The following is a 57,671-nucleotide window of genomic DNA, read 5'->3' as shown; positions in this document are numbered from 1 at the left end:
CCTGGGTAGACTTTTGTTTAATGAATATGTTTTACCGTTTGAGCTTGCTTCCATCCTTATTTTAGCAGGTATTGTAGGCGCGGTATTAATCGGTAAAAAAGATTTATAAAATTATGGGAGAAGTAAATACATTTATACAAAGCATCCCTTTGGATTACTTCATTATCCTTTGTTCAGTATTGTTCTGCTTAGGAGTAATGGGCGTATTGCTTAGAAAAAATGCTATTGTGATTCTGGGCTGTGTAGAGCTTATGCTTAATTCTGTAAACCTTTTATTAGCTGCTTTTTCAGCATATAAAGGCAACGGAGACGGGCAGCTTTTAGTGTTCTTCATTATGGTGGTTGCAGCTGCGGAAGTAGCGGTAGGTTTGGCAATTATTGCTATGCTGTATAGAAATACCCGTTCTGTAGATGTTAGTATATTTAATAAATTAAGAGGATAAGAATGGAGAATTTAGTATATGCAATAGTACTTTTACCACTTTTAGGGTTTCTTATTAACGGTTTATTCGGGAAAAATCTTCCAAAAATATTGGTTGGATCTTTAGCAACAGCTGTGGTTTTCGGATCATTCTGTATTGCGGTAAGCCTTTTCATGAATTTCAATTCTGAAAGCCAGCCTGTAATCGTAAAAGCTTTTGAATGGTTTAGAGTAAACGGAGTTCAGATCAATTTTGGATTCCAGATCGATCAGCTGTCTTTAATGATGGTAATGATCATTACGGGTATCGGTTCACTGATCCACTTGTACTCTATCGGATATATGAGTCATGATAAAGGATTCTATAAGTTCTTTACTTACCTGAATCTTTTCATCTTCTCAATGTTACTTTTAGTGATGGGAAGCAACTACCTTATCTTATTCATCGGATGGGAAGGTGTAGGTCTTTGTTCTTACTTATTGATCGGATTCTGGTATACCAACGAAGAGTACGGTAAAGCAGCAAGAAAAGCTTTCATCATGAACAGAATTGGTGACTTGGCATTATTGATCGGTATCTTCATGATTGCTGCTCAAACGAATGCTGTAGATTATCTTTCAGTAGCAGAAAACGCTTCAAAATTTGAATTGGACGGAACAGTGATTATCTTTATCACAGCGAGTTTATTCATCGGTGCTACCGGTAAATCTGCTCAGGTTCCATTATATACATGGTTACCGGATGCGATGGCCGGGCCAACTCCTGTTTCTGCGTTAATTCACGCGGCAACGATGGTAACAGCGGGGATCTATTTAGTGGTAAGATCTAACTTCTTATTTACTTTAGCACCTACTGTACAAGGAGGAATTTTATTCATCGGATTCTTAACGGCAGCTTTAGCAGGATTCTATGCACTACGTCAGAACGACATCAAAAAAGTATTGGCATACTCTACTGTTTCACAGCTTGGATTTATGTTCATCGCTTTAGGGCTTGGTGCGTATACAACAGCAATGTTCCACGTAATGACGCACGCTTTCTTTAAAGCTTTACTATTCTTGGGTGCAGGTTCTGTAATTCACGCGATGAGCAACGAACAGGACATGCGTTTCATGGGAGGTCTTAAAAAATATATTCCTCTTACACACGCTACATTCCTGATCGGAACATTAGCAATTTCAGGTTTCCCTTTATTATCAGGGATGATCTCTAAAGACGAAATTTTAGTAGCAGCTTTCGCTAAAAATCCAATCTACTGGGTAATCCTATTTGTTTTAGCGGCAATGACTGCAACGTATATGTTCAGACTATACTACCTGACTTTCCACGGAGAGTTCAGAGGTACTGAAGAGCAAAAACACCACTTACACGAAAGCCCGTCTAATATGACATTACCTTTGATCGTATTAGCTATCCTTTCTGTAATAGGAGGTTTCATCAACCTGCCACACTTCATCGGTCACGGACACTATGCTAAACTGATGGAATGGTTAAAGCCAGTTCTTACAGAACAAAGCTACAGCCAAATGGAAGCTACTCTTTCAGGAGTACCTTTCAACACTGAAATGATCTTATTAGCAGCAACAGTATTAATGTTCTTCTCTGTATGGTTCATCGTAAGAAACACGTACGTGAAAAAGAAAAAGATGGCTGTGGCAGAAGAAAACTATACCGGATGGGAAAAGCTTTCTGCTAAAAAATTATATGTAGACGAACTTTACAACGCATTGATTGTAAAAACTGTTGAAGGATTAGGACGCGGAGGAAAAATGTTTGATAAGGGTATCTTAGACCGTTTTGTAAACTTTGTAGGTGATGGTGCTGAAGACAGCGGAAAAGCTATGAAGCGTGTACAAAACGGAAATGTAGAGACGTATATTCTTATCATGTCTTTAGCTGTGGGAATTATATTAATTGTTAACTTTTTATTACAATAATAATGTCTTGTTTATTATTAACATTATTACTATTACCTCTAGTAGGTTCGGGATTAGTTTTTGCGTGGAAGAGTAATTCCAGCAAATATTTGGCACTAGGGATTGCATTGGTACAAATGCTTCTTACGTTCTATGTACTATCGGATTTTGATTTTACTCCGACAGTAGACAGCGTATTGCAGCACGAGATCAATTATCCGTGGTCACAGTTTATGAAGAGCTCTCTTCACTTCGGTATCGATGGAATGAGCATGCTTCTTTTATTGTTAACCAACATTTTAGCGCCAATCATCATTTTATCTTCGTTCAACGAAAATGTAAACTACAGAAATACATTCTACGGATTGATTCTGTTGATGCAATTTGGTCTTGTAGGAGTCTTTACTTCTTTAGACGGATTATTGTTCTACATTTTCTGGGAAGTAACTTTGATTCCAATTTGGTTTATTGCCGGACTTTGGGGACAGGAGAATAAAAGGTTTGAATTTACTACGAAATTCTTCGTATATACATTCGTTGGATCTTTATTTATGTTAGCCGGATTAATCTATGTGTACAACCACTCTGCATCATTCGCCTTAACGGATCTTTACAATGCTCAACTGAACGAAACACAACAAACCGTGGTATTCTGGTTCATCTTCTTTGCTTTTGCAGTGAAATTACCGGTATTCCCTTTCCATACATGGCAGCCTGATACCTATACCTACTCTCCTACTCAGGGATCGATGTTGTTATCCGGTATTATGCTTAAAATGGCTGTTTACGGTGTGATGCGTTATTTACTTCCAATCACTCCAATTCCTATTGCAGGAATTTCAGGGCAGATTGTAATTATCCTTGCTATTGTGGGAATTGTTCACGGAGCCTTGATCGCGATCATCCAGACGGATATGAAGAGAATTATTGCTTATTCATCTTTCTCTCACGTAGGATTGATGGTAGCGGGTATCTTCGCTTCTGCAGTAGTTACTTTAAGAGGAACTTTTAACGTAGAAGGAGCTGAAGGAGCTTTGGTACAAACTTTCGCTCACGGTATTAACGTGGTGGGATTATTCTACTGCTGTGATATTTTATACAAAAGATTTAAATCAAGAGACATCAGACAAATGGGAGGATTGGCTAAAGTAGCACCTAAGTTTGCTGTATTGTTCCTGATTATTATACTAGGTTCAATGGGAGTTCCATTGACGAATGGATTCATCGGAGAATTTATCCTGTTAAAATCAGTATATGATTTCAACGGAACAGCAGCAGTAATTGCTGGTCTTACGCTAATTCTTTGTGCGGTATATTTGTTGAGATTCTACGGAAAAGCAATGTTTGGAGAAGGAAATGCAGAAGTATTAAGCACAGCAAAAGATTTATCCGGTGTAGAATTCTCTGTATTGGCCAGTTTAGCGGTTTTTGTGATCTTACTTGGTATTTTCCCACAACCGGTAATTGATATGGTAAGCAGTTCAGTGAAGTTTATCTACACAGCGATGGCTAACTAAAAAATAAAAGATTTAAAAATTAAAAAAATAAGAGATTAAAGAGACAAGGAATAAAGAGAAAAGAACAAAGACTTTAAGAACCGGTTTTCGGATATTATTCAAACTTTCAATTTTCAACTTTTTACTTTCAATTAAAATCTCACATCTCAAATCTATATTATGAGTGTTTTAATTATTGTTTTCCTAACGGCAGTTATTGCGTTATTTTCAGGAGTTTTCGAGCAGGGAAAATTCGCAAGATACATTGGGATTTTGGGTTTAATCATCGCATTGTACGTAAGCTTTATGCCTGAATGTTCGTTCTTCGATCAATACAAGCATATGTATGAATACAGTGCCAATACTGCATTATTCACTAAATTATCCATTGTAACAACCTTATTGTTATTCTTCCTGGGAGGTTTTGCATTCAGCAATCACAGAAGCCACCAATCAGAACTATATGCATTGATGTTATTTGCATTATGTGGAGGAATTGTTCTTTTCGGATACCAGAACCTGGTAACCATGTTCTTAGGTGTTGAGATCCTTTCTATCCCGTTATATGTAATGGCTGGTGCGAACAAAACTGATCTGAGATCAAACGAAGCTTCAATTAAATATTTTCTAATGGGTGCATTCGCGACAGGTTTCTTACTTTTCGGAATTGCATTTATCTACGGAAGTGCCGGAAGCTTTGATTTATATAAAATCCATGACTTTGGAGTTGCAAACGCTTCAAACGTAATGTTCATCTTAGGAGTATTGCTTATCCTTTGTGCATTGGCATTTAAAGTAGCATTAGCACCTTTCCATATGTGGAGCCCTGATGTATATGCAGGTTCCCCTTCATTAATTACAGCATTCATGGCAAGTGTGGTAAAGATTTCAGGTTTCTTTGCATTATTCAGATTAATGACGATCGGATTTACCGGAGTTACCCACGAATGGATTAATGTTTTGGGAGTATTCTTAATCATCACTCTATTATTGGCAAACGTTATGGGTCTTGCTCAGACGAATGCAAAAAGAATGTTGGCTTACTCTTCCGTATCTCACGCAGGATACATCGGGTTGGTATTCTTCGGAATGACAAGCCTTTCTACTTATAACTTAGCGTTCTATTTATTCGCTTATGCTTTATCTACAGTAGGAGTTTTCATGTGTCTGATCTGGGTAGAGAAATTAAAAAGAGAAACGTCTTTCGGGGCTTTCAAAGGATTGGCAAAAACAGAACCTTTATTGGCAACAGCAGCAGCTATCTCTATGCTATCAATGGCAGGAGTTCCGCTAACAGCTGGTTTCATGGGGAAATTTGCTTTATTCTCTCAGGCAATGAACGGAGCAGCTTTCTTAGTATTAGTAGCTGTTTTAGGGTCTGCCCTATCTATTGCTTACTATTTAAGATTAATTATCGCGATGTTCTTCTTTAAAGAATCAACATTCAAATCATCAGAGAAAGTAACGCTTACTTACAATATTGTAGCAGTATTTGTAATTGTAGCAATCATCGTTCTTGGGATTTTCCCGGATCTGTTTGCAAAAGTGTTCGGATTATAAAAAGTTATCCATACTATATTAAAAACCTTTCAGAATTCTGGAAGGTTTTTTTGTGTTTGAACTAAGTATATCCAAAGTATAAAATTACTCCCTGTTTTCAGGGATAATTGCTTTATTAATAAACCTTTTATATAAACTGAAAGTTTTTTTTGTAGGATTTTTTATAAATTACAGACCGAAAAATGAATCTCAGTTTTTTAATAATCATCATTAGTCACCAAACACATGATTACTTATATGACACTTCCAGGCGATACTTTGGAAAAAATTGCCTCTGATCTGAAAGTAGAAAATCCAAACTATCTCAAAGATTTTCACAATAAGCACTGCGCTGTATATGACAGGCTTGCAGATCCGGTGAAAATGAGCCCGGGAACTCTGCTTCTGATTCCTTTTGGTGATGAAATCATTAAGCTTAATCAGGAGATCAATAAAAACGGAGATAGCTTATACTACCATCCTCCTCACGGAAAAATACCCTTTTCAATACCTTTACTAAGCGGAGTTTATACGATAACACAACAAAAGCTCGAAGATGGAGTTGTACAAAACCATTATCTATACCAAACGGAATTGAAATATCTGAGAGCTGAGCATGATGACCATTTCTTTTCATTACAAATATTCGGCTCTCATAAAAATGGAGCAGAATCAGAAAGTAAAATATCCAGCTTATCAAAAGCCTGTGCAGCCATCTTATTTCCTGTAGAAATCAGAGTAAACAAAACTGGTAAAATTACAGAAACAAGGTTTCTTCAATCAGAAACAACGATCAAAAACGAACTGGATGCTTTAAAAAAGTATTTTACAGATGATCTCTCTGCAGCCTACATTGATCATCTGAAAAGAATAACTGAAGACCATCATCAAATTTCAAAAAGCATCAAAAATACATTGCCTGTTCAGTTTCTCTTTGGTTCTTTTTACAGGGCAAAATATAAAAACTGGACAGATTCTGATATCTACCATGAATTTATTCCCTGGCTGTCAAATGCCTCCCCCATCCGTTTTGAACTTCACAACCGCATTCTCCCTAAAGATAAAGACAATAATACACTGAAGATCAATCAATTTGGAACTTCGTGCGATTACAGGAATCTGAATCAACTTTATAATAGAGACTACGAATATAATGAACAGTCACCCGTCAATAGTTATTCAGTTGCCTGCAGTCATGAAGCTGAATATACTTTAGACCTTACCAGTTTAATGGTTCAAAAGGCTACAGCACACTTTAAAATCCAGATCGGGGATGTAACTGAGCAGGATATTTTTACGATAGAAAAGCAATTAAAATAATTTAGTATCTTTGACGCAACACCAATAAAACAACATAATATGTCCGAATCCGCATCTCCACATGACGGAAAACATTTTGTTATTCAGAAAGGAAAAGCACAATGTAATCAGGGGGACCAGTTCCCGCAGTTTAAAGTAACTACCCATCAGAAACATTATTGGAATAATGAAGAGGGGCAGGCTGATTTTTTGGCCGTTACCGAAAATGATCTTCAATTTAACCCTCAGGGCCCTAGTTTTGGAAAGTGCAAGCTAAAACCCACACCAGGTGGATATCTTCCCTGTTCTTACGCTCCTGCTGGCATATGGCAGAAAACCTATGACAAAGTAAAGATATTGGGAAATAGCTGTGTCACAGAAATATCTGAACTCATGTGTTCTACAGGTGGAAAAATAACTATCATGGAACATGGGCAAACGTCATCAATGAGCCAACAGAATGTAAAAAATGCTGATCCACATGAGCAGCATAACATCAATCCTTTTGTCAATTTTAAGGAATTTCAGAAGGAAACAGAAGATGATGAAGTAGATGCTTACTAAACTTAAACTTTTCGGCCATGTCAAAACAAGGAATTTACAAAATATCAGGAAATACAAAACCAAAGATTGGGGAACTGGTTACTTATAAGATTGATGAATGGTATCCTGCTACTCCATTAGAAAAAAGGAACCCTGCACTCATTACCTGGCACCTATTCAAAAAGGTGAACGGAAGATTTGTTCCTACTAATGTCAAAAAAATGGGAGTAAGCAGTTTTACTTTTAATACAAATGCTTACAAAGATACCTTCAGAATTGAAGCTTATCTTCACAATCCTGAAGGAAGAGCACCCATGGCTTTAGAAGTGCAGCCACAGCCAAGTGATATTCCAAGGATCAATAAAGTTGAATTAAAATATATAGATGATACTCCGGGAACAGTTTTCAGTTTCATGGAAAAACTGATTGCGGAAGCCCAATGCACAAATCTTGAGGCCCAATACCTACAATTCAGCCTTTGGGAAGATGATGGCGGCAATTCAGGACATCAAAATAAAAATCTGCTTATAGAAAGCAAAAAAGAAAAAGTAAAAAATGGAACTGCCAGGGCTGAATTCATGCTAACGAAAGCACTCATGAGGAAAGCTATGGAAGGGGAAACCAATCCCCAGCAACTGCAATTTTATGTGACTGTAGAATATTACTCCCATAAAAAGCATGCCACCAATAGTGTCAATGTAAATACTCCTGACGAATTACGTACACCAACCAGCCAACCTCAACCTCAACCTCAACCACAGCAGCCACAATCACAACCACAGCCTGCTCCAGCTCCGGTACAACCTGAGCCCGAACCGCAATCAGCTCACGGTAGTGCCAACAATACACAACCACCAACCCCTGCAGCTCCTGGAGGAGTTTCTCCTTCCACAGTGGATCCGGTAAAAATTGAGGAGCTTCTGGATGCTTACTTTGCCAAAAAAGAATACACTAAAGAGACTGGGGAGGAAGATGGTACGCATACTTATACCTTTGGAGGAAGTAAAAGCGGCAACAAAACAGGAACTGCTGAGGAAAAAAATAAAGTGGCACAGATCATTCTTGGTAAAATAAAAGAAAGCCTAAAGTCACAAAAAAAATATACTACACTCGAAGTTATTGCTTCCGCATTAACAGCTGATGCTTACGGGAAAGATACAACCAATCAAAAAACAGTTACCTTTAAAACTTTCAAACTGGGAGTAGACTTTAAGAAAGTGGATAGCGCTCCACTGGATAGTAAATTGTATCTGGTAGCCAGAACCATGCTTCTGGATGGAAAGCAGGTAACCATTTCCATCAAAGAAAAAGACGGAATCATCAAAGGTACAGCAGATGCTGTTCTTCCTGTTCTGGAAATTACCGAAGAACAAATGGAACAAAAGACACCTGCCGGACAAGCAGTTCCGGGAACTGAAAAAACAGTTTTCACAGGAACCGTAAAAGACAATATGGTTAAAATCCCAATCCACCTCCGTCCAAAATCTGAAGAAGAACTGAAACAGTGGCAGGATAAGATCAGTAAAGGAAAAGAAGACGGAACTTACACCTATACATTCGGAGGTGCTACTAATATAACTAATGATGCACAAAAGGCTTCCACAGCTAAAATCATCCTTGCAAACGCTCAGAAAGGTAATGCTAAAAATCCTAAAATAGAAAATGGAAAAACCTCCAGCGAAGAAGAAATTAAAAAAGTTTTAGTAATAAAAAATTATCAGGCCGGAGACACCATTACCTTTAAACTACTGAAAAAAGTACCGGAATTCCTGTATCTTCACGCCAAAGCACAAGGTACTAAACAACATGATAAAAAATTCCTGAATAAGGAAGGAGCTTATTTCCAGATTGGTAATAAGTGTCCGAGATGTTCTGATAAAATAACTCTTCAACAAATTGAAGATTTGTTTGGTATATTAACTTCTCATAAAGCATTCAGACAGGAAATTGTAGATTATTTAAATAAATATATTTTTGAATCCGGTAAAGATATCCATATTAATACATGTCTAAGAAAAGCACATTTCTTTGCACAAGTAGGTGCCGAAACATTAGGTATAAATCCTGACTGGATGGTAGAAACAGACGCTTTTAGATATTCGCAATCAAGATGTTTAGCCATATTTGGAGATAGAGCAAAGAATTTAAATGCAAGAGGTCTATTAGCAACTTATTGTAATGATAATCCACAAAAAAGATTATTAAATTATATGTATGCAGATGAAAACGGATTTGGAAATGGTAACGGTAATGAAGCAAGTGGTGATGGATATATATATAGAGGACGAGGATTAAAACAATTAACAGGTAGAGGAAATTACAGAAATGCTTCAAAATATATTAAAGATATATTCCCCAGTGAATACATTGACTTAGAAGCTGATCCCGGAAAAGTAAAAGAAGCAAAATATGCAGTATTATCTGCAATTGCTTTTTGGGAAAAGCATGAAATATGGAAAACAGCTGATACTTTAACTGTTTCAAATAATGAAAATATTAAAAAAATTAGAGCATTAGTTAACCCTGGACTTGCAGGTTGGACTGATGCTAAGAAATATTTTGAAAAAGGATTAACTGTATTTAGAGTTAATGAATGTCAGCCAGTAGAATCGGGTGATTCAATATGGCATGATCCAATTGATAATCCACAAAGAACATATTATAATTCTAATGGAGCGCATAAAGAACAAAATGGAGCTTTTGGACCAGTTAGAACATATCCTGATGGTAGGCAAAAAAATCACCAGGGATTAGATATATTTGCGGATATAAATACTCCTTGTAAAGCATGTTTAAAAGGAACAATAGTAAGTTATCAAAATGAAGGTGCAGCCGGCTATGGTAATGTCTTAGTGTTAGAAGTAAACGGAGATGATTTAAGAAATGCTAAAAGAAATTATTCACATGAATTTTCATTGGAAAGAGAAAAAGGAGACGGTTTTGATATAAATGCTGATAAATTCTATCTACGTTATGCTCATTTAAAATCAGCCGTAAAGACCAGTGGAGAAGTTGATGCCGGTGTAGTAATTTGTTATTCCGGTGATACTGGAAATGCAAGTGGCGTTCCAAATCCACATTTACATTTCGAGATTGCAATGAAACCAACAGGTAACGGTACTGGCCTTACAAATCGCTATAATCCAGCATATTTTGTCAGGTTAAAACCTATCAATAAAAGTGAACAAGACGCTGTAAAAAACAAAAGGTCATAAAAAAAATAATCACATGTTAAAACCATTTTATAGGATATTTTTCATTCTAACATTTTTAGTGAGTTGCAAATATAGTAACCAATCAACTCAAGAAAAAGATCCCAAAGCTACATCCGATACTCCGAAAATATTAAAATCAGAAAATATCAATCCTAAAATTTCCTCAGAAATTGATTTTGATATTATAAAACCCTTCAAACATCTTGAAAATGAAAGTAGGTTTGAAAGTGGTGACATTAAATTAATCTCCAAAACAGATAATAGCTTTATGCTGACAAAAAAAGATTTTGCTGTAGATGAGATTGATTTGTCAGAATCAAATTATGAAGGTCCGGGATATAATATATTTTCATTTCAGTCAAAAAAGAATACTCCATTTGAAATTGTTATCATTGAGGCTACAGCAGATATTGGGACAGATTGGTACTATGTAATTGTTTTAAATAATGAAAATCTCGTAGATCAATTTTATATAAAAGAACCAAGAGCAGATTCTGAAAATACAAATATTGGGGATTTTATAAAAATCTCCTTTAAAAACAATACGCTTAACTTAAAATTCAAAAAAGATAAAATTGCAAAGTATTCCAAGAATACAGAAAATTTAAAAAGTGATAATCAATATTTTTATTTGACCAGAAAAATTGAGCTTCACTAAATAGTACACCTTAAATTTACGTGAAAAACCTTTTAATCTTATTTTTGTTGATATGTATTTCCTGTAAAAAAGCTGATTCATTAAACACCACAAATGATAAAGCCGGTATAGTAAATAATTCAAAAGAGAACTTATATACAGAAGTTTCAAATATTAGTAAGCAAAAAGATTACGATCTAAACAAGCAGGTTCAAAAGCTAGATCTACATCACAATTCACTTACTGTAAAAATTAGGTATATTTCTGAAAGAGCTTACATTTCTATTGAAAATAATAAAAAAGAAAATGTTTCTTGGAACCCAGTTCATTTCAATTTTTTTTATGATTCCTCACTTGAGCTTGCAGAAAAGGACATCCATCTTTTGTTGAAAAATAATGATCCTTCTGAAGGATATCTATTATTGCCATCGTTTACAGAGCAGTTTTCTACATATTCTCTTTATCATTTCAGGAAAGATACACTTAATTTTATAGGAACATATGAAGTTTCAGAATTTGTGAAAGGGGCTTTTTCTTTCGATGAAAGCTCTAAAAAAGTCTATATACAGTCCTCTCCTTCTAAAAAATTGAAACTTAATAAAATTGAACAAAATCAAGACGAAAAATTTAACAATATTCAGGAGGATATCAAATTATTAAATGGAAAAATAGAAGAAAAAACATATCCTTCGGATCTAAAAGGAACCTGGGCCGTGATTTGTGAAAACGAATTAACAGAACTTGATATCAATAAAAGCGAAGGCTATTTGTCGTTATATGACTTTAATGCTATTTACATCAACCTAAAGATAGAAAAGGTGTCCAATAAAAATGAGTATCTTCTAAAATATGCAAGTTTAGCTTCTCAGCAAGATTATTATAAAGAAAATTTAAAAATTGTAGATGAAGAAATCTCAAAAGATAAGGTTATTGGAAAACTGATTCTGCAAAAAAATGGAAAAGCAGAACTACAATGGACCGGATTATATAACATGAAAAAGAAAAAACTGGAATTTGTGGGCAATGACTTCCTTCTCATCAAAGAAAATGGTGGCAAAACACCTTTGATCCTTGAGAGATGCAAATAATTACACCCTTTTTTCCAGGAACAGATGTAAAATAAAGAAAGTTAGTTTCCGATAAAAAAATAAATTAAAGAAATCATTACAAGAAATATTCATGATTATATGATAAGAACCTTCAACATTTTATTGCTTGCTATTATAACCATTTCCTATTCCTGCAAGAAAGATAACCATAAGGCAATTGTTCAACCTACAGAAAATATAGCAGTTCCTGTTCAGAATACCCCAATTAAATCTATAGATACTCCGAACGGTTGGGAAGGAGTTTATCATTTCGAAGCTTCAAACAAAGATGAGATCAAAACAAGTTATGACATTACGATCAAATCTCTGAATGATATCTCAATCCAGATTAATGAAGGCGGGGATAAGGAATCCTATTCTCATATAAAGGCTGAAGTTCTCAATGATGACAAGATAAAACTGGTTTTCAACCCTTCGTTAGAAGATGAAATGGGTATTATTTACATCGAAAAATCAGATAATACCTATTTAATTTCCGGTTATCCGATCTATTTTATTAACCCGGGAAATAATGAAATGCCCCTGATAAAAGAAAAATAAATATTTACGGCTTATGATAAAAAATGTACCGGCTGTATTCGTTATATCAACGAAGACAATTCTAGCATCCCTTTTCCTGTTTTCTACATTATCTTCATGTAAAAAGAAAACCCTGGAACAAAAAATAGAAAACCTTCCACCTATACAAGCCACAACCAAGGTAGCTCCAGCCAAAGAAGCCATAGCGGATATGGGAAATAGTTCCTTTACTCTAAGCTGTGGTTCAGGATGTGCAGTTACCTACAATGCTGAAGATATTTCCCAGGATAAAACAACCGTAAAGGTAAAGTTCAGGGTAGACAGCTATGTGAATGATGAACCGGCAGAAACCCAATATGAAACTTATCTGTTTTACTATAGCAATACCGGGGAAATTGATAAAATAATTAATGAAGAAACCCAAAAAAACATTTTGGATGAATATGTCCTCAATGTACAGGAATCATTCAAAGACTTTGCTGCTTCGCTCATTAAAAATAAGAAAATTAAAATCCCTGTATTAAAAGAGCAGGACAATATTGTTAAAACAAAATAGAAAAGACCGGTTTTACATTTCAATCATGCAGAAATAATCTCTCACTGCAAATATTTTTAAAAATTAAAACAAAACCATGCAATATGCTATTCTTTTTGATTATCTGTTCAAAAAAATAAAACAAAGCAGTTCTAAAAAATCATTTTCATAAATCTGAAACACAATTGAAAATATTCTTTTTTTCATAACTTTACTTTAAATTTCAGTAGTTGGCTAATCTTTACAAAAAAGACTCTCCCTTTCAGGTTTATATATCATTCAAGAAATATTTGGATGTATTGGAGCATATCCGATATAATGACCGCTTGGAATACAGGGCTAACTACGCTGAGTCCCTGATTGAGAGAACACGGAATTTTAAAGAACTGAAAGACGGTTTTCAGGATATAAGCATTCTGGAAAAAAATGAAGATCTTATCAGGTCATTACTCGCTGATCTTTTTCCTACAGGCCTTACCCGAAATGAAATAAAGGCTGCAAGTATTCCCCTTTCTAATATCACTTTCAATTATACCGAAAGGTTTAAAGATATCCTTAAAGATGCAGGAAAAGATTTTGAAATTGAGCTGAGAAACATCAGTGACGATGAATTTTATGTGTTTTGCTGCTGCCTGATTCTTCAGAGCTATTTTAAAAAAGATATCAAAAGTACCATCCCATTTTATTATGATATCCCCAATAAACAGGGAATCATGAAACATTATAAGATAACGGTAAATTCAGATTTTACAGAGATTTATCCAACTGAAGGTGCAAAAATCCCTTCTGATGATATTCTGGATATGCTGTTGGAAAATCTGGATGATTTTAAGCTTTGGAAAAAATATTTCCCTTCACAATCCTGGATACTGAAAGGTTTTACAATTATCTCTCTTGTAGACTGTACTTCCGAGGTGGCATTATCTGATCTGAAGTCAAGCATGATAGAAATTGATCCGGAAGATTTAAACCCCAATGAAAATCTGACTGAGATCTTCAAATCTTACTTTGATGTAGCCGAACTCAACTTCGGGCTGATGACTTTCAACAAGAAAGAACAAAAATTGGAGAAGCTTCCTATTTATGAAAGTGTATTAACCAATCATATCCTTGATTTCTGGATCAATGCTTTTGATGAAGAAGCCAGAATAAACACCTTCAATAACTTAAGCCATAATTCAAAGCCCATTGTGGTTTCCAATGTAAATAACCTGGATGAAAGTGTAAGACAGCTGCCATCATTTAATATTTTAAAGGATAATAATGTTAACAGTTTCATGGTAATTCCTATCATGAAAGATAATGACCTGCTCGCCATCATGGAATTCACTTCTCCCATTGCCGGTAGTTTTAACGGGTTAAAGCTCAAAAAAATGGAGTTTTTCTCAGACATGATTCTTTTCTCTCTGAGCAGGTTCTATTTTGAAAAAAATTATCAGATAGAAGCTATTATCCAGCGGGAATACACTTCAATCCATGATAGTGTGGTATGGAAATTCAGGAATGAGGCCGAAAAATATTTTACGGCTTCACTTGGCAAAAAAATATATACTTTAAAGCAAATTTCCTTTAAAAACCTAACTCCGTTATTTGGTGTATCTGATATTCGCTCTTCCTCTGAAAAGCGTTTTAATTTGATGCTTCAGGACCTCAACCAACAAATTGAATGGCTCATTGATATTCTGGCCCTAACGAATTCTGACTCGGAAAAATTCGCATTGGCTCTTGATGTGTTTGAGAATGAACTGAACAATGAGATTAAAGCAGATACGGAACAACGTTTTCAAAGATTACTGAGAGAAGAAATCCATCCTTTTTTACAGGCCAGGCTGGAAATGAAATCTTCCCGGGAAGTAAAAACAAAAATCAAGGATTATTTTTCACAGGTACTTTCCCAAACCGATCTGTTTTATAATCACAGAAAAAAACTGGATGATTCTATAACACTGCTCAACAGAAAACTGGCAGATATGCTGGATGAAAACCAGATCAAAGCCCAGCAGATTTTTCCGCATTACTATGAAAGATTCAAGTCTGATGGTGTAGAGCATAATCTATATATTGGTCATAACATTGCGCCGGAACTGCACTATACATCGAAAGTTGTACATAAATTAAGATACTGGCAGCTGAAAACCATCTGCAGAATGGAGCTTGAATTTCAGTCTTTTAAAAAAGACCTTCCTATTCCATTAGACATTGCTTCTCTGATCTTTGTTTATAATGAAAAAATAGACATCCGCTTCAGAATGGATGAAAAGCGTTTTGATGTAGATGGAGCCTATAATTCTTACTACGAGATCATTAAAAAACGTCTGGATAAAGCTCACGTAAAAGATTCTCCGGAACGTATTACTGCTCCGGGAAAAATTACCATTGTCTATTTTGGTATGGAGAACCAGAAAGAATACCTGGAATATGTCACCAAACTCCAGAAGAAAGGCATTCTGGAACATGATGTTGAATTTCTAAAGGTAGAAGACCTTCAGGGAATTACAGGATTATTGGCATTGAGAGTTTCAATAAGCCAGGAGAGTACTGTAAAATAAGACCTGTTTTTACTTACCCCAAATATTCCTTATAAAAAAAAATTTCAGCCAATATAAACTGACTGAAACTCATTATATATTTTGTTTTAATTAAAGAGTAAAGAAAGCAAATCCAAAAGACAGGACGGAAATAATAATTCCGGCCATGAAAATTTTATAGGTTATAGATAAAAGTTTATACTTTCTGTCTAGAACTTTACCTAAAAAATAAAGATCTTTCACCATAGAATCATAAATATAATCCCTGTCTTTAATCAAATCTCTCATCGCATTCTGATAGTCATCAAACAGCATTTGCTGAAAGTTTCCGAAGAACAGCAGGTTCACTTTTCTATTGACAATATCCTGTGATGTAAATGTAGTTTTGGTTACATTAGGTTTCGTAGATAATATCGCAAATACAATAGTCAATACACTTGAAAGCAATAATATGAAGCTCGGAAGAATAAGATGTGAATTTTTAGGGGCATCCAGCTTCGGAACCAAAACAGAAAGGCAGACTGAAATGATAACAGCATTTACAGATAATAGAATATTAGCTTTACTGTCTGCAATATCACTCAGCCTTGTGTGATTGTTAAGTGTTACCCTGAATAAGGTATCCACACTTCTGTCTGATTTTTCCTTATCTTTTTTACTTTCAGATTTAGAATCCGTATGGTCTTTCTTTTCTTCTTCTTTTCCCAGCTTCTTTTCGATCTTTTTGATATTTTTCTTTTTCAAAGGTTCCCAGTTCTCTTTAGCATAATCAGTATAAAAGGTATGCTTGTTTTTGAGCATGTCCAGATTTCCGGCATTCCATTCCTCATTAGAGAAACACCTTACATTGGTAAGCTCCCACTCTTTTCTTAAGGCATCTGAGATATCACTGTAATCATGTCCTGCAAAATGACTGAAATCTGCGTCTTTTACAATTTTCTCCAGTAAGTTTTGAGGAACATAGGCAATTTTAGTTGCCAGGATCAGTTTTTCCACATCAGCAATATAGTTGTCCGGATAATTTTCCTGATGAAGGAAGTTTTTCATAATTTCAACCCCTCTTTCTTCATGATTCATGGCACATTCTATATATCCCGTATCATGAAACCATAAGGCCACAAGTACTTTTTCCTGATCTTCTTCAGAAACAGGGGTATATTTCATAATCTCCTCGGCCTTATTTACCGTATAGGCAGTATGAATAAAATTATGATAAAAATATACTGAAGATAGCTTATCTTTGAATAAGATTTCAACATAATTTTTAGCTTTGTCTAGAATGCTCATTCCTGAATTTTTGTTAATGTAAATTTATGAATTTATCCTTTAAAACTCATCTAAAAAATACTTCTATTGTTCTGAGAACAGTAATGTCCGCCGGAGTAATGTATTCCTGCGCAACATATAACGTACAAAAAGGCAAAAACTTATTTGAAGTAAAAGATTCCGAGATAAAATCTGAAAATGATTTTAAGCTTTTCCTCATTGGAGATGCCGGAAATGCAAATGAACCTCAGGCAAAGGAAACTCTGAATTTACTAAAAGGCAAACTGGATTCTGCAGACAGCAACTCTATGCTCATCTTCCTTGGAGATAATATTTATCCCAACGGAATGCCTAAAGAATCTGATAAAGGCTATGCTTTAGCCAAACAAAAACTGGAAGATCAGCTGGCAATCACTAAAAACTTTAAAGGAAAGACCCTTGTAATTCCAGGAAATCATGACTGGTACAGTGGTTTGAGTGGGTTAAATGCCCAGGAATCATTAGTAAAAAAATACTTTGATGATAAGAAGGCATTCCTGCCTAAAAACGGATGCCCCATTGATGATATAAGCATCACGAAAGACATTAAGCTCATCGCTATTGATACGGAATGGGTAATTACCAACTGGGACAACTATCCCGGAATCAATAAAAACTGCAACATCAAAACCCGTGAAGATTTTTACACAGAATTTAAAGATCTTATTATTAAAAATCAGGGTAAAAAAATCATTGTTGCGCTGCATCATCCGGTTATCAGCAGCGGAACCCATGCAGGATTTCATTCAGCGAAGTCACACCTTTTCCCTCTGAAAAGTAAAATACCCGTACCGGGAGTGGCCAGCCTTATCAATATTCTTAGGAGTTCTTCAGGAATCAGCCCGGCAGACATTAACAATCAGCACTATGGAGAACTTGCCAACAGGCTGAAAAGTATTGTGCAGGATAAAGATAATGTTATCTTCGTTTCCGGACATGACCACAATTTACAGTATCATGAAGAGGGAAATATGAGACAGATCATCAGCGGTGCAGGATCTAAAACGGATCCGTCTACCATTGCTGAAAAAACAGATTTTTCCTACGGAGGAAGTGGTTTTGCAGTTCTTAATATCAGAAAAGACCAGAGTACTGATGTAGAGTTCTTCTCTACGAAAGATGCAAAGCTTCAGAAACTGTCACAGATCTCTGTGATATCCAAGCCTGATGAATTTGTGAACAACTTCCCAAATACATTTCCGGCTACAGTATCTTCCAGTATCTATCCTGTTCAGCTTACCCAAAAAGGAGGCTTTTACCGATGGCTTTGGGGAGATCACTACAGAAAATATTATGGAATTCCTATTGAAGCGCCTACAGCCAATCTTTCTGAATTGAATGGCGGCTATATCCCTTTCAGAGAAGGAGGAGGAAACCAGTCTAACAGTTTAAGACTAAAAGCTAATGACGGGCAGGAATTCGTAATGCGTGGAGTGAAAAAAAGTGCTGTACGCTTCCTTAATAATATGGCTTTCCAAAGAAGCACTTTGGCAGAGGAATTAACCAATACTTTCCCGGAAAAATTCCTTTTGGATTTTTATACTACCAACCATCCGTTTACTCCGTTTACTATTGGAAATATGTCAGAAAAACTGGATATTTTCCATAGCAATCCGAAACTGTATTATATTCCTAAGCAGCAGACTTTAGGGAAATATAATCAGGATTATGGTGATGAAATGTATATGATTGAAGAGCGCTATTCTTCAGATCCTAAAACATTGGCTTATCTGGATAATGCAAAAGATATTCTCTCTACTGACGATGTCCTGAAAAACCTCACCAAAAGCAATAAATATTCCGTAGACCGAGAATCTTACATCAGGGCAAGATTATTTGATATGCTGATTGGTGATTGGGACAGGCATTCAGATCAGTGGAAATGGGCAGAATATGAAAAAGAAAATAAAATCATCTATAAACCCATTCCAAAAGACAGAGACCAGGCTTTCAGTAAATATGACGGAGCTGCATTCAGACTTATCATGAATGTTCCTGCCATCCGGCACATGAAAACTTTTACAGAAGATATCAGCAGTGTAAAATGGCTGGCCATGGAGCCTTACCCAATGGATCTTGTCTTTTTAAAAGCCTCAACCCCGGAAGAATGGGAAACCCAGGCAAAATATATTCAGGAACATTTAACAGATTCGGATATTGATGATGCCTTCCATAACCTTCCTAAAGAAGTTCAGGACAGCACTGTAACAGATATTCAGAGAAAACTGAAAATCAGAAAAACTAAATTACAGAAATATGCTTCCGATTATTATAATGTTCTGCAGGAAAAAGTTCCTTTAGCCGGAACTGTGGAGCCTGATAAATTTGTGATTACCAAAAACGGACATTCTGTTCTTGTACAGCAATATAAATTAGGTAAAAACAAAGATAAGAACGAACTTGTTTTTGAAAAAACGTACCATGATTCCAAAACAAAAGAGCTTTGGATTTATGGACTGGAAGATGATGATGTGTATGAAGTAGCAGGAAACGGGCGCCCTAAAATGAACATCAGACTGATTGGCGGCAATAATCATGATGTCTATAATGTATCAGATGGAAGAAAAGTAAAAATTTACGATTTCGCCTCTCAGAAAAACACCTACAATGCAGGAAATGCTACCAAAAATATTTCAGATGATTATGAAGTCAATACTTACAATTACAAGCATCCGAAATACAATGCTTTAGCAGGATATCCCAATTTGGATTATAACCCTGATGATGGTGTTATTGTTGGTGTTTTAGCCAATTATACAGTAAATAACTTCATCCGTGATCCTTTTACTCAGAAACACAGCTTAAAGGCTAATTTTTATACTGCTACTGCCGGATTTAGCCTTATCTACAAAGGTATTTTCAAGAAAGCAATTTCAGGATGGGATTTTAATATTGATGCGGCTTATACCACCCCAAGATTTTCTCAGAACTTCTTCGGACTGTCCAATGAAAGTCCGTATGATGAGGAAGCCACGGAAAGAGAATACAACAGGGCAAGAATTTCAAAATTCAATGTTGCCCCTTCTATCTCTAAGAAAGGCTGGATGAATTTCAACCATCAGCTGCAGCTTACCTTCGAAGATAATAAAGTACAGAGAAAAGACGGACGCTTCATCAATACTTCCCCGGATGTAAGACCGGAAGTTTTTAACAGCCAGCAATTCTTGGGAGCCAATTATACGTTCAGCTATAAAAATGCAGATAACCCTGCCTTCCCAACCCTGGGAATGGAACTGATGCTGAATGCCGACTGGAAAGCGACTTTTTCTAATTTCAACAGAAATTTCCTGACAGTAAAAGGAAGATTTGCGATTGATCACAGAATTGATAAAAAAGGAGTTTTCGTATTTGCCAATGCCAGCAATGCCATGTGGATCAACAATAATAATTTTGAATTCTATCAGGCGGCTGCTATTGGAGGGAACAATGGGATGAGAGCGTTCAGGAATGAAAGATTCTCAGGAAGATCTTATTTTACCAACAATTCTGAGATCCGCTGGGATTTTGGAAGAATCAGGAACAATATTATTCCTGCCAATCTGGGTATCCTTGTTGGTTATGACATCGGCCGTGTATGGAATGATGGTGAATACTCCAGAAAATGGCATCAATCTGTAGGTGCCGGGATTTGGTTAAGTGTGGTGGAAATGATGTCTGCCAGACTGAATTATTTCTATGGTGCAGATGGTGGACGAATCTCTGCAGGAGTCGGAATGAAATTTTAAATAAAATATTTCCCAATAAAACTCAGGAGTTTCCTGGGTTTTTATTTTTTAACGAGCATAATAGTTTTATATCCAATACGTTTTTATATTTTAGCTATGTTAACAATTGTAAAAAAGCACACCATGAAAATACTCATTGCTTCCATTAATATCATTTTAATTTTATCAAGTATTCATTGCCAGAACCAAAGCAAAAATGTAAGTATTGAAAAAAACGTCAATGTAAACGCACAGCAGGCAAAAATTGAAAAAATAGAATTAACAGAGCAAACCAGAGGCTTCCATACAATAATTACCCTTACTCCAAAATCTAAGATAACTTCTCTTAACGGGGAAGAAACAAATAAGCCAATGTCTTCTTCTGACTGGGAACGTATCTCAAAGCAGGCTGCATCTATTGATTTATCTAAAATATCAACACTTGAAGCTCCTACTACAGGAAGGCATTCCGATCAGGCTATGATCGCCAACCTTATCATCACAAGTAATGGCACCACATACACATCTGCAAGTTTTGATTCCGGTAATCCGCCCAAAGAGCTGAAGCCGCTGTATGATGAATTTCAAAGGAAAAAATAATAAAAAAGCCATGGAGTTTTCCATGGCTTTTTTAGTTTATATCTTGCTGAAATTATAGCTTAAGGGAGAATTGATATACATTTCCACCTTCATCTTTTCCTTTTTCGTCTGCAATCATTAAAGTCTGATCATTAAGGAAAACAACTGCTTCTTTCTGTGAATTGTGGTTTAAAGGAATCTTGTTGATCTTGGCTGCACTGAAATCATCAGCTGTAAACCCTGTAAGGACATGAGCATTTTTATGCGTTAGCAATACAATTTTATCTTTTGTGCTGTTAATGGTTGCTGAAGTAATAGCGGCATCATTATATCCGCCTTGCAGCTTCAGTTTACCAATCAGTTTAGCTTCAAAGTTACCTTCTTTATTAGGGACTTTAAATACCAGGAAAGTACCGTCAAATCCTTTGCTTCTGTTTTTAGTGAAAAGGTAGAAGTTTCCGTCCATCTCTACAAATCCCTCACAGTCATACAAGAGGTTAGATTTTTTGGGAGGAAACTCTGTCTGCCCCTCATAATGGAACCTGGTTGTTTGAACTACTTTTGTTGTCGTTTGGGTAATATCTTTCAGGTCAGTTTTTAAAATAGCCAGATCCTGGCGGTTATTATCATTATTCCCGAAATCTCCGATATAAATATTTCCCTGAGTATCTGATATAATATCTTCCCAATCCGTATTTTCAGCATTTTCAACGGGAATTTTGGCCATCATCTGCCCACTTTCATTAAGACCATATACTGCATTTTTATTTCCCCGGTCTTCAATAACCCAGATTGTTTTTTTATCTTTTGATAAAGTAATCCCGGAAACTTCCTTTAATTTTTTAGGCAAGGAAAACTGTGGTTTCAGTTCATCTCCCTGAGCAGGTGAATTCTGAGCTTTAGGATTACAACTTAATAAAAACATTGCGGGAAGGATAAGAAAGCGTAGCATATTTATTTTTATTTTTTTCACTGAATATAGGTAGTAGCATTAATTGTTCCAATTCTGTATTAGGATAACTGTTTGGCCTTTTCCCAGAGAACATCCATTTCTTCAAGAGACATATCTGTAAGCTTTAGATCCTGTTCTTCTGCAAGACCTTCCATCTTCTGAAACCGTGAAATAAACTTCAGGTTGGTTCTCTCCAGGGCAGAGTCCGGATTAATTCCTGAAATTCTTGCATAATTGATTAATGAGAAAAATACATCTCCAAGCTCCTGTTCTTTTTTATCCAGATCAGTTTCTGCATGGAATTCCTGAATTTCTTCATCTACCTTTTTCCAGGCATCTTCTGCATCATGAAACTCAAAACCGATGCCTTTTACCTTGTCCTGAATTCTATAAGCTTTTACAAGGCTTGGAAGGCTTTTCGGAACCCCGCCTAAAATAGATTTGTTTCCTTCTTTCAGTTTTAGTTTTTCCCAGTTTTGTTTTACTTCTTCCTCGTCTTTCACTTCAGTATCTCCATAGATATGAGGGTGGCGGAAAATCAGTTTTTCATTAAGAGAATTGATGACATCTGCAATATCGAAACTTCCTTTTTCGGAGCCTATTTTAGAATAAAAAACAAGATGAAGCAATACATCGCCCAATTCTTTTTTTATCTCCTGCAAATCCTCCTGCAAAATGGCATCAGAAAGCTCATACGTTTCTTCAAGGGTAAGATGGCGGAGAGACTGTAAAGTCTGCTTCTGGTCCCATGGACATTTCTCACGCAGATCATCCATAATATCCAGTAATCTCCCGAAAGCTTCTAATTTTTCCTGTTTTGTATTCATAAGTAATTGGAAATTCAATATTATACAAATGTAAGGGTTATTCGGGCACTATTACAAACGTTGAGAGTGAAAGTTACGGAGTGCAGGGTTAATATCTAACCTATTCTGTTATCTGCTTCCCGAAATACAAAAAGCCTTGCCAGAAAATTCCTGGCAAGGCTTTATATTTTAATTCAGTTCTGAATTATCCTTGTTTTCTGTGTGTACTTTTAGGAGCTGATTTTGCTGCTGAAGTAGCTTTTACTTTTGGTGCCGCCGGCTTTTCTGCTTTTGGAGCTGCTTTTTTAGCATCAACATCTAAGCTAACTTCTCCTGCTGGTTCTCCATCTAAAGTTTCTGGCTCAGCCTTTACGAAGCTTTCCGGAGTGATATATCCAGCTTTCTGAAGAGTGTTGTACCACTGTGCCAATTTCTTGATATCAGAAGAATATACTCTTTCAGTATCATAGTTAGGAAGAGAAGCTAACATAAAATCTTTCAGATCTGCATCTGAAGATTTGTGAGAGATTGTCTCTTTGTAATCGTTGTTTTTTGCAATATTTTCAAAAACTTCGAACAAAGGTACTTCTTTATCAAATGTAAACATTGCGATATTATCTAATAAGCTTACCTGGCTTGAGTTTCCAATGCTTACTTTTTTCTTAGTGGTAACATCTTCAATGATGAATCCGTTTCTTAATTGAGAAACTAGTTTGTAAAGTCCTGGTTTTCCAGAAATTGAAATTATTTTTTCTAACAGCATAATTTTATTTTTTGTAAATTCTGCAATCAGCGTTAAGCTTTTTGCTTTTTATTATTTCTTTTAATCCTTATTTATTATTTGGGAAATCTCATTTTGTAACCGATGCTTACGTCCCCCTGAGAGATTTTTGACAGTTTTCCTTTTACCAGCTTTTTCTTCAAAGCGCTTAGGTGATCGGTAAACAGTATCCCTTCAATGTGGTCATATTCATGCTGAATTACGCGGGCTCTAATATCGGAAAAAGTTTCTGTATGTTTCACAAAATTTTCGTCATAATATTCAATAACGATGGTGTCCTTTCTTTTCACATCTTCTCTTACATCCGGAATGGAAAGACAGCCTTCATTGAACTTCCATTCTTCTCCAGATTCTTCAAGAATTCTGGCATTGATGAACACTTTTTTGAATTCTGCCAATTCATCTTTAATATCTTCATAATCCTCATCTTCCGCAAGAGGAGTTACGTCTATTACAAACAGGCGGATATCCAAACCGATCTGAGGCGCTGCAAGACCAATTCCGTTTGCGCTGTACATCGTTTCGAACATATTATCTATCAGTTCCTGTAATCCGGGGTAATCTTTTTCTATATCTTTTCCTACTTTTCTCAAAACAGGATCCCCAAAAGCTCTTATCGGTAGTATCATCTTAATCTTTGTTCTAAAAAATTCTGCAATATGATGGTTGCACTTACTTTATCTATCAATCCTTTTTCCTGTCTTTTCTTCTTGTTTTTTCCGCTTTGGGAAATAAAGAATGAAGCCATTTTGGAGGTAAACCTTTCATCAAAACGATGGACTCCAATATCCGAAAATTCTTTTTTAAATTCTTCAATGAATTTTAAAATATCGGTTTCCACCTCTGAAATATTTCCTTTCAAATCTATGGGAAGCCCAATCACTACTTCATCTACCTTATTTTCACTGAAATATTTTTTCAAAAATTCCATTAAAATACGGTTCTCAACAGTTTCCAGCCCACTGGCTATAATCTGCATATCATCCGTTACAGCGATGCCACAACGGGCTTTTCCGTAGTCTATTGCAAGGATTTGTCCCATAAGTCTGCAAATTTAGTAAAATTTACTGATTTTATTCATTACGCAGTTTTTTTCTATAAATCATGTTTTATTCCATATTTTTTTTTATAATTTTAATCTTCCAAAAAACAGACTATATGAAGAGACTCATCCTCGTAAGACATGCGAAAAGCGACTGGCCGGAAGAAACGGAGGATTTTGACAGACCTTTGGCAGACAAAGGACTGGAGGATGCTATGAACATGTCCAGATTTCTTAAAAACAATAATATTTCTATCGATTATTTTGTTTCCAGCCCGGCAGTACGAGCCCTGAATACATGTAAAATTTTTAATCAGGCCTATCAGCTGGATTGTACTACGAATGAAAAACTATACAATCCTTCGGAAAGAAATTTTGAATCTGTAATTTATGACCTTGATGACAATCTGAGTTCGGTTGCCCTTTTCTCCCATAACAATGGAATTTCCAATTTTGCCAATTCTATTTCGGAAGATATTTTTCATTTTCCAACATGTGGTGTAGCCGGCTTTGAAGTTGATTGTGATTCATGGTCAGAATTTGACGGGGCTAAGAAGAAACTTCTGTTCTTTTATGAGCCGGGGAAGATATAATTGTATCCCCAGCCTTCTCCACGCCCTAATCTTTCTCTTCTTTTTTTCATGTCAGAAAAAGGAGAAAACTTATTTTGAAACAATAGCTATCAATGATATAAAATTATCTGCCACTCCAAAACAAGGAAGCTGGAGGTATAATCATGATGAAAAATTTCAGCAGTTTGAAGATTTTCAAAAATCCAAAAAGATAAAACCAGAACCGGGAAAGAATATTATTTATCTGCAACCCATCGGAGATTTTGATTCTCTTCAGCAAAAAGAGATTGAACTCACAAAAGACTACTTAAAAATATATTTCCAACTGGAAACGAAGATATTACCTGTACTATCTAACAGTATTTTCCCTAAAAAAGTAAAAAGAATATTCAAGGATGGGCAGGAACAGATCCTGGCGAGTTATGTATTAGATAGCTTTTTAACGAAAAGAAAGCCAAAAGATGCAGCAATACTTATGGGTATCACAGAAAGAGATCTTTATCCAATACCTGAATGGAACTATGTTTTCGGATTAGCATCTTATGAAAACGGAGTTGGGGTAACCTCAATATACAGGTTTGCGAACGGATATTTAACAGGTTCTAACTTTAATGAAAGTATGCTAAGGCTTATGAAGATCAGTTCCCACGAGATCGGACATATGTTTGGAATCAGCCATTGCCTGAATGCCAATTGTGTAATGAACGGAACCAATACTCTTTCTGAAACTGATTTTCATTATGCAAGAGCCTGCTCGCTCTGCCAGAGAAAACTCAACTCCAGCATTTCTTATAACAGCAAAAAGAGATTGCTTGAATTAAAAGGGTTCTTTAAAAAGTATCATCTCAATTCAGAGTTTGCCCGTACTCAACAGGACCTCAACCTGCTTCAATAAGCTTCTTTTATTTTACGAACCTCATATTCCCCTCTTCTAAGTTGATATTTTTTTTGACGGGGTAGTTAACAGCTCACGCAGATTTCGCAAATCACGCAGATCTTACCTTTTCACATATAATCATTATTATGAGTATTTTGAAAATTTGCGTTATCTCCTAAATCTGCGTGAATAAATAAAAAAAGAACGGATCAGAGTCCGTTCTTTCTATATGTATCATAATGTTGTTTTTTATTTTCTCTTCAGATCCAGATCATCAAAATCAAAGCTGAAATCTGTAACATCTGAAATTGCTTTTAATTTGGCAGAATGCGCTTTTCCGTTTTCATCATAATCAAATATGATATATGCATCAGCATCATAGCTTCTGTCATCCCATTTAATGATGAATGAGTTATTGGAATAAGGAAGCAGCTCTCCTTTTAATCTTGGCGAATTTTTGCATGAAATTCTGTAAGTATTTCCCTGCTGAACGATTTCTACATCACCAAACCAGACATCGTTATAAGTTCCTGTAAACTGCTCTGCTTTTGGCTGAAGGGCTTTTTCCTTTTTAAAGGCTTCTGATTTTGCAAAGGCTTCTTTCTTTTGTTTATCGAAATCTGCATTTACTTTTGCCATTCTGTCCCCATATGTTTTCAGCCAGTTTCTGTCAGCCACTCCCAGATAAGAATCTTTCACGGTATTGGTAATGGTATTGAATGCTGCTCCGGATTGTTGGTTTGTTAATACCACAATTCCTAATTTCAGATCAGGAATTAAAGTGAACTGCGTTACTGTTCCAATCAGTCCTCCTGTATGCTGTACTTGTTTATGACCTTTTACATCGCTTAGAAACCAGCCTAAACCATAGCCGTAGAAGTTTGTATCATAAGGATTCTTAGCCGCTACTTTATCCGGAATCTGTAAGCTCCAAAGTTGCTGAACATTTTTATCGGAAACTAATTTCTTACCGTCTTTAGTGGTAAAATTGTTTAATAAACATTCTGCCCAGGTGGTCATGTCTTTAATATTACTCATAATTCCTCCGGCGGCGTTTGCCGTTTCATTCCAATCATGGGGAACGGCAACAGCTTTTCCATCTACAGGAGCGTGTGCATCAATTTTATTGGCTACAGCCTTCGCTCTGTTATAGCTTCCAAAACTGGAAGTCATCCCAACCGGCTTCATAATTCTCTGTTCTATAAATTCGGCCCAGCTTAACCCGGAAATTCTGTGGATCACTTCACCTGCAACGATGAACATGATATTATTGTAATCTAAGGTGGTTCTGAAAGGATTTTCCGGTTTCAGATATCTTACATTGTGAACAATATCATTAACCGTTAAGCTTCCTCCTTCCGGAAAAAACATCAGGTCTCCCTGTCCTAATCCTAATCCTGCTCTGTGTGTAATCAGATCTTTGATGGTTACATTTTGAGAAACATACGGATCATACATCTGAAATTCAGGGATGTATTTTGAAACTTTATCATCCCAGTTCAGTTTTCCTTCATCTGCAAGAATTGCCAGCGCCACACAAGTGAAACCTTTAGAGTTGGAGGCAATTCCTACCAGGGTATTATCATCCATAGGTTGTTTAGTAGTAAGAGAACGTACTCCAAATCCTTTGGAATAGGTCACTTTTCCATCTTTTACAATTCCTACGGACATTCCCGGAACGTCAAAAGTTTTCAGGGTATTTTGGATCAGATCATCCAGTTTTTTTTCTTCAACCTGCGCGTTCGCCAATCCTACGGTTAAAAGAAAAACAAAAAGAGAAAATTTCTGCTTCATTATTTTTTAATTTTCCCAAATTTAGTAAATAACCTTCGTCCGGGGTAAGAAAATTGTGATTTATATAGCTGGATGCCGGAAGCACTATTAGACATTTAATAAAAGGAAATCATTAAACTCCATTAATACTCCAGACGAAAATTAATAATATGATTTACGATAGCTTCCTTCTTCCTTACCTATTGCTACAAAAAACCGGAAGAAAACTCTTCCGGCCGTCATTAAATCAAATGATCTTATTGTACTAACAAAAAAGAAATTATTTTTTTGAGATGACATTCACCCCCATTAATCTTCCGCTTCCTTTAAGTTTAAACTCAACTCTTGTGTTTTTAGAAACCGGGTCGTAAGAACTTAAACCTGAAAAGTTATCTGTCTTATTATTCGACATAAAATAGATTCTGTTTTTATATAAGAATGGATTCTGATAGTTGTAGAAATTATCTACAGGAATATCAAGCTTTACCGCTTTCCTGGTCTGAACATCAATTTCATTCCAGTACCAGATATCATTTCTGTAACCTACCCCATGCCCATCACTGTAATAAGAAGCCGGAGATGAAGGAATGGTAGTATAGATTTTATTATTGTAAGCGAAAATTCTGTTGAACTCTGCAGGATGTACGTAATCCTTGATATCAATTTCAAAAGTAGAGTCAAAAGTCGTTTGTCCGTTCTTTATTCTGAGAATTTTAGATGAAAAGGCTGCTTCCTGAGATTTCATATCGGATGCCGCTACCATATAAATATCTTTGGTTACTTCATCAATACTCCATAGAACATGGTCTGTGAAAAGCCCAAGGTTGGTAGTATTAGGATATTTTGTAACATTTTCCATTTTTTTTGAAGTCAGGTTATAAACGGCAACCGCTACCTCTTTGATGATAGGTTTTATCTGCCAATTGGATCCTTTTTTACCAATCTGTAAGTCAAGATACAGTTTATCATCTCTCTTGATTAGAATTAATTGACCTGCCGCCTGGTAAGCTTTCTCCCCCGGTCCAAGCACTGCAGGATCAATTGTTTGAGCTAATGAAGAAAGATCTATTTCTCCTGTACGCTGCATAGTTCCCGGATTAAAGGTCTGAATCTTCAGCATTCCCCTTGACCCGTCCCAATAATATCCTTCGGTATCGCTTACGACAAGATAATTAGGCTCAAAGCCATTATTTTGGGTAGCAATGAAGCCTTTTGAAGTAATATTTCCTGCATTATCTGCCGTAAGTTTAGAAAAACCTTCTTCTGAAGATGCTGCACCGCCAAGCCTGTAAATATTCTCTCCGAAAGCCTTTCCTCCTGCAGAATACGCAATCTGATAGAAAGGTTTTTTATCAGCTAATGAAAGTTCTCCCTGAGGCAGTTCTGAGAATGAATAGATGTTTCCACCCCATCCTGCGGTACTGTTATAGATGATCCAACTGTCTTTAGTTTCTGTTGTTGGCTGTTTCTGTTGCTCTTCAACGCTGTCATCACTGCTGCAATGGGTAAAAAGCAAGAGGCTTAATACAGATAAAAGTATAGAAATCGGTTTTGATTTTCTCATAATCATAATATTAAAAAATTGTATACGTTAATTTCAGATGATAAGACCTTGTGGGTTTCTGTGCATTATAATTATCATACAGTCTTTCATTCGTAAGATTATTAATGCTAAAATTAATGGCCAGTTTAGGATCTGCCAGGAAATAGGTAATTCCTACGCCCACATTTACCATGCCCCGTCTTCCGTCAGTCGGTATGAGGAGATCACTGGATGCTATCTTAGCTTTGGAAAACAGTCCCGGTTCAAGATTTCTGGGTACAGGATATAGTAAGAAGCGATGTACATAATTAATGTTATAATACAGTTCTACTTTATCTTTCATTTTTAAGATATCTGAAAAATTCAGTCTCAGATAATGATTTCCAAATAAGTAAGGGATATTCGGCTGCCTGGCATCTTCCCAGATGCTTTCAGAGCCGGAAAGGTTTTTAAGCCTAATATCCTGATAAGTAATATTGAATCCTGTCTGAATGTTTTTGATGTGTTGATAATTAATTTCATATTCCAATCCCAGGACTCGGTTGTCATAATAATTCTGATACCTTCCGTAAGGATTATCCGGAATCATGAATATGGTATTTTTAACGTTCCTGTAGAAAAGATTTAAACTTGTATTCAGCTTATAATTTGATGAAGTATAATCCAGAACAAGATTGACGTTATCACTTTTTTCAGGTTCAAGGTCAAGGTTTTCTCTGATTAAAATTCCATCTCCGAAAATTTCGGTTTCATCAGGAAGCCGCACTGCTTTTTCATAGGATAATTTCAGAATAAAGTTTTTAGGCTTATAGCTGATTCCCGCCATGTAACCTGACGCATTTTTATTCCGGTCAGATTCCCAGGTGAAATTATATTTATCCGTAGTATATCCTTTAGAACTGAAGAAATAATTCTTAACTCCAATTATAGTTTCCACTTTGCGGTCAAGCCAATGAGACACTAATCCCAAAGCGACAATATTCTTATTGTAGATCGCCGGGACTTTGAGAACATCTTCTCCGTTTACATTGATTGCTCCATAGGGATCACTTCCTTTTCTTCGTTGATAGAAATACATATTTCCAAATTCCAGGCTATGGTTATTATTGATACGGAATATAGCATTAAGCCTTGTGTGGAACATATTGTAGCTCATCTTCATATCATTCCCTTTATTGATCTCACCAACACTGTTTTCATTACTGAAAGTGTATTCTCCCAACCAGTTGTATCTGCGTCTGCTGATATCTACGAAGGAATTGTTGTATCTCGCAAAAGCAGTCATCAGATCCAGTTTCAACCGATTATCGAAGAACATTTTTTTATACTGCAGATAACCCGTCACATTATTTTCCCTGGCAAAAGCTTCTCCGTAAGGTTTTCTCATTTCGAGATCATTCTGAATCTCCTTATAGAAATGAGAATAGATAAATCCTACTCTAAAATCATTGGTCCAGCTTTTATTCCTTACGCCGGTATAAACTTCCATATATGAAGCTTCCGTATTGTCATGAAATCTTCTGGCTTCCACTTTTTTAAGATTTGCTGTTTCCTGGTCTATAACTTCTCCCAGAATTTTATAATTGTTCTTGGAAAATACATAGCTAGCCTGAGTTCCTATATAAAACAGGCTATCTTTTTTCCCGGTAAAGACTGCATTAAGGTGAGATTTATAAGTACTGAATGATGCCATCTCACTGGATATTTCCAGATTGTCTTTCTGTATAGGTTTTGAAATAAAGTTAATACCACCTCCTAAAGCATCCGAAGCCAGTGCAATCGGCATTACCCCTTTGTATACATCTACTCTGTCCAGCATATTGGGAGATAAAACATTTGGATTAAAGCTATGTCCATAGAATTCAATCGGGACTCCATCTCTGAAAATCCTGACAGCTTTCCCCTGAAGACCTCCAAGATTCACCTGAAACCCTGATCCAATAGCACCTTCTGTACGAAGTTTAATTCCGGTGACCATATTCAGTATTTCTCCAATATTGTTGGCCTGACTTTTTACAGCCTGCATATCAACAATCTTAACGCTTAATGGAGTTTCTTTAAGCTTCTCGAGCTTCTTTTTACCTCTGATATAAACCTCATCAATATGGTTTGCATCTGAAATTGCTATTTCATACTTCCGGCCCGACTGACAGTTGATATCCAACGTATCATCATAAACAACATTATCCTGATACAGTATTATCACCTTCACACGACCATCAGATACCTCTGCAAAATCAACGGTTCCCTGTTTTGAAATTTTTTTCTTTTCACCGTTAATCACCACATACATCTCATCGTGATTATAGCTTTTGATGTTTTTAACAATTAAAGTAATTGGGCAGGCAGCCAATACCAAGGAAGAAAGCAGAGAGACCAGGAAAAATATACGCTTCATAGTTATATCGTTTCTAATGCTCCAAAATGCTGGAATGCAATATTCTTTTCCAACGGATAATACTCGTGGCCTACTATTTTGTTGATGATAGTAGCATTTCTATAAGGTCCCATTCCTAAATCTGAGGTGATAATCCCCTGAGAATCTACACAGCCGTTCTGCATGAATATTTCATTATCATTGATATCAACCGTATAGTTTTCTGAGGACAATAAGGTTCCATCATTTTCGCTTTTGTTCAGGCGGTCTTCAATAGGTTGTAAAAAATGAGGAACTTCATAACGATAACCTGTTGCCAGAATAAGATAATCCGTATCTACTGAAAATGTTTTCTCTTCTTCAAGATGTCTCATCTTTAGGGTATAATTTTCATCATACTCCATATCTTCCAGCAAACTACTGGTTAATATTTTTACAGGAAGCGGCTGTTCTTCTTTCATCTGCTGATGATAAAGCTCATCATAAATTGTGCTTATCAGTTCATCATTGATTCCTTTATACAAAATGTCCTGTTTGTTGATAACTTCCCTTCTTTTTGATAACGGAAGCCTGTTGAAGTAGGAAATATAATCCATGGAAGTAAATTCATACGTAAATTTTGAATTTTCCATTGGGAAGAACCGGTCTGCCGCTGTTACCCAGTTCAGCTTTAAATCTAAATCCGGCCTGGAGGAAAGAAGATCGAAAAATACTTCACCTCCACTTTGTCCGGAACCTAATACGGTAATGGTACTGCCTTTCTTTAAATACTGTTTTCTGTGTAAATATTCAGAAGAATGGAAAATATGTTCTTTAGAGAAGCGCTCTGTTACTTTAGGGACATTAGGAATTGAACCTACTCCTAAGACAATTTTATCAGTGAGATATACTTTCTTTTCACAGTTAATAAGATCAATAACAGAAACTTCGTAGCATTCATGAATTTCATTATAATCTATTTCTGTAACGGTGTGGCTGAAATTCAGGCTTTCAATTTGTGAGGCAACCCATTTGCAGTAAAGGTTGTATTCCATTCTGGTGACATAAAAGCTTTCCTTAAAACAGAAACGGAAAATCTTACCTTTCTCTCTTAAATAATTGATATAAGTAAAAGGACTTTTAGGATTTACAATCGTTACAAGATCTGCAAGGAAAGGAACCTGAAGGGTTGTTCTGTCTATCATTAAACCGCTGTGCCATTCAAACCTTGGTGCTTTGTCAAAAAATATAGTTTTCAGATTATGTTCTTCCAGCAGTGCCGCAAGACTTAGATTGAATGGTCCTATTCCTATACCAATGATATCATATTTCATAAATTATCTTTTTCAGTATTCAAGTATTGTTATGTTGTAATGTTTATTTTCAGAACCGAGTCTTTGAAGATATCTTCCGTTGTTTCATAGAACTTCTCACGGTTAAGGAAAGTAAGGTTGGATGTTTTGTAAGGAAGCGCCAATGATCTGTTGAACTCGCATCCTACTTTCGTAATAAGGTTATGAGTTCCTTTGTGCGAGGCGGAAGCTTCACCTATCATTCTTGTCAGCTGTGGAAAAGAGAAGAAGTATTCCATACACATGGCCAATGCGTAGGTAGAGAAATGTGGAATTTTTTCTTTAGCAGGAGCAATAAGCATATGAAACCCGTAATCTCCGGGTTTAAAACGATAGTATTTACCTACTTCATCTTTTACCGCCCAATACAGTTCTAAAGTAAAAATAGGATTGCCATTCAGAAGGCCAATGTAAGGATGAGAATAATCAACGCCCATGTGCTTGATGTAAGCCTCTTCAAATTCCTGTTTATCCACATCCATTTCCCAGTACTTTTTAGCATATTCCATATTGGACCATTCGTGCAGGAATTCCATATCCGTTTCCGGATTAAAAGCTCTCAGGGTAATCTCTAAAGTCCCGTTATTGAAATATCTTTTGTGAAGGATTTCCCCGTAATCAGGCTTTATCAGCTTTTTAGAATAGTGCTTAGGATTAATCAGGAAATTATGCTGCCTGATATACTCTTTCCACGTATCTTCATTTACACCGTGAGCCTGTTTCAGGAAAAGCCTTGCCTCTATGGTTTCATAAATAAAATTCAGGGCCTCACCATACACTTCCCTTAAAGAATCAATTTCAGTATCTACAATCTGGTAAAGAATTTCCTCCTCTATTGAAGCCAGATAAGCCAAATGCCTTAAAACCGGATACAAATTGTAGTAAACAATGTGGGTTCTTATGTATGTTTCAGCTTTTTCCCTTCTGATAGCAGATCCATCGGGAATATATTCATCAAAACTAACATGTACTCTATCAGCACTTTGTTTGATAAATGTATGCCCTATATTGCTGTTATAAATGATCCCTTCCTCAATATACTTTCCTACTGCTGTTTTCAGCAATGAATGGGTATATTCTGAGAACCATTGGATAATAGCTGCCTTCTTATCATAATCAGATTCTAATGCTATATTCTTCGAAATAAATTCCAATAGATGATCGTTATCGTATCCGAAAAAACTAAAAATGTTTCCTGCCTTAACAGAGCCTGTAAAAGAATGACTACTTTCTCTAATTTTATGTTCTTTGTCAAAATACTCGTCAAATTCTTCAGAAAAATATTGTACATAAGCTTCTTCCGGGCTGCCCACGATTGTATTTCCGCCATAAGCAAGGGAAGCAAGGAATTTATAAGCATCTTCTGCACTCATCTTAACCACTTCACCCATTTTCTTTTCTCTGTATCCTATCTCTTTTCCCAGATGATGAATTCCGGTAGTAGAAAAATGCTTTACAGGAACAATTAAATAAGATTCTTTACCTGTAATATTAATTCGGATGAATTTACTTTCAGAACAACTGTTCATGAACGTTGACAACTCTTCATCAAACTTTGGTATAAGGTCAAAATAATACCAGTCTTTGCTTTCCAATAAGTATAAACCGACACTCATTATTATTTTTGTTTAGATTAAATAAAAATTAAGACAAATATATACATATTTTATTATTATCAAATAAATTATTTTAAATACTTAAATTAAACAATATAAAATACTGAATCACAAATAGTTAAAACAAATATCCCAACTTAATTAATACACTAAAACGTGAATACATCTATTATTTCGATTCCTTTTTTGTATTTCAAGAATCAATTTTTATGTTTTCGAAAAATTTGATTTAGGAATTAAATAAAAAAATAATGAAAAATGATAAAATGTCTCAATATGAGAATTTATATCGATTCATAAGACCTGATGGACCAGTTTTATATTGAACGGAAAACTTTCTGCCTTGTACTGAAAAGCTTAATTTTGCATTCTAACTATAGTCATTTAAATATGAAAAAGTCGATTCCCTTTCTTCTGCTATTCTTCTTTGCAGCCGGTTTTATGAAAAGTCAGGACAGAGCTTCAGATCCTTTTCTTTTACAGACCTGGAAACTGATTAAGCTGGACAACTATATTTACACATACGAAAAACAGAATATTTTCAACGCCAAAATCCCTGGCCTAAAATTCAGTAAAAACGGAAAAATCATTGGAAACTTAAGCAAATCTGCCAATGGTTATGATGCAAAGGAAGATTTTCCGGGAAAAGTATCAAAGATGGAAAGGTATATAGGAAACTGGAAAAAGGTTTCAGACACTACTATTGCCATTTCATTTTCTTCCAATAACAGTATGGACGGAACTTTTGTAATTTCAAGGCTTACTGAAAGCGGGCTGAAGCTAAGAAAAGTCTTCAGTGCAGACATTGAAAAAAAGCTGGATTCTATACGAAAAACCAAGAGTATTTCTTATTAAGACACAATTTGTATTTACAGAAATTATAAGATTCGACTAAAATAATTTTATCTAAGCTTCTTTATATTTGCAGTCTAAAACATTAAAAATGGCAGTAAACAGATTTTTCACTTTCTTCATATTGATGGTGAGCTGTAATTTATATTTTTCACAGGATGTAACCATTAAAGATGACAAGGTTCTTCTGGATGGAAAACAAATTCTTAAAGCAGAAAAGATCAATGTTACGCAGTACTCTTTCTTTTCTATGAAGGATGATGAAGAAATACTGATGTATAGATATATGGATAATGAAACACCAAGATATGTAACTGATGATTACTTTATCCTGAACTTTCTGACTGAGAAAACTAAGGTGGAATCTACTGATTTAGGGAAAATCGCCAATTTTATGAATTCCAGAAAGGGAATGGAAAAACTGGTAAGATGGCTTTTAAAAGAAAGAGTAATTAATCAGGATGGGGAACTAAATCCTGAACGTGTGGCTGTATTCAAAGAAAAATACGACGAAAATATTACCCAAAGAACCGTTAGATAATGACAAAGATTCTTCTTCTCTCGGATTCTCACTCTTATATTGATAACAGAATTCTGGAATATGCATCCCAGGCTGATGAAATCTGGCATTGCGGTGATTTTGGAAACATGGATGTTATTGAGCAGCTGGAAAAAACAAAGCCTTTAAAAGGAGTTTATGGAAATATTGACAACGCTAAAATACAATCCGAATTTCCGGAGGTCAACCGTTTTTTCTGCGAAAAACTGGAAGTTGTAATGATCCATATCGGTGGATATCCCGGAAAATATTCGCCATTAGCAAAAAAGGAAATTACCCAAAAAGCTCCAAAATTATTTATTTCGGGACATTCTCATATATTGAAAGCTATGTATGATGAAAAGAACAATCTTTTACACCTTAATCCGGGGGCATGTGGAAAACAAGGCTGGCACAAGGTGAGAACAATGATGCGTTTTGTGGTGGATGGTGATGAGATAAAGGATCTGGAAGTGATTGAGTTGGGCCCGAGAGTTTAAAGGTTTGAGCATGGTAGAATTTGAGAGTCCATCTATGGTTCAGAATAAACCCGCATCATTTATTAAAAATTAAAAAGCACTCATTCAAAGTAGGTTAAGAATTTATGAAAATTGGAGATACAGTTTCTGTAGTGGATGAAGATTTAAGCGGAGTAATTACTTTCGTGAAGGGAAATATTGTGGTTTTTAAAGATGAATATGGCTTTACCCATCAATACCCTAAAGAAAAACTGGTTCCCAAGAATGCTGAGCTTTATGAAAATATCAGGATAGTAAAAAAAGCCGAACCTAAAAAGATCATTTCTAAAAAACATCAGAAAAATCATTTGGTTCTGGACCTGCATTTTCATAATTTGGTAAAAAATCCTAATGACTATGACAGCTTTGAAAGATTGTTCATCCAAAAGGAAAAGCTGATTGAAGTGATTGAGTTTTGCAGAAAAAACAATTTAAAGAGACTCGAGATCGTTCACGGAATTGGTGATGGTACCTTACAGCGTATGGTTCGGGATGTTTTGGAAAGTCAGGTTAATATTGATTTTTATAATAAGGAAATACTTCACCATCAATCGGGTGCGGTAATGGTAGAATTTCACTAAATTTGCAGGAATTGAAATATGAACGTACTTAATTTACTTTTTACCAAAGACGGATTGATCTACCAGATTGTGAAAAACAAAAACATTCTGGAGGAAAAATCTTATTTCGTTACCGAAGAAACACCCGCTAACCTTATTGAGGAAAAGCTGGATGAGGTTCTTATCAAACAGCGCTATGATGAAATCCAGGTGATTTCTGCTTTGAATCATTTTACATTAATGCCGGAAGGCTTTTCTGACCATGATGCAGGCTTTGACCTGATCTCTTTCAATGCACCTGCAGATAAGGAAAAAGAAGAGCTGATGCTTTCCATCAACAAGAAATTCAATATTCAGTTCTATTATACTTTCCCAAAGAATTACTACAGGAAAATAAAAGAGCTGGCCATACCGGTTCATTTTAATTTTTCAGGGGAAAAGTTTTTAAGCTCTATCAACAATAAAAACAATAAAGAGATCCATATCAATCTTTACCACAATCAGTGTGAATTTTTTGCCATTGATAATAAGAAAATCATCCTTTACAACAACCTGGATGTAAATTCTGAAGTTGATTTCCTTTATTTCATCATGTTCACGCTAAGCAAAATAGGCTTCGGAATCAATGAGACCAATTTTTATGCTTATGGTGAAACTACAGAAAATGAAACGTTTATTTCCGAGCTTCAGAAGTTTGTGAAAAACCTGAAGATTGTTTTTGACAATATTCCTAATAAGAATTTTATACTTAATTAGATTACAGGCTGCAGACACAGAGAGTAAAAAACAATCATCACCTGCCACCTATAATCTATTACCTAAACCTAATACAACATGTTCAGAATAATATCAGGCAAGTGGAAAGCCAAAAAAATTGCCGCTCCCAAGAACTTTGAAGTAAGACCAACCACAGATTTTGCGAAGGAAGCTTTATTCAGTATTTTGGAAAACAAATATGATATGCAGTCGATTTCTGTATTGGATCTTTTCGCTGGAATCGGTTCTATTTCATTGGAATTTGCTTCCAGAGGATGCCAGGATGTCACTTCTGTAGAAATGAACCCAAAGCACACTGCATTCATCAATTCGACAGCCTCTGAGCTTGACATGGCGCTTCAGATCAATGTACAAAGAGGGGATGTATTTGACTGGCTGAAGAAATTCAGAAACAAGAAGTCTTTCGAAATTGTATTTTCTGATGCTCCCTTTGAAATGGAAGAGAAAAAATACTATGAACTGATTTCTTTAGTTCTGAATAACAAGTTCCTGAAAGAAAACGGGGTTCTTATCGTAGAACATCAAAGCCGCTTGAAACTGGAACATCCTAATTTAAAAGATACCAGAAAATACGGAAACGTAAGTTTCAGTTTTTTTGATCCGAATAAAGAAGATAATCAGGAACTTTAGTTCTTGATTATTTTTTTTGAATTAGCCGGAGCCTTTTGTCCCCATTGGGTAATTGCTTCCAGAACCGGCAGCAATGTCTTTCCAAAATCCGTTAAAGTATACTCTACCATCAAAGGTGGCTTTTCTGTATATACTTTTCTATCAATGATGTTATCTTCCTCCAGCTGTTTGAGTTGAAGACTCAGTGTTCTTTCAGTAATAGTCGGAATATCTTTTCTCAGTTCATTATACCTTTTCGCTCCATTAATCAGGTGATGTAAAATTACAGCCTTCCATTTTCCGCCTATAAACCTCATGGTTACACTGGTGCAGCAGGGGTAAGATTTGTTATCTATTGTATACATTTTTATACTATCATTTTGTACCGTTATTGCAAAGTTAATAAACTTAAATTAATTTTGTAACTATAAATATGATAGTATATAATTATGAACTTTTTAGAAAAAATGAAAAGCAGGTATACTGTAAAAAAGTATAACCCAAAGGGAAAAATTGATGAACAACAAGTTGAAGAGCTCAAAGAAATCTTAAACCTCAGTCCGTCATCTATCAACAGCCAGCCATGGAATTTCGTCTTTGTGAATGATACAGAGCTGAAAAAACAATTAGGCGATAAATCGTACTTTAATAAGGAAAAAGTTTTGGAAAGCAGCTATATCATTGTTTTCCAGGTCATCAAAGATTTAAACAATTTTGAAAAACAAATTGAAGAAAATCTTCCGGAAGGTGCTGTTAATTATTACCGTACTATGGTAAAACCTAAGGGAGAAGAGGCTATAAAAGCCTGGTTGGGGCATCAGGTATATTTGTCCTTAGGGGTATTTTTATCCGCCTGTGCCACCATGGGAATAGATTCAACTCCAATGGAAGGAATTGAGCCGGAAGGTTACGATGCTATTCTGAATAATGAAAAATATGAAACACTTTTTGCCGTAGCAATCGGGGAAAGAGATGAAACAGATGCCAATCAGCCTAAGTTCAACCCAAAGAAAAGATTGAATGCTGAAAAAATAATCCTGGAAGCATAATTTTAACGCAGATTTCATAAATATTCTTCACAAGAAATACAGTTAATTCTCTCCTAGATTATGCAGAAAGAGCAGATCATAATGGAAAAAAAATCTGCGTAATTCGTGAAATCTGCGAGAAAAATATTCAGAATAAGTTTTATCGAAGATTAGATCCTAACGCCTTAAAAATACTGGCTATTACATTATTTGCACCTTAGTATTTTCCAACATAGTGCAATTGAGATTGTTTCGCTACGCTCGCAATGACAAAAAGAAAAAAGTCTGCTTCCAGATGAGGCAGACTTTTTATTTATAATACTTTCAATTCTAAATCAATCGTTTTCCCAAAGAATTTCTTGGAGATCTTTTCAAAGTTCTTGGTGATATCCGAAAGGTAAAAGTGATAGTTTGGTTTGGCATTATTATCATTCAGAAGATTGTATTTATCAAGGATAATCTTCAGATGATTTGCTACGATATTAGGGGAATCAATAACACGAACCCTATTCCCGTAATACTGCTTGATCTCATCAATTAAAAGCGGATAATGCGTACAGCCCAGAATTAAGGTTTCAATATTCTTTAATTTGTTATTGCTCAAATAATTGTAAATAATAGCATGGGTAATCGGATGGTTCTTAAAACCTTCTTCAATGGCCGGAACTAGTAAAGGAGTAGCTAATTCATCTACCTTAATCCATTTATTGTGCTTCCTGATACTCTTTTTATACAATCCCGAATTCACGGTAGCTTTGGTTGCAATAACTCCCACATTATTATGGATCTCATAAGCTACTTTTTCTGCTACAGGATTAATAACGTCTATGACAGGAACTTTCCCTGCTACCGACTGCATCACTTCATTCAAAGCATTGGCCGTTGCCGTATTACAGGCAATCACGATAGCTTTGCAGTTCTGCTCCAGCAGGAAGTTGGTAATCTTTGTAGAATATTCTATAATCGCTTCTTTTGACTTTTCACCATAAGGAAGGTGTTTGGTATCTCCAAAATAGATCAGGTCTTCATTAGGCAGGAGCCTTTTGATTTCTTTTGCAACAGTAAGACCTCCTACGCCGCTATCAAAAATACCGATAGGCTGGCTGGGTGAAAGATGCGAATAATCTTGTTTTTTAGTTTTCAAATGAGCTGAAATTTTATACAAAAATAGTGAATAATCTGTTACTTAATTAAGATTACTGATTGAAAAATCCTTCGGGAATCTTACTTTATAACTGACTCTGATTTTTTTCGTTTCAGATGGAGATATTTTAGCTGTCCATGTTAAGAATCCCTTTTCCTTATCAAAGTCTGCATTATCACTTTGAAGAAGCTCAATTTTTACAGATTCGTCTTTACTCAAAGGAATCTGATCTTTAATATCAATATTGATTGTTTCTTTTTTATTATTCCTGATGAGAAGATCATAAGTAAATGTTTTTTCCTGGTAAGAAGAAAACAATTTCTCACTGGCTTTGTCATTTACAATTTCTTTCTTAATGCTTATTTTTTTGTCATCCCCCAGTGTGATACTCATTTTATCATCCGTGAGATTTGGGTTGATTCTGGTTTCGCCAACATACATATTTTCAAAGATTACATTTGCAGAACCGGAAATCAGATCATATTTGCTAAAATCTTTAATTTCTGCAATAAGAAAGGCCGTTTTATCATATTTTGGTACAGTATAATATTTATAGTCTGCTGGTATTTTAATTTGTTTCAGATTAATAAAATGATCTTCATTATTAGACGAAATATCATATGGAATATCCACATCGAAACTAGTATTCAACTGATTTTCATTGATCTTAAATCCATAACCTACCATAACCACTTCTTCTATCTGTATGTCTTTCATCATACTGTCACTTTTAGAATAGCCACGATTCACTTTCTCCTCATTTTTATACGAATTCAGAAACCAAGGATTCATTAATGGTGCAGCATTACTTCTGGAAGATCTTGCATTAATAAGGGAAAGCTTCACACCTTTCCAGTCAAGCCCCGTATCTTGTCTTACTTTTGCTTTAAAAGTCACATCTAAAGGTTCGGTGAGCTTCATTCCTTTTACTTCATAAAAAGGTTCCCAGAAAACATTTTCTGCTAAATATCCTATATCCATTTTAGTATTTCCTGGAGAACTATTAGCAACTTTCAAAACAAGAACACCATCCGAAAGAGACTCTTCAGCATCTGTATTTGCTTTAAGCCTGCTTTTCAGTCTTTCCAATTTTAATGTGGCTTCAGTATATTTTTTATTAATATCCAGCTGAGCAATACTGATTTCGTTTCTCTTAGATTTATAATAGTCAGTCAACTGCATAAGCTGAGCTACACTGGAGGTATTACTTCCTACTAAAAGAGCTTGATTTTTATCTAATAACTCAAGAGTCTTATCATTGGTTTTTCGTTCAATATCAATTTTTGTTGTAAGATTTTCCAGAATTGCAATACTGTCTTTAATTTTCTTACCATTAGGATTATTACTTTCAAAATAGCTAGAATTATAGCTATCCCTATACTGTGCAGAAAGAATGGAGATATTTTTATTGTTAGTGTTGATCTGGACTGATTTTTCAATAATCTCATCTGAAATATTGCTTACCACAACTTCTGAAGTTCCTGCCGGCAGAGTAACATTCACTGTATTCTGAAGCTCTGCTGAAGTTCTGTAAACATTTACAGCAACTACCTTCGCTTTTACAAATATTGGTTTTTGTGAAAAATAGAACCCACTGAAAAAGAGAAAAAAGAGAAAAAAGAGAAATAAGTTTTTTTTCATGGTTTAAGTTTAGTTTTTATTTGAAGTTATCCACTCCAAATATACAGTATAAACATTAAACCATAAACAAATCAGAAGCAATTCCATCAGCCATAAACCAATGCTTTTCCGGAATTTTCAGATGATCTTTTTCAATAATCAAAATACCTTCCTCCATTTTCTGTTTAATTTCCTGCTGAAAATGTTCCAGAAAACGATCATCAAATTTTTCCTTTAAACTTTCCAGGTCTACGCCCCAGATAGTTCTCAATCCGATCATAATCATCTCATTAAACTGATCTCCCTTGGACAGAATTTCTTCTTCCTTGGCTAAAAGTTTTGTACTGAGCTTTTTGATATATTGCTGATTGTTGGCCACATTCCAGCTTCTTACATCAAATCCGTTATAAGAATGTGCTGAAGGGCCTATTCCTAAATATTCCTGATACTTCCAATAAGATGAATTATGTCTGGAATAAAAGCCAGGTTTAGCAAAATTGGAAATCTCATAATGTTCAAAACCATGATCCTTTAAGAAGTCAGACAGATAATAAAACTCTCTGTTCTGTTCTTCTTCTTTCGGACTTTTAACTTTCCCTTTTGATATCCAGTTATCAAGAGCTGTCTTAGGTTCAACGGTTAGAGCATAAGAGGAAATATGAGGGATTTCCAGAGCAATAGTTTTATGCAAATTCTCTTTCCATATCTCCAGATTAGAGGTAGGTGAGCCATAAATAAGATCTATACTCAGGTTTTCAAATCCGAAATCCTGAGCTCTTTTAATGGAACCTTCTGCTTCGGAAGCTGTGTGGGCACGATTCATCAGTTTAAGATCTTCTTCAAAAAAGCTTTGTGTTCCAATTGACAGTCGGTTAACCGGTGTTCCTGCCAGCTGCTTTAAGAAATTCTTATCAAGATCATCAGGATTGGCTTCCAATGTGATCTCAATATCTTTTTCAAAACTGAAATGGTGCAGAACTTCATCAATTAAAGAATTAATTTCATCTACAGAAAGAATAGAGGGAGTTCCACCTCCAAAATACAGAGACTTCAGGCTTCTTTTCTGCAACTCATCTTTTCTAAGCTGTATTTCAGTTTTCATAGCACGAAGCATCTCCTCCTTAAAATTAAGGGATGTTGAAAAATGGAAATTACAATAACTGCATTTTTGTTTACAGAACGGAATGTGAATATATATCATAAAAAAAGCTCTGAAAAATTCAGAGCTCAAATTTATTTAAATTAAATTGATTAATATCTATATCCTCGAACATTAATAAAGTTATCAAAATTATAACCCAGTCCGATCATGAAACTGTTTCCTCCGTATTGCTGAATATCAGATAATCCAAGGTTGTAAGTAGCTCCAATCATAAATTTATTGAATCTTACTTTAACAATCGGAGCAATTTCCAATTGCTGGCTGTCGAATCTGTTCTGAGCAGCTCTATAACTTACCCCTACAGAGAATGCATTCACTTCATTGGAGAAAGTCCCCATTAAGTTATAATCCATTACCCTTGTTGAGTTTGTGTTCAGGTTAATCATGGCAGCCGGAGTTAACGTGATATTGTCAGCAATATGCCAGTTATACCCTAAGTTTAAGAAAAACTTAATTGGAGAAGGCTCCCATCCGTTTACAATGGGTTTATCATTACCTAATGCAATATCATTTACTGAAACACCTCCAAAAAGGTTTCTGTAAGTAGCTGCTAAACCAAAGTTGGCATAAGCCATGAAAATATTCTGCTGATCACCTTTTACCAAAGGATCTCCCTGTTCTTCAACGTTGATTTTTGTATAATCAAAATTTCTGTTGTATAAACTAACACTTGTACCGAATGAGAACTGATCTTTTCTATCTCCTTCGCTACTTAGAGGAATAAAATATGAAGCACCCGCTGTAACGCCTCCTGCAGATTCAGCACCGTTGCTATCTCTGAATACGGTAAGACCGGCACCTACTCTATCGAAAATGTTTGCATTGATTCCCACCGATTGTACATTTGGGGATTCGCTGAATTTTGAAAATTGCTTTTGATAAATCGCATTGAGCTGTACGTAGTCTGTTTTACCGTACTGAGCTGGGTTGAACAGGAAATCACCATCCAAAAGATACTGTTGATAATATGGTAGTGATTCTTGTGCTTTGTATGCATTTGACAAAAGAGCTAAACATACGATAGCATATAGTTTTCTCATAACAAATCTTGATTTCAATTCAACAAATATAAAAAAAATCTCAATATATTTTTAGTTTTCCAAATAATTTCTCCATTTTTTTACGGCATCCGCCATATCTTTGGGCATTGGGCTTTCAAAATATAATTCCTTTTTTGTTGTTGGGTGTATAAACCCAAGGGTGTGTGCATGCAGTGCATGTCTGGGAAGAATTTCAAAAACATTTTTAATAAATTGTTTGTATTTTGGAAGATTCACTCCTCTTAACGGTGTATGCCCTTCATAGCGCTCATCATTGAACAATGTATGCCCTATATGTTTGAAATGGGCTCTGATCTGATGCGTTCTACCCGTTTCAAGCTTACATTCAACCCAAGTCATATATTTGAATCTTTCTAAAACCTTGTAGTGAGTAACTGCGTGTTTCCCCTGGCTTCCATCCTCATAGACAGACATTTGCATTCGGTTTTTAGGATGTCTGCCGATATGCCCTCTGATAGTACCTTCGTCTTCCTGAGGATTACCCCATACAAACGCCCAATACAACCTTTTTGTAGTTCTGTTGAAAAACTGTTTTGCCAAAAAGCTTAAAGCATATTCATTTTTAGCAATTACCAGTAATCCGGAAGTATCCTTATCAATTCTGTGAACAAGCCCTACCCTGTCTAGATCAGACTTTTCGCCATTTTTTTCAAAATGATAAGCCAAAGCATTCACCAATGTGCCATCCCAATTGCCATGTCCCGGGTGAACCACCATTCCGGGTTCTTTATCTACCACTACCAGATCATCATCCTCATAAACGATATTCACAGGAATATCCTGTGGAACAATTACATTTTCTCTTGGCGGACGCGTTAATAATACAGAGATCTGATCTCCGGGTTTCACCCGGTAATTCTGCTTTACGGGAGCTCCGTTCACTATAACGTTCCCCGCCCTGCAGGTCTGAGAAATTTTATTCCTTGAAGAATTCTGGCGGTGTATTAAAAGGAACTTATCTATTCTTAGCGGATCTTGCTTGGGATCAACAATAATATTAAGATGTTCATATAAACCTTTATTTTCCTCATCAATATCGATATTATCAATACTGTTGGATTCCAATAATTCTTCGTCTAAAAAATCTTCGTTATCTTCTGACATTGTCTTTATTTTTTTACACAAAAGGCTTCAACATTTTGCAGTTGAAGCCTATATTTTTATTATTAATCTCTATTTATTCTACGACTACTTTCTTAGCCTTTGGCTTTTGAGCTGGCTGCTGAGTAGTAGCTGAAGCCGCCGGTTTTGCAGCATTTCCTGTAGTAGAAGCTCCTGTAGAAGCTTTAGGCTTCTCTGCTCCTATATTTGCAGGTTTAGGAGTTGTAGCCTGAGGCTTTGGAGTCTCTGTTTTCGGAGCTTCCGCCTTTGGAGTCTCTCTTCTAGGTGCTGGTACTGGAGCTTCGTAGCTTGGTTCATTATGAACTTCCTCATATCGTACCGGTGGCAGAGAAGTATCTACCTTCATTCGGTAAATAGAATTCAGCTGCTCAACTTTTGCTCTCAGCTCTGCAGGTGTTTTCTTACTTGCCCAAAGGTCAATCTGCATTCCCTGGTCACGAACATCTCCTGAAGCTGGATCCTGATAATAAATAATATCAGATTCATCCTTGCCACCATCTTCGTGCTCTACCAATCCTACCTCAAACATACTTTTCGTAATGACCGCTCTTGCTTCTTTTACGGAAAGTCCCACCACATTAGGAATAGAAATATTTCTCATTGGTCCGGATCCTACCACAACATCAATTACAGAGAATCTCGGAAGACGTGCTCCCGGATTTACGGCATTTCCTTTATATAAAATTCTTAAAAGAGCATCTTTCTGAATACTTGGTTCATAAATAGTATCACCAATTTTCAGACCTACCTGATCCAGTCTCTGGAAAGCCAGCCCTGAATATTTGTTGATAACATCCGGAACAGCAATCTGAGCCCATGTTCTAGGATTCACCTTAAGACGCACCGTTCTTCCATCCTTTACACGGGAGCCCGGTGCAGGATAAATTTGTAAAACCTGGAATGGCCTGTATTTAGGGTCATAATTGGCACTGTCTACTTCATATTCCAAACCTGTATCATCTAATATTTTAACAGCATCATGTACAGATTTATTAACTACATTGGGAACAGGAATTTCCTGACCGTGATTCGTGTGGTACTCCAACCAGCGGAAAGTAAGCCATACAAGACCTACGAAAACACCGATTGCCACAACTAAATTCACTAAAACTTTCCAATTGAAAAGTGATTTAAGCATACTTAAAAATACTTTAATTATAACCGCAAATATAGCTAATAATTTTAGAATGGACTTTTTATTTAACACAATTCATTTTTGATTTGAAAATTTCCTGATTTCCCGTATTGCATTGCATAAAATGTTTAAATTTGTCCCAATTGATACTATATGGTTATGAATAAAAAAAGTGTTGCCGTAGTAATGGGAGGCTATTCTGATGAATATGTTGTATCCTTAAAAAGCGGGCAGTTGATCTATGATTCCTTAGACAGAAATCTTTACGACGTATATAAAGTAGTAGTCCTTAAAAACGAATGGTATTTTTTAGGCGAAAATGATAAAAAATATCCCATCAACAGAGGAGATTTTTCTGTTAGCTTAGATAATGGAGAAACATTAAAATTTGATGTATGCTTCAATATCATCCATGGAACACCGGGTGAAAATGGGATCCTGCAGGCTTACTGGGATGCTATAGGTCAAAAATACACAGGTTGTGATTTTTACCAGAGCGCCCTTACCTTTAATAAAAAAGACACTCTTGCCGTATTGTCAAAATATGGAATTCCATCAGCAAAAAGTATTTATTTAAGAAAAGGAGAATATATTGATGTAGATAAAATTGTGGAAGAATTAAACCTTCCGCTTTTTGTAAAGCCTAATCAGTCTGGATCTTCACTGGGGATTTCTAAAGTAAAAGAAAAATCTGAACTGATTGCAGCTACAGAAATTGCCTTCAAAGAAGATGATGAAATTCTTATCGAAAGCTTCCTGAACGGAATGGAAGTTTCTGTAGGGGTTATTGATTTTAAAGGAGAAACTATTGTCTTAGGAATTACTGAAATTGTTCCAACCAAGGAATTTTTCGATTATGAAGCTAAATATGAAGGTGCTTCCGAAGAAATTACTCCTGCACGAATTGACGAAGAAACCACAAAAAGAGTAGAAGAAATTGCTAAAAGAGCATACAATTCCCTTGGAATGAGCGGATTCTCAAGAAGCGAATATATCTTAATGGATGGTATTCCTTATATGCTTGAAATGAATACGAACCCTGGATTCTCTCCTGCAAGTATTCTTCCTCAACAGGCAAGACATTATGGAATTTCTATTATGGACCTTTGTGGAAATGAAGTTGAAAAAGCATTAAATAAAAGAAAATAAGATAATAGATGTTAAAAATAGAAGATCTACATTATCATGGGTCTTGCCATTTTTAACGCACAATTATAAAACCAGACAACATGAAAATTGCTGTTTTCCCAGGATCGTTTGATCCCATTACTTTAGGACATTATGATATTATAGAAAGAGCGGCCCCGCTATTTGATAAATTAATTATCGCCATTGGCCAGAATTCCCAGAAGAAATATATGTTTCCTCTTGAAAAAAGAATGGAATTCATTCAAAATTCTGTAGCAGAATTCCCCAATGTAGAAGTAGATTCTTTCGAAGGCTTAACGGTAGATTACTGTTTTGAAAAAAATGCACAATACATCATCAGAGGACTGAGAAATCCTGCTGATTTTGAATTTGAAAAAGCAATTGCCCATACTAACAGGACTTTAGCTCACAAAAAGCTGGAAACTGTATTCTTATTAACCTCATCCGGAAAATCATTCATCAGCAGCAGCATCGTAAGGGAAATCATTACCCACGGCGGCGAATACGAACTGATGGTTCCGGACTCTGTAAGGGTTGAAAGATAAACAAGATTATAATTGATAAGCGATAAATGATAATTGAAACAATGGCCAAGAATTTGCTTAAGCAGAAAATCACTCATCAATTATCATTTATCAACGATCATTTATAATATATATGCACGAACAGTTCAACTTTGCCATAGAAGTACTGGGAACCATAGCGTTTTCCATGTCAGGAAGCTTTGCGGCTATGCAGAAACGGCTTGACCCTTTCGGTGTTCTTATTATTGCCTTTGTGACTTCCGTAGGCGGAGGAACCGTAAGGGACCTTTTACTGGATATCCCTGTATTCTGGATGCATGATCTTCTGATGTGTGCCCTGATTATTATTACCAGCGTTGTCTCCATGGTCTTCAAGTCCCTTGAAAAAAACTTTAAGGTTACATTATTCATTTTTGACAGCTTTGGCCTTGGGTTATTTACCATTATCGGAATTCAGAAAGGATTAAATGCTGGCATTCATCCACTGATTTGTATTGGGCTTGGAACAATCACGGGTTGTTTCGGAGGAATTATCCGGGATATCTTACTGAACAGAATTCCGTTGATTTTCAGAAAAGAAATCTATGCTACGGCATGTATTGTAGGTGGAGCTGCATTTTTATTCATGACGAAGTATACTCCGTTATCCTATACTTTTGTACAGATCTTTACCATTTTACTGATCGTTGCCATTAGAACACTGGCAGTTAAATACCACTGGCAGATCCCTAAGTTTTATGGCTATGACCAGACATCGGAAATGTAATTATTATAAAATTATAAGCATAAAAAAAGCACCTGAATCAGGTGCTCTTTTATTTTATCTGTGGTTTCTTAATTAGAAGTATTTGCCTCTATTTCTCATATTAGGATTGTGCATATGCTTCTGCATGGTTGGCATTTTCAGCTGTTCCTTCATCATTTTGATCTGATCCGTCATCATTCCTGCACTGTCTAATCTTTTTGCTTCATCCAATAGCTTCTGACCTTCCTGCTTTCTTCCTTTAGAAATAGCAGCTGCTGCAAGGTTTAAAGTAGCCATTGCTCTGTCATGCTTCATATTCAAACCATATTCCAAGGCTTTTTTCATTAGAGGTTCCACTTTGGTTGGGTGATCCTGAGCCTGTGTTAATCCTAATAAATAGTGGAAATATCCGTATTGAGTTTTATGAAGCTGTCCTTTATAGTCTGTAATTTTTGTTAGCCATTCTGCAGCTTTCTCCATATTCTGCTTTCTCAATTGCCAGAATGCCAAAAGGATATACTCATTTTTAAAGTAAAGTATGATTGGAAATGCGGCAAGAAGAAAAACAACTATTCCCCATCCGAGATTTCTGGTGAAAATCATCATATAAAGCCCCAGAAGGATAAGAAGTGCTGCTACTGCAATTTTAATGTTCTTATTCATTATTAAATTTTAGAAGTGCAAAGATAATAAATTTAAAGGTTAAAGTTCAAAAAGTCAATAGTGAATGGTCAATTCGCTGCAAGTGTCAACTTTTATGTCAGGCAGCTGTCCACAATTCACTTTGCAAGGCAAAATTGGTTACTGATTGTCTAAGCTTCTTTTTTAATTCTTTCAAACGTCTGGAAACAGAAATCATAACCATTCTTTTCGTCTTTTTCATGACAGGTTTCATTGGTTTTTTTCCAGATCTTTTCATCTATTTTAGGAAAAAATGTATCTGCTTCAAGATCTGCTTTTACCAGAGTCACCTCAAGTTTATCCACAATATCCATTGTTTGTTCATAAATGTTTCCGCCTCCGATAACAAAAACTTCTTCATCAATTTTTTTAGCAAACTTGATAGCTTCCTTAAGGCTTCCCACAATAAGAATTCCTTCCTCAAACCAGTCTTTCTTTCTTGAAACAACAATATTGGTACGGTTAGGAAGTGGTTTTCCAATACTCTCGTACGTTTTTCTTCCCATAATGATCGGATGCCCGGAAGTAAGGTCCTTAAAATGTTTCAAATCTTTCGGAAGATGCCAAAGCAACTGGTTTTCAAAACCAATCTCGTTCTTCTCTCCCATTGCCACCACTATTGTTGTCATTCAAATATAATTTTCTACAAAATTAGCACATAATTTGTATATTTGATTAGCACAAAAAATTAAAAAAAATAAACTATGAAAAATAAAGGATGTCTGGGCGCCGGAACCATTGGTATTGCCCTCCTTATTATTGTTGCAGTTCTATTCTTCTGGGGAAAAAGCGGATATAACAGCTTTGTCAACAAAGAGCAGACTGTTAACGCTAAATGGTCTAATGTAGAGACCGTGTATCAGAAAAGAGCGAATCTTATTCCTAATCTGGAAAGAACAGTAAAATCGTATTCAAAATTTGAGCAGGAAACCTTAACGCAAGTGGTGGAAGCACGTTCTAAAGCGACTTCTATCAACATTGACCCTACCAATATGACGGAAGCAGATCTTGCTAAATTCCAGGCTGCACAGGGAGAATTGTCCGGTGCGTTAAGCAGATTAATGGCTGTGGTGGAGTCTTATCCTAACCTGAAAGCAGATCAGCAGTATATCAACTTCCAGAGAGAATATACCGCTATTGAAAACAGCATTAGAACGGAAACCGTTTACTATAACGATGCTGCAAAGGATTACAATACCTCTATCAAGACTTTTCCGAATAATATTCTGGCGAATTTCACTAACTTTAAAGAAAAACCTTATTTCAAGGCTGATGCAGGAGCTCAAAAAGCCCCTGAAGTATTTAAATAAAAATGGGTAATTTCCTTACAAATCAACAGATCGCTTCCCTTGTGGAAGCGATACAGTCAGCAGAAGACCATTCAACAGGTGAGATCAGGGTACATATTGACTCTAATACAGAAAACCGTGATGCTAAAACAGCATTTGAAGTTTTTAAAGAACTGTGTATGGATAAAACTACCGACAGGAATGCCGTGCTTTTTCATGTGAATTTTGAACAGAAATACCTCACCATTATTGGTGATGTAGGCATTCATAAAAAGGTACATCAATCCTATTGGGACCATCTTCATGACTATATTACGTCTGAATTTGCCAAAGGAAATTATTATCAGGCATTGAAAAGTGCTATCCTGGAAACAGGCCTTGAACTTAAAAAACATTTTCCTGTAGAAGGAGAAAACCCAAACCAACTTCCAAATGAAATTACATTCTCTTAAAATAGTATTTTCATTTTTACTGCTCTGCTTTTACACATTTGTATCTGCACAATATACCATTCCCAAAAAACCTGCAGTTTTATATCCTGTTTTTGATGAAGCGGGACTTCTTTCCCAGCAGGAAAAAGATGCCCTTAATAATAAGCTCATCAAATTTGCAGATTCCACTTCCACAGAAATTGAAGTTGTTATCATTAAGTCCACTAAAGGCGAAGATGTCAACTTCCTGGCCACTATGTTTGGTGAACAATGGAAGATTGGAAAAAAAGGAGTGGATAACGGAGTTGTTTTCCTGATTGCTACTGAAGACAGAACCATGTCTATCCAGCAGGGACGTGCCGTAGAACAATATCTTACGGCATCCGTTGCAGGACAGATTCTGGATTATATCGTTACGCCTAACTTCAAAAAGGGTCTTTGGTATGAAGGGATTAACCGTGGTACCTCAGCCATTATGGAAGCTGTTGAGGGTAAATTCAAACCTGTTCCTACTACGGCACCTTCCGGTGACGGCAGCGCGCTTAAGGTTCTTATCATTGCCTTTGTTATTTTTATCATCATTGCTATCCTCTTCGGGAACCGGGGCGGCGGTGGCGGTGGTCGTGGTAATTATGACGACGACGATGATGTTATCATCACCAGAAGAGGACGCAGAAATTATCCTGGCGGGTTCTTCCCATTCCCGGGCAGTTTTGGTGGCGGTGGCTTTGGTGGTGGAAGTTCAGGAGGTGGCGGTGGCTTTGGAGGCTTTGGCGGCGGCGGAAGTTTCGGCGGCGGCGGTGCTTCAGGAGGATGGTAATCTTATAAAAAATTATAATCAGATATCATGAAATCAGGTCGTAAGGACCTGATTTTTTATTTAAAAACCTAAAATAACAGTATTTCTTTGATTTTAATTAACATTAAATCTATATTCACATATTAAAAAATTAATAAATCGACACAAAATCTACCTTTTATTCAATATTTTTTCAGTATATTTACTGAAAACAGGATTATGAAGAAGACATTGGTAGTATTTGCACACCCTTATCTGGAGCACTCCAATTCGAATGTAGAGCTCATCAATTTCTACGTTCGTCACCAGCATTATACCTTAAGAGATCTTTATGAAGAATATCCTGATTTCCATATTGCCGCTTTCAGGGAAAGAAAACGCTTAGCCAATTACGACCGTTTTGTTTTTCAGTTCCCACTAATTTGGTTCGGGATGCCTCCTCTGTTAAGATTATGGATTGATGAAGTTTTTGACCGTGACTGGCTTCAGCCTGGTAAGCACAATCCTCTGGAAAACAAAGAAGTTTATATTCTGGTGACTACCGGTGGAAAAGAAAGATCTTTCAGTAAAACCGGAACTTATCAATATACCGTAGATGAGCTGATTAGTGGATTAATTGTTTCATTAAAGGTTTTCAAGGCAGACATAAAACATATTAAAATCGTTTACGAAGCCAACAAATTGTCTAAAAAAGAAATTATCCTGCATAAAAAAGAGTTTACAGAACTGCTCAATCAATAATCTATGGAGTCCAGCTTAGCGATGAACACATTAATTTTTCTGGGTGTAGCCATTATCATGGTTCCGCTGGCTAGAAAATTGGGTTTGAGTTCAGTAATCGGTTATATTTTAGGAGGAATCATCATTGGTCCTTACGTTCTGAGACTTACCGGAAATAATGTGAATGACATTATGCATGCCAGTGAATTTGGAGTTATCATGCTTTTATTTATTGTGGGTCTTGAACTGGAACCCCGGAAGTTCTGGGAAATGCGTAAGAAAATTATGGGGCTGGGACTCACCCAGATGCTGCTGACCATTTCATTATTATTCCTGGTATTCATCAGTGTAGGCTGGAGAATAGATAAGGCTATTGCAGTGGCTATGTGTTTCGCATTATCCTCTACTGCTATTGTATTGCAGACACTACAGGAAAAGAACAACCTTAAAACAACAGCTGGTGAAGCATCATTCTCCACTTTGTTATTCCAGGATATTTCTGTGATCCCTATTTTGGCTATCCTTCCGATCATTGCCAACTATAAGGCAAAACACCATGATAATGAAATTCAAATCCTGATCCAAAAGCTTCCGGAATGGCTTCAGGCCAGTACTGTGATTCTTGGAGTAGCCCTGCTGATTCTGCTGGGCAGATATGTATTTGTCCCTTTTCTACGCTATGTTTCAAAATCCGGAATGACTGAGCTGTTAACAGCCTCCTCCCTATTCCTTGTTATCGGGGTTTCTGAGCTGATGGTGGTTATTGGGCTGTCTCCCGCATTAGGAGCTTTCCTTGCCGGAGTAATGTTGGCCAACAGTGAATTCCGCCATGAGCTGGAAGCACAGATCAATCCTTTCAAAGGGTTACTGTTAGCGGTATTTTTCGTGAGTGTAGGGTCAACGATAAATTTCAACATCATCCAAAAAGATCCACTGTTTATTTTCAGTACCGTATTTTCGGTATTGGCTGTAAAATTTTTAGTACTGTATACGATTGGTAAATTCTATAAAATAGATACTCCACAAAGCCTTTTCTATGCCTTCGCCCTTTCGCAGGTGGGAGAATTTGCATTTGTCCTGATTAATTATGCTTCGGATCTTTATCTCTTAAGCTCGGAACTGAATGCCCAGCTGATGGCTGTTACAGCAATCACCATGTGCATCACTCCGGTTCTTCTTATCCTTAATGACAAATTTATTACTCCTAAATTTATCCGCGAAGTTCCTGAAGAGGAGCATGATTACAATATTCTGGACAGTGATGTCACTCAGAAAAAGATCATCATTGTAGGTTTCGGACATTTTGGAAGTACCGTAGGACGTCTTTTAAAAGCTAATAAAATACCTGCAACGGTCCTGGACAGGGATTCTGACCGTGTGAAGCTTTTAAGGAGCTATGGCTTTAAGGTTTATTATGGTGATGCCACAAGAATTCCTATTCTGAGAGCAGCAGGAATTGAAGAGGCAGAGATTCTGGTGTTATGTCTTGATGATCCTGATGATAATATGTTTATTGCAGAGCTTGTTCGTGAACATTATCCGGAGGTTAAAATATTTGTAAGGGCAAAAAACAGAATTGATGCTTATGAATATCTCAACAACGGAATTAATCATATTTACCGGGAAACATTGGGTACCGCTGTTGATATGGCCGTTGATGTTCTGCATGAAACAGGAATGAGAAAGTATGCAGCGAGACGTCTTGGACAAAGGTTTATGGCAATTGATAAGGCTTCCATCAGAAAACTGGCAAAAGCAACCGAAGACAGTGAGATTGCGTTATTCACCACAAAAGAAATCCTCCAGCGTGAGGAGGAATTATTAGCTTATGACAATCTTAATTTTGATAATAAAAACTGGGAAGATTCCTCATCGTCCGAGGAAGAAGAGGAAGAAGAGGAAGAATCCCAGGATTGATTTTATTGGATGTTGATGCTTCCACCACTGCTTTCTTCTTTAGTGATGTTTTTAAGATCTCCTTTTCTGGCGATATCAACACTTCCTCCTGAAGAGGCTTCTGCCTTAACGGAAGAAACTGCACTGATGTGAATGTTGGCTCCGCTGGATGCATCAGCGTCTACATGATCTGCAATAACTTCTTTAGCTGAAATACTACTGCCTGAAGAAGAACTGATATCCGCATTTTTTGCTTTTCCGGAAATATCAATACTTGATCCTGATGAAGATTCTATATCAAGATTTACAGCCCAGATTTTTCCGCTGAAATTACTGCTGCTGTCTGCATTAATATTTAAATCATTAGCTTCCAGATTCCCGGAAATACTTCCGGCACTGGATACCTCAACGCTTGTTTTTTCCTGTGTAAACTTATCTTTCACATTAATGCTCGCCGCAGATTCTGCAACTAATTTTGTAAAGTCTTTGGTATAGATTTTTGCAGTTACTTTACTGATATTCATCACTCTGATTCCAGGCTTATAGTGAATATGAAGCTTTCCGCCGCTGTTGTCTACAAGAACCTCATCAATAATACTTTGAGGGGCTGAAATGATTACTTTTTCTGTATCAGATTTTATAATTTCTGCTTCTATCGCCTGGGAAACCTGAATTTCATCAAAATCTCCATTGAATTCTCTCTGCTGAATAGGTCCTGTTTCCTTATTGATTACTTTCTCTACCCAGCCACTTTTTTCTTTATTTCTTTTCTCATGTCTTTCATTACATGAGGCTAAAAGCACTAAGGCTGAAAAAATAAAAAGAGTCTTTTTTTTCATGTTTATTTTTTTATAGATTATTTTTCAGTTATATAATTAATAACAACTAAAATATGAAAAATATTACATTGTTTTCATTAAATACCATTTCCGAATACAAATAGGCCCTTGTATACTTAACATATAGTACCTTTAAAAAAAACATTGATAATCAATCTGCTATACCACAAAAACCATAATGATGGTATAATGCTTGTTCTATCATTCATCAAACCACAAAAATAGTATTATGCTTACGTCAAAAACACACGCCATACTGGATTACCTTATGGGCACATTGCTCATAGCCATCCCATGGCTGCTAGGGTTTGCAGACAACAGCGCTGCAACAGTTTTACCAGTTATACTGGGTGCATCTACATTGGCTTACAGCCTTCTTACAGATTATGAATATGCTTTGGCTCCGGCTTTTTCCTTTCAGGGGCACCTTCTTCTTGATTTAATGTCTGCCATTCTCCTCACCGTATCCCCTTGGCTGTTTGAATTTTATGAAAAGGTATATTGGCCCCATCTCATCATAGGGATAGTGGAACTTATCGCTATAGCTATTACCAGAAAGGCACCTCCGGAAACTCATTTTCCAATGAAGACTTATTAAATAATTACAGATATTTCAACTTCTAAGCTTTGCTGAACACCAGTGAAGCTTTTATCTTTCCTTATTGCCATTTATTGGGTTATATTAAATACATACTCCAAAATATCCACTATAAGGCAAGTTTTTAATATCTTTATGCTTTAATAACAACTATATTTATGAAGAATATTTCATCGGTATTATTAATTTCTGCCTTGGCGTTCAACCAATCTTGTACTACAATGAAACAGACCGATACAAAACAGGAACTTCCAGCTCCTGATCCATCCTTATCTTCAAACCCTTTTACGAAGAAGAGTAAGCTTCAGTATGAAGCTCCGGAGTTTGACAAAATTAAAAATGAACATTTTAAACCGGCTTTTGATTTCGGCTTGAAGCAACACGCTGCTGAAATTGAAAAAATTGCCAATAATCCGGCTGCACCTACTTTTGAAAATACCATTGTTGCATTGGAAAAAAGCGGCGAGGTGCTGAGAAGGGCACAGATTGTATTTTCTAATCTTACCAGTGCGAATACAAATCCTACTTTACAGGCTTTGGATGAAGAATATGCTCCTATTTTTGCTGCGCATTCTGATAAAATGTACCTGAATGAAAATCTTTATAAAAGAATCAAATCAATCAAAGAAGATGGACTAGATCCTGAAAGCAAGAGATTGGTACAGTATTATAAGCAAAACTTTGAGATTGCAGGAGCTAATCTTTCTGCTGCAGATAAAGAACAGCTTAAGCAGATTAACCAGGAACTGGCTTCTCTTTCCACCCAATATGCCAATAAATTATTGGAAGCAAGAAAGCAAGGTGGGGTATTCTTTTCTGATGCAAAGGAACTTGACGGACTTTCTGCGGATGAGATTG

General features: G+C 36.0%; 55 protein-coding genes (2 of these 55 only partly in view). 34 read left to right on the top strand and 21 right to left on the bottom strand.

Features of this window, described 5'->3' with window-relative positions:
* From EG339_RS09200 to EG339_RS09140, 13 genes are all read left to right on the top strand, one after another.
* Positions 1-109, top strand: the end of a protein-coding gene (locus EG339_RS09200) for an NADH-quinone oxidoreductase subunit J family protein (protein ID WP_123869929.1). It extends 389 nt beyond the left edge of the window; only the last 109 of its 498 coding nucleotides appear in the window; its start codon lies off the left edge, out of view; its stop codon occupies positions 107-109.
* A 4-nt stretch (positions 110-113) separates the two neighbouring features.
* Entirely contained in the window at positions 114-443 is a 330-nt protein-coding gene (gene nuoK, locus EG339_RS09195) for an NADH-quinone oxidoreductase subunit NuoK (protein WP_065396642.1), read from the top strand.
* A gap of 2 nt (positions 444-445) precedes the next feature.
* Positions 446-2,359, top strand: a complete 1,914-nt coding sequence (gene nuoL, locus EG339_RS09190; protein ID WP_123869928.1) for an NADH-quinone oxidoreductase subunit L — start codon at positions 446-448, stop codon at positions 2,357-2,359.
* A 2-nt stretch (positions 2,360-2,361) separates the two neighbouring features.
* Positions 2,362-3,855, top strand: coding sequence for a complex I subunit 4 family protein (locus EG339_RS09185; RefSeq protein WP_123869927.1), 1,494 nt, complete (start codon positions 2,362-2,364; stop codon positions 3,853-3,855).
* A 159-nt stretch (positions 3,856-4,014) separates the two neighbouring features.
* Positions 4,015-5,394 (top strand): NADH-quinone oxidoreductase subunit N, encoded by a 1,380-nt coding sequence (locus EG339_RS09180; RefSeq protein ID WP_123869926.1) that lies wholly within the window; start codon positions 4,015-4,017, stop codon positions 5,392-5,394.
* Positions 5,395-5,619: 225 nt separating this feature from the next.
* Positions 5,620-6,693 carry a hypothetical protein gene (locus tag EG339_RS09175; protein ID WP_123869925.1) on the top strand — a complete coding sequence of 358 codons (1,074 nt, stop codon included), beginning with the start codon at positions 5,620-5,622 and terminating at the stop codon, positions 6,691-6,693.
* A gap of 39 nt (positions 6,694-6,732) precedes the next feature.
* Positions 6,733-7,236, top strand: a complete 504-nt coding sequence (locus EG339_RS09170; RefSeq protein ID WP_123869924.1) for a DUF4280 domain-containing protein — start codon at positions 6,733-6,735, stop codon at positions 7,234-7,236.
* Between the two features lie 17 nt (positions 7,237-7,253).
* Positions 7,254-10,430, top strand: coding sequence for a peptidoglycan DD-metalloendopeptidase family protein (locus EG339_RS09165; protein ID WP_123869923.1), 3,177 nt, complete (start codon positions 7,254-7,256; stop codon positions 10,428-10,430).
* Between the two features lie 13 nt (positions 10,431-10,443).
* On the top strand, positions 10,444-11,088 hold the full coding sequence (locus tag EG339_RS09160) for a hypothetical protein (protein ID WP_123869922.1): 645 nt from the start codon (positions 10,444-10,446) through the stop codon (positions 11,086-11,088).
* 20 nt (positions 11,089-11,108) lie between these two features.
* A complete protein-coding gene (locus EG339_RS09155) occupies positions 11,109-12,155 on the top strand; it encodes a hypothetical protein (RefSeq protein WP_123869921.1) in 1,047 nt (348 codons plus the stop codon).
* A gap of 99 nt (positions 12,156-12,254) precedes the next feature.
* A complete protein-coding gene (locus EG339_RS09150) occupies positions 12,255-12,716 on the top strand; it encodes a hypothetical protein (RefSeq protein WP_123869920.1) in 462 nt (153 codons plus the stop codon).
* A gap of 13 nt (positions 12,717-12,729) precedes the next feature.
* A complete protein-coding gene (locus tag EG339_RS09145; protein ID WP_123869919.1) occupies positions 12,730-13,251 on the top strand; it encodes a hypothetical protein in 522 nt (173 codons plus the stop codon).
* A 209-nt stretch (positions 13,252-13,460) separates the two neighbouring features.
* A complete protein-coding gene (locus EG339_RS09140; protein WP_123869918.1) occupies positions 13,461-15,779 on the top strand; it encodes a GAF domain-containing protein in 2,319 nt (772 codons plus the stop codon).
* Between the two features lie 90 nt (positions 15,780-15,869).
* Here the strand turns inward: EG339_RS09140 and EG339_RS09135 are convergent, their stop codons facing one another.
* Positions 15,870-17,045 (bottom strand): Pycsar system effector family protein, encoded by a 1,176-nt coding sequence (locus EG339_RS09135; RefSeq protein ID WP_123869917.1) that lies wholly within the window; start codon positions 17,043-17,045, stop codon positions 15,870-15,872.
* Positions 17,046-17,071: 26 nt separating this feature from the next.
* Between EG339_RS09135 and EG339_RS09130 the strand changes: the two genes are divergently transcribed.
* Complete coding sequence (locus tag EG339_RS09130) at positions 17,072-20,788, top strand: metallophosphoesterase (protein ID WP_123869916.1); 3,717 nt, start codon at positions 17,072-17,074, stop codon at positions 20,786-20,788.
* A gap of 123 nt (positions 20,789-20,911) precedes the next feature.
* Complete coding sequence (locus EG339_RS09125; RefSeq protein ID WP_123869915.1) at positions 20,912-21,367, top strand: hypothetical protein; 456 nt, start codon at positions 20,912-20,914, stop codon at positions 21,365-21,367.
* A 52-nt stretch (positions 21,368-21,419) separates the two neighbouring features.
* Here the strand turns inward: EG339_RS09125 and EG339_RS09120 are convergent, their stop codons facing one another.
* The 5 genes from EG339_RS09120 to ruvX form a co-directional block, all read right to left on the bottom strand.
* Positions 21,420-22,298, bottom strand: a complete 879-nt coding sequence (locus EG339_RS09120; protein WP_123869914.1) for a hypothetical protein — start codon at positions 22,296-22,298, stop codon at positions 21,420-21,422.
* A gap of 59 nt (positions 22,299-22,357) precedes the next feature.
* Positions 22,358-23,125, bottom strand: a complete 768-nt coding sequence (gene mazG / locus EG339_RS09115) for a nucleoside triphosphate pyrophosphohydrolase (RefSeq protein ID WP_123869913.1) — start codon at positions 23,123-23,125, stop codon at positions 22,358-22,360.
* A gap of 184 nt (positions 23,126-23,309) precedes the next feature.
* A complete protein-coding gene (locus EG339_RS09110; protein ID WP_066698532.1) occupies positions 23,310-23,867 on the bottom strand; it encodes a DUF5606 family protein in 558 nt (185 codons plus the stop codon).
* A gap of 74 nt (positions 23,868-23,941) precedes the next feature.
* Positions 23,942-24,514 (bottom strand): peptide deformylase, encoded by a 573-nt coding sequence (gene def, locus EG339_RS09105; RefSeq protein ID WP_123869912.1) that lies wholly within the window; start codon positions 24,512-24,514, stop codon positions 23,942-23,944.
* The gene (gene ruvX / locus EG339_RS09100; RefSeq protein WP_123869911.1) at positions 24,511-24,927 is read right to left on the bottom strand and encodes a Holliday junction resolvase RuvX; all 417 of its coding nucleotides are present in this window, start codon (positions 24,925-24,927) and stop codon (positions 24,511-24,513) included. Before ruvX ends, def begins: the two co-directional genes overlap by 4 nt.
* A gap of 116 nt (positions 24,928-25,043) precedes the next feature.
* Between ruvX and EG339_RS09095 the strand changes: the two genes are divergently transcribed.
* Both EG339_RS09095 and EG339_RS09090 read left to right on the top strand, forming a co-directional pair.
* Positions 25,044-25,520, top strand: coding sequence for a SixA phosphatase family protein (locus tag EG339_RS09095; RefSeq protein WP_123869910.1), 477 nt, complete (start codon positions 25,044-25,046; stop codon positions 25,518-25,520).
* Entirely contained in the window at positions 25,501-26,394 is an 894-nt protein-coding gene (locus tag EG339_RS09090; RefSeq protein ID WP_123869909.1) for an archaemetzincin, read from the top strand. Before EG339_RS09095 ends, EG339_RS09090 begins: the two co-directional genes overlap by 20 nt.
* Before the next feature lie 231 nt (positions 26,395-26,625).
* Here the strand turns inward: EG339_RS09090 and EG339_RS09085 are convergent, their stop codons facing one another.
* The 5 genes from EG339_RS09085 to EG339_RS09065 form a co-directional block, all read right to left on the bottom strand.
* Entirely contained in the window at positions 26,626-28,170 is a 1,545-nt protein-coding gene (locus tag EG339_RS09085) for a serine hydrolase (RefSeq protein ID WP_123869908.1), read from the bottom strand.
* A gap of 259 nt (positions 28,171-28,429) precedes the next feature.
* The gene (locus tag EG339_RS09080) at positions 28,430-29,713 is read right to left on the bottom strand and encodes a hypothetical protein (protein ID WP_123869907.1); all 1,284 of its coding nucleotides are present in this window, start codon (positions 29,711-29,713) and stop codon (positions 28,430-28,432) included.
* 10 nt (positions 29,714-29,723) lie between these two features.
* Positions 29,724-32,090: a TonB-dependent receptor gene (locus tag EG339_RS09075; RefSeq protein WP_123869906.1), complete on the bottom strand. Its 2,367-nt coding sequence runs from the start codon at positions 32,088-32,090 to the stop codon at positions 29,724-29,726.
* 2 nt (positions 32,091-32,092) lie between these two features.
* Entirely contained in the window at positions 32,093-33,382 is a 1,290-nt protein-coding gene (locus tag EG339_RS09070; RefSeq protein WP_123869905.1) for a lysine N(6)-hydroxylase/L-ornithine N(5)-oxygenase family protein, read from the bottom strand.
* A gap of 29 nt (positions 33,383-33,411) precedes the next feature.
* Positions 33,412-35,016, bottom strand: coding sequence for a GNAT family N-acetyltransferase (locus EG339_RS09065; protein ID WP_123869904.1), 1,605 nt, complete (start codon positions 35,014-35,016; stop codon positions 33,412-33,414).
* 390 nt (positions 35,017-35,406) lie between these two features.
* On the opposite strand from EG339_RS09065, the gene EG339_RS09060 reads away from it, so the two are divergent.
* The 6 genes from EG339_RS09060 (at position 35,407) to EG339_RS09035 (ending at position 38,891) form a co-directional block, all read left to right on the top strand.
* Positions 35,407-35,871 (top strand): hypothetical protein, encoded by a 465-nt coding sequence (locus EG339_RS09060; RefSeq protein ID WP_123869903.1) that lies wholly within the window; start codon positions 35,407-35,409, stop codon positions 35,869-35,871.
* A gap of 88 nt (positions 35,872-35,959) precedes the next feature.
* Positions 35,960-36,409, top strand: coding sequence for a hypothetical protein (locus EG339_RS09055; protein ID WP_123869902.1), 450 nt, complete (start codon positions 35,960-35,962; stop codon positions 36,407-36,409).
* Positions 36,409-36,906 carry a metallophosphoesterase family protein gene (locus EG339_RS09050; RefSeq protein ID WP_123869901.1) on the top strand — a complete coding sequence of 166 codons (498 nt, stop codon included), beginning with the start codon at positions 36,409-36,411 and terminating at the stop codon, positions 36,904-36,906. The genes EG339_RS09055 and EG339_RS09050 overlap by 1 nt, the downstream gene beginning before the upstream one ends.
* A 104-nt stretch (positions 36,907-37,010) precedes the next feature.
* Complete coding sequence (locus EG339_RS09045; RefSeq protein ID WP_123869900.1) at positions 37,011-37,505, top strand: Smr/MutS family protein; 495 nt, start codon at positions 37,011-37,013, stop codon at positions 37,503-37,505.
* An 18-nt stretch (positions 37,506-37,523) separates the two neighbouring features.
* On the top strand, positions 37,524-38,240 hold the full coding sequence (locus EG339_RS09040) for a DUF3822 family protein (RefSeq protein WP_123869899.1): 717 nt from the start codon (positions 37,524-37,526) through the stop codon (positions 38,238-38,240).
* A gap of 78 nt (positions 38,241-38,318) precedes the next feature.
* On the top strand, positions 38,319-38,891 hold the full coding sequence (locus EG339_RS09035; protein WP_123869898.1) for an RsmD family RNA methyltransferase: 573 nt from the start codon (positions 38,319-38,321) through the stop codon (positions 38,889-38,891).
* Here EG339_RS09035 and EG339_RS09030 read toward each other — a convergent pair.
* Entirely contained in the window at positions 38,888-39,235 is a 348-nt protein-coding gene (locus EG339_RS09030) for a winged helix-turn-helix transcriptional regulator (RefSeq protein ID WP_123869897.1), read from the bottom strand. The two genes, EG339_RS09035 and EG339_RS09030, sit on opposite strands and share 4 nt — an antisense overlap.
* Before the next feature lie 84 nt (positions 39,236-39,319).
* Here EG339_RS09030 and EG339_RS09025 point away from each other — a divergent pair, with 84 nt between their 5' ends.
* A complete protein-coding gene (locus tag EG339_RS09025; protein ID WP_123869896.1) occupies positions 39,320-39,919 on the top strand; it encodes a nitroreductase family protein in 600 nt (199 codons plus the stop codon).
* Positions 39,920-40,211: 292 nt separating this feature from the next.
* On the opposite strand, the gene murI is transcribed toward EG339_RS09025, so the two are convergent.
* From murI to EG339_RS08995, 6 genes are all read right to left on the bottom strand, one after another.
* Positions 40,212-41,042 (bottom strand): glutamate racemase, encoded by an 831-nt coding sequence (gene murI / locus EG339_RS09020; protein WP_123869895.1) that lies wholly within the window; start codon positions 41,040-41,042, stop codon positions 40,212-40,214.
* Positions 41,043-41,084: 42 nt separating this feature from the next.
* The gene (locus tag EG339_RS09015; RefSeq protein WP_123869894.1) at positions 41,085-42,683 is read right to left on the bottom strand and encodes a DUF4139 domain-containing protein; all 1,599 of its coding nucleotides are present in this window, start codon (positions 42,681-42,683) and stop codon (positions 41,085-41,087) included.
* Positions 42,684-42,738: 55 nt separating this feature from the next.
* Positions 42,739-43,863 carry a radical SAM family heme chaperone HemW gene (hemW, locus tag EG339_RS09010; RefSeq protein WP_123869893.1) on the bottom strand — a complete coding sequence of 375 codons (1,125 nt, stop codon included), beginning with the start codon at positions 43,861-43,863 and terminating at the stop codon, positions 42,739-42,741.
* Between the two features lie 50 nt (positions 43,864-43,913).
* Positions 43,914-44,864: a PorP/SprF family type IX secretion system membrane protein gene (locus EG339_RS09005; RefSeq protein ID WP_123869892.1), complete on the bottom strand. Its 951-nt coding sequence runs from the start codon at positions 44,862-44,864 to the stop codon at positions 43,914-43,916.
* Positions 44,865-44,915: 51 nt separating this feature from the next.
* Positions 44,916-45,989 (bottom strand): RluA family pseudouridine synthase, encoded by a 1,074-nt coding sequence (locus EG339_RS09000; protein ID WP_123869891.1) that lies wholly within the window; start codon positions 45,987-45,989, stop codon positions 44,916-44,918.
* A gap of 73 nt (positions 45,990-46,062) precedes the next feature.
* On the bottom strand, positions 46,063-47,145 hold the full coding sequence (locus tag EG339_RS08995; RefSeq protein ID WP_123869890.1) for a PASTA domain-containing protein: 1,083 nt from the start codon (positions 47,143-47,145) through the stop codon (positions 46,063-46,065).
* A gap of 156 nt (positions 47,146-47,301) precedes the next feature.
* Between EG339_RS08995 and EG339_RS08990 the strand changes: the two genes are divergently transcribed.
* The 3 genes from EG339_RS08990 to EG339_RS08980 all read left to right on the top strand — a co-directional run bounded on the left by EG339_RS08990 (position 47,302) and on the right by EG339_RS08980 (position 49,581).
* Complete coding sequence (locus EG339_RS08990) at positions 47,302-48,291, top strand: D-alanine--D-alanine ligase (protein ID WP_123869889.1); 990 nt, start codon at positions 47,302-47,304, stop codon at positions 48,289-48,291.
* Positions 48,292-48,371: 80 nt separating this feature from the next.
* The gene (coaD, locus tag EG339_RS08985) at positions 48,372-48,836 is read left to right on the top strand and encodes a pantetheine-phosphate adenylyltransferase (protein ID WP_047098871.1); all 465 of its coding nucleotides are present in this window, start codon (positions 48,372-48,374) and stop codon (positions 48,834-48,836) included.
* A gap of 112 nt (positions 48,837-48,948) precedes the next feature.
* On the top strand, positions 48,949-49,581 hold the full coding sequence (locus EG339_RS08980; RefSeq protein WP_123869888.1) for a trimeric intracellular cation channel family protein: 633 nt from the start codon (positions 48,949-48,951) through the stop codon (positions 49,579-49,581).
* Between the two features lie 72 nt (positions 49,582-49,653).
* Here the strand turns inward: EG339_RS08980 and EG339_RS08975 are convergent, their stop codons facing one another.
* The gene (locus EG339_RS08975) at positions 49,654-50,223 is read right to left on the bottom strand and encodes a DUF2892 domain-containing protein (RefSeq protein ID WP_123869887.1); all 570 of its coding nucleotides are present in this window, start codon (positions 50,221-50,223) and stop codon (positions 49,654-49,656) included.
* 149 nt (positions 50,224-50,372) lie between these two features.
* On the bottom strand, positions 50,373-50,870 hold the full coding sequence (locus EG339_RS08970) for a dihydrofolate reductase (protein ID WP_123869886.1): 498 nt from the start codon (positions 50,868-50,870) through the stop codon (positions 50,373-50,375).
* Between the two features lie 75 nt (positions 50,871-50,945).
* Here EG339_RS08970 and EG339_RS08965 point away from each other — a divergent pair, with 75 nt between their 5' ends.
* From EG339_RS08965 to EG339_RS08945, 5 genes are all read left to right on the top strand, one after another.
* Positions 50,946-51,551 (top strand): LemA family protein, encoded by a 606-nt coding sequence (locus tag EG339_RS08965; RefSeq protein ID WP_066690947.1) that lies wholly within the window; start codon positions 50,946-50,948, stop codon positions 51,549-51,551.
* A 2-nt stretch (positions 51,552-51,553) separates the two neighbouring features.
* Complete coding sequence (locus EG339_RS08960; RefSeq protein WP_123869885.1) at positions 51,554-51,982, top strand: TPM domain-containing protein; 429 nt, start codon at positions 51,554-51,556, stop codon at positions 51,980-51,982.
* Complete coding sequence (locus tag EG339_RS08955; RefSeq protein ID WP_123869884.1) at positions 51,963-52,781, top strand: TPM domain-containing protein; 819 nt, start codon at positions 51,963-51,965, stop codon at positions 52,779-52,781. The genes EG339_RS08960 and EG339_RS08955 overlap by 20 nt, the downstream gene beginning before the upstream one ends.
* Before the next feature lie 198 nt (positions 52,782-52,979).
* Positions 52,980-53,501 carry an NAD(P)H-dependent oxidoreductase gene (locus EG339_RS08950; protein WP_123869883.1) on the top strand — a complete coding sequence of 174 codons (522 nt, stop codon included), beginning with the start codon at positions 52,980-52,982 and terminating at the stop codon, positions 53,499-53,501.
* Positions 53,502-53,504: 3 nt separating this feature from the next.
* Entirely contained in the window at positions 53,505-55,397 is a 1,893-nt protein-coding gene (locus EG339_RS08945) for a monovalent cation:proton antiporter-2 (CPA2) family protein (protein WP_123869882.1), read from the top strand.
* A 2-nt stretch (positions 55,398-55,399) separates the two neighbouring features.
* Here EG339_RS08945 and EG339_RS08940 read toward each other — a convergent pair whose 3' ends face one another.
* Complete coding sequence (locus EG339_RS08940; RefSeq protein WP_123869881.1) at positions 55,400-56,215, bottom strand: GIN domain-containing protein; 816 nt, start codon at positions 56,213-56,215, stop codon at positions 55,400-55,402.
* Positions 56,216-56,444: 229 nt separating this feature from the next.
* On the opposite strand from EG339_RS08940, the gene EG339_RS08935 reads away from it, so the two are divergent.
* Entirely contained in the window at positions 56,445-56,813 is a 369-nt protein-coding gene (locus tag EG339_RS08935; RefSeq protein WP_123869880.1) for an SPW repeat domain-containing protein, read from the top strand.
* A 158-nt stretch (positions 56,814-56,971) separates the two neighbouring features.
* Positions 56,972-57,671, top strand: partial view of a M3 family metallopeptidase gene (locus EG339_RS08930; RefSeq protein ID WP_123869879.1) — the 5' end (the start) only. The gene runs 1,442 nt beyond the window's last position; the window shows 700 of its 2,142 coding nt (coding positions 1-700); it begins with the start codon at positions 56,972-56,974; its stop codon lies beyond the right edge, outside the window.

Source organism: Chryseobacterium bernardetii (assembly GCF_003815975.1).
In the GTDB taxonomy this organism is placed as follows: domain Bacteria; phylum Bacteroidota; class Bacteroidia; order Flavobacteriales; family Weeksellaceae; genus Chryseobacterium; species Chryseobacterium bernardetii.
This window is presented reverse-complemented; position numbering and strand designations above follow the sequence as displayed.

What these genes read in the sequence shown, in the direction of transcription:
- EG339_RS09005 (WP_123869892.1), bottom strand. Translation starts at nt 44,864, where the DNA reads ATGAGAAAACTATATGCTATCGTATGTTTAGCTCTTTTGTCAAATGCA.
- EG339_RS08940 (WP_123869881.1), bottom strand. Translation starts at nt 56,215, where the DNA reads ATGAAAAAAAAGACTCTTTTTATTTTTTCAGCCTTAGTGCTTTTAGCC.
- EG339_RS08995 (WP_123869890.1), bottom strand. Translation starts at nt 47,145, where the DNA reads ATGCTTAAATCACTTTTCAATTGGAAAGTTTTAGTGAATTTAGTTGTG.
- EG339_RS09095 (WP_123869910.1), top strand. Translation starts at nt 25,044, where the DNA reads ATGAAGAGACTCATCCTCGTAAGACATGCGAAAAGCGACTGGCCGGAA.
- EG339_RS09165 (WP_123869923.1), top strand. Translation starts at nt 7,254, where the DNA reads ATGTCAAAACAAGGAATTTACAAAATATCAGGAAATACAAAACCAAAG.
- EG339_RS09150 (WP_123869920.1), top strand. Translation starts at nt 12,255, where the DNA reads ATGATAAGAACCTTCAACATTTTATTGCTTGCTATTATAACCATTTCC.
- EG339_RS09180 (WP_123869926.1), top strand. Translation starts at nt 4,015, where the DNA reads ATGAGTGTTTTAATTATTGTTTTCCTAACGGCAGTTATTGCGTTATTT.
- EG339_RS08970 (WP_123869886.1), bottom strand. Translation starts at nt 50,870, where the DNA reads ATGACAACAATAGTGGTGGCAATGGGAGAGAAGAACGAGATTGGTTTT.
- EG339_RS08955 (WP_123869884.1), top strand. Translation starts at nt 51,963, where the DNA reads ATGAAATTACATTCTCTTAAAATAGTATTTTCATTTTTACTGCTCTGC.
- EG339_RS09145 (WP_123869919.1), top strand. Translation starts at nt 12,730, where the DNA reads ATGATAAAAAATGTACCGGCTGTATTCGTTATATCAACGAAGACAATT.
- EG339_RS09025 (WP_123869896.1), top strand. Translation starts at nt 39,320, where the DNA reads ATGAACTTTTTAGAAAAAATGAAAAGCAGGTATACTGTAAAAAAGTAT.
- EG339_RS09000 (WP_123869891.1), bottom strand. Translation starts at nt 45,989, where the DNA reads ATGTCAGAAGATAACGAAGATTTTTTAGACGAAGAATTATTGGAATCC.
- EG339_RS08960 (WP_123869885.1), top strand. Translation starts at nt 51,554, where the DNA reads ATGGGTAATTTCCTTACAAATCAACAGATCGCTTCCCTTGTGGAAGCG.
- EG339_RS09045 (WP_123869900.1), top strand. Translation starts at nt 37,011, where the DNA reads ATGAAAATTGGAGATACAGTTTCTGTAGTGGATGAAGATTTAAGCGGA.
- EG339_RS08945 (WP_123869882.1), top strand. Translation starts at nt 53,505, where the DNA reads ATGGAGTCCAGCTTAGCGATGAACACATTAATTTTTCTGGGTGTAGCC.
- nuoL (WP_123869928.1), top strand. Translation starts at nt 446, where the DNA reads ATGGAGAATTTAGTATATGCAATAGTACTTTTACCACTTTTAGGGTTT.
- EG339_RS09065 (WP_123869904.1), bottom strand. Translation starts at nt 35,016, where the DNA reads ATGAGTGTCGGTTTATACTTATTGGAAAGCAAAGACTGGTATTATTTT.
- EG339_RS08990 (WP_123869889.1), top strand. Translation starts at nt 47,302, where the DNA reads ATGAATAAAAAAAGTGTTGCCGTAGTAATGGGAGGCTATTCTGATGAA.
- EG339_RS09160 (WP_123869922.1), top strand. Translation starts at nt 10,444, where the DNA reads ATGTTAAAACCATTTTATAGGATATTTTTCATTCTAACATTTTTAGTG.
- EG339_RS09130 (WP_123869916.1), top strand. Translation starts at nt 17,072, where the DNA reads ATGAATTTATCCTTTAAAACTCATCTAAAAAATACTTCTATTGTTCTG.
- EG339_RS09070 (WP_123869905.1), bottom strand. Translation starts at nt 33,382, where the DNA reads ATGAAATATGATATCATTGGTATAGGAATAGGACCATTCAATCTAAGT.
- EG339_RS09035 (WP_123869898.1), top strand. Translation starts at nt 38,319, where the DNA reads ATGTTCAGAATAATATCAGGCAAGTGGAAAGCCAAAAAAATTGCCGCT.
- EG339_RS09085 (WP_123869908.1), bottom strand. Translation starts at nt 28,170, where the DNA reads ATGAAGCAGAAATTTTCTCTTTTTGTTTTTCTTTTAACCGTAGGATTG.
- EG339_RS09125 (WP_123869915.1), top strand. Translation starts at nt 20,912, where the DNA reads ATGAAAATACTCATTGCTTCCATTAATATCATTTTAATTTTATCAAGT.
- EG339_RS09030 (WP_123869897.1), bottom strand. Translation starts at nt 39,235, where the DNA reads ATGTATACAATAGATAACAAATCTTACCCCTGCTGCACCAGTGTAACC.
- EG339_RS09090 (WP_123869909.1), top strand. Translation starts at nt 25,501, where the DNA reads ATGAGCCGGGGAAGATATAATTGTATCCCCAGCCTTCTCCACGCCCTA.
- EG339_RS09080 (WP_123869907.1), bottom strand. Translation starts at nt 29,713, where the DNA reads ATGAGAAAATCAAAACCGATTTCTATACTTTTATCTGTATTAAGCCTC.
- EG339_RS09075 (WP_123869906.1), bottom strand. Translation starts at nt 32,090, where the DNA reads ATGAAGCGTATATTTTTCCTGGTCTCTCTGCTTTCTTCCTTGGTATTG.
- ruvX (WP_123869911.1), bottom strand. Translation starts at nt 24,927, where the DNA reads ATGGGACAAATCCTTGCAATAGACTACGGAAAAGCCCGTTGTGGCATC.
- EG339_RS09015 (WP_123869894.1), bottom strand. Translation starts at nt 42,683, where the DNA reads ATGAAAAAAAACTTATTTCTCTTTTTTCTCTTTTTTCTCTTTTTCAGT.
- EG339_RS09135 (WP_123869917.1), bottom strand. Translation starts at nt 17,045, where the DNA reads ATGAGCATTCTAGACAAAGCTAAAAATTATGTTGAAATCTTATTCAAA.
- EG339_RS09060 (WP_123869903.1), top strand. Translation starts at nt 35,407, where the DNA reads ATGAAAAAGTCGATTCCCTTTCTTCTGCTATTCTTCTTTGCAGCCGGT.
- mazG (WP_123869913.1), bottom strand. Translation starts at nt 23,125, where the DNA reads ATGAATACAAAACAGGAAAAATTAGAAGCTTTCGGGAGATTACTGGAT.
- nuoK (WP_065396642.1), top strand. Translation starts at nt 114, where the DNA reads ATGGGAGAAGTAAATACATTTATACAAAGCATCCCTTTGGATTACTTC.
- EG339_RS08980 (WP_123869888.1), top strand. Translation starts at nt 48,949, where the DNA reads ATGCACGAACAGTTCAACTTTGCCATAGAAGTACTGGGAACCATAGCG.
- EG339_RS09055 (WP_123869902.1), top strand. Translation starts at nt 35,960, where the DNA reads ATGGCAGTAAACAGATTTTTCACTTTCTTCATATTGATGGTGAGCTGT.
- hemW (WP_123869893.1), bottom strand. Translation starts at nt 43,863, where the DNA reads ATGATATATATTCACATTCCGTTCTGTAAACAAAAATGCAGTTATTGT.
- EG339_RS09175 (WP_123869925.1), top strand. Translation starts at nt 5,620, where the DNA reads ATGATTACTTATATGACACTTCCAGGCGATACTTTGGAAAAAATTGCC.
- EG339_RS09170 (WP_123869924.1), top strand. Translation starts at nt 6,733, where the DNA reads ATGTCCGAATCCGCATCTCCACATGACGGAAAACATTTTGTTATTCAG.
- def (WP_123869912.1), bottom strand. Translation starts at nt 24,514, where the DNA reads ATGATACTACCGATAAGAGCTTTTGGGGATCCTGTTTTGAGAAAAGTA.
- EG339_RS08935 (WP_123869880.1), top strand. Translation starts at nt 56,445, where the DNA reads ATGCTTACGTCAAAAACACACGCCATACTGGATTACCTTATGGGCACA.
- EG339_RS08965 (WP_066690947.1), top strand. Translation starts at nt 50,946, where the DNA reads ATGAAAAATAAAGGATGTCTGGGCGCCGGAACCATTGGTATTGCCCTC.
- EG339_RS09050 (WP_123869901.1), top strand. Translation starts at nt 36,409, where the DNA reads ATGACAAAGATTCTTCTTCTCTCGGATTCTCACTCTTATATTGATAAC.
- EG339_RS09040 (WP_123869899.1), top strand. Translation starts at nt 37,524, where the DNA reads ATGAACGTACTTAATTTACTTTTTACCAAAGACGGATTGATCTACCAG.
- EG339_RS09120 (WP_123869914.1), bottom strand. Translation starts at nt 22,298, where the DNA reads ATGCTACGCTTTCTTATCCTTCCCGCAATGTTTTTATTAAGTTGTAAT.
- coaD (WP_047098871.1), top strand. Translation starts at nt 48,372, where the DNA reads ATGAAAATTGCTGTTTTCCCAGGATCGTTTGATCCCATTACTTTAGGA.
- EG339_RS08975 (WP_123869887.1), bottom strand. Translation starts at nt 50,223, where the DNA reads ATGAATAAGAACATTAAAATTGCAGTAGCAGCACTTCTTATCCTTCTG.
- EG339_RS09185 (WP_123869927.1), top strand. Translation starts at nt 2,362, where the DNA reads ATGTCTTGTTTATTATTAACATTATTACTATTACCTCTAGTAGGTTCG.
- EG339_RS09110 (WP_066698532.1), bottom strand. Translation starts at nt 23,867, where the DNA reads ATGCTGTTAGAAAAAATAATTTCAATTTCTGGAAAACCAGGACTTTAC.
- EG339_RS08950 (WP_123869883.1), top strand. Translation starts at nt 52,980, where the DNA reads ATGAAGAAGACATTGGTAGTATTTGCACACCCTTATCTGGAGCACTCC.